Source organism: Variovorax sp. FG153, assembly GCF_057809595.1.
Genome location: NZ_JBMDKG010000010.1, coordinates 112,449 through 170,119 on the forward strand (window position 1 = coordinate 112,449; position 57,671 = coordinate 170,119).

The 57,671-nt window shown below is 69.1% G+C and carries 44 protein-coding genes and 1 pseudogene (2 of these 45 cut by a window edge); 35 read left to right on the plus strand and 10 right to left on the minus strand.

Going from position 1 to position 57,671, the window contains the following annotated elements:
• A protein-coding gene (locus tag ACODT0_RS14110; RefSeq protein ID WP_082322247.1) for an AraC family transcriptional regulator crosses the window boundary here: on the minus strand, window positions 1–270 show its start. Its footprint begins 846 nt before the window's first position; 270 of the gene's 1,116 nt are visible here — the first part of the coding sequence; it begins with the start codon at window positions 268–270; its stop codon lies off the left edge, out of view.
• 131 nt (window positions 271–401) lie between these two features.
• Between ACODT0_RS14110 and ACODT0_RS14115 the strand changes: the two genes are divergently transcribed.
• From ACODT0_RS14115 to ACODT0_RS14205, 19 genes and pseudogenes are all read left to right on the plus strand, one after another.
• The gene (locus ACODT0_RS14115) at window positions 402–2,201 is read left to right on the plus strand and encodes a carboxylesterase/lipase family protein (RefSeq protein WP_489041528.1); all 1,800 of its coding nucleotides are present in this window, start codon (window positions 402–404) and stop codon (window positions 2,199–2,201) included.
• Window positions 2,202–2,404: 203 nt separating this feature from the next.
• The gene (locus tag ACODT0_RS14120; RefSeq protein WP_489041529.1) at window positions 2,405–4,033 is read left to right on the plus strand and encodes a 3-(methylthio)propionyl-CoA ligase; all 1,629 of its coding nucleotides are present in this window, start codon (window positions 2,405–2,407) and stop codon (window positions 4,031–4,033) included.
• 149 nt (window positions 4,034–4,182) lie between these two features.
• Window positions 4,183–5,412: a branched-chain amino acid ABC transporter substrate-binding protein gene (locus ACODT0_RS14125; RefSeq protein ID WP_057596420.1), complete on the plus strand. Its 1,230-nt coding sequence runs from the start codon at window positions 4,183–4,185 to the stop codon at window positions 5,410–5,412.
• A gap of 200 nt (window positions 5,413–5,612) precedes the next feature.
• Complete coding sequence (locus tag ACODT0_RS14130) at window positions 5,613–6,845, plus strand: branched-chain amino acid ABC transporter substrate-binding protein (protein WP_057596419.1); 1,233 nt, start codon at window positions 5,613–5,615, stop codon at window positions 6,843–6,845.
• Between the two features lie 78 nt (window positions 6,846–6,923).
• Window positions 6,924–7,877, plus strand: coding sequence for a branched-chain amino acid ABC transporter permease (locus tag ACODT0_RS14135; protein ID WP_057596418.1), 954 nt, complete (start codon window positions 6,924–6,926; stop codon window positions 7,875–7,877).
• 4 nt (window positions 7,878–7,881) lie between these two features.
• On the plus strand, window positions 7,882–9,192 hold the full coding sequence (locus ACODT0_RS14140; RefSeq protein ID WP_057596417.1) for a branched-chain amino acid ABC transporter permease: 1,311 nt from the start codon (window positions 7,882–7,884) through the stop codon (window positions 9,190–9,192).
• Between the two features lie 3 nt (window positions 9,193–9,195).
• A complete protein-coding gene (locus ACODT0_RS14145; protein WP_261205658.1) occupies window positions 9,196–9,972 on the plus strand; it encodes an ABC transporter ATP-binding protein in 777 nt (258 codons plus the stop codon).
• A gap of 1 nt (window position 9,973) precedes the next feature.
• The gene (locus ACODT0_RS14150; protein ID WP_057596415.1) at window positions 9,974–10,669 is read left to right on the plus strand and encodes an ABC transporter ATP-binding protein; all 696 of its coding nucleotides are present in this window, start codon (window positions 9,974–9,976) and stop codon (window positions 10,667–10,669) included.
• Window positions 10,670–10,930: 261 nt separating this feature from the next.
• Window positions 10,931–13,033 carry a 3-hydroxyacyl-CoA dehydrogenase NAD-binding domain-containing protein gene (locus ACODT0_RS14155; RefSeq protein WP_057596414.1) on the plus strand — a complete coding sequence of 701 codons (2,103 nt, stop codon included), beginning with the start codon at window positions 10,931–10,933 and terminating at the stop codon, window positions 13,031–13,033.
• 1 nt (window position 13,034) lies between these two features.
• Window positions 13,035–14,531: pseudogene (locus ACODT0_RS14160) on the plus strand (M20 family peptidase); the annotation flags it as partial.
• A 37-nt stretch (window positions 14,532–14,568) separates the two neighbouring features.
• A complete protein-coding gene (locus tag ACODT0_RS14165) occupies window positions 14,569–15,744 on the plus strand; it encodes an acetyl-CoA C-acyltransferase (RefSeq protein ID WP_057596412.1) in 1,176 nt (391 codons plus the stop codon).
• 189 nt (window positions 15,745–15,933) lie between these two features.
• Window positions 15,934–17,787 carry an acyl-CoA dehydrogenase gene (locus ACODT0_RS14170; RefSeq protein ID WP_489041530.1) on the plus strand — a complete coding sequence of 618 codons (1,854 nt, stop codon included), beginning with the start codon at window positions 15,934–15,936 and terminating at the stop codon, window positions 17,785–17,787.
• A 14-nt stretch (window positions 17,788–17,801) separates the two neighbouring features.
• A complete protein-coding gene (locus ACODT0_RS14175) occupies window positions 17,802–18,020 on the plus strand; it encodes a hypothetical protein (protein ID WP_261205661.1) in 219 nt (72 codons plus the stop codon).
• Between the two features lie 11 nt (window positions 18,021–18,031).
• On the plus strand, window positions 18,032–18,334 hold the full coding sequence (locus ACODT0_RS14180; RefSeq protein ID WP_057596409.1) for a Dabb family protein: 303 nt from the start codon (window positions 18,032–18,034) through the stop codon (window positions 18,332–18,334).
• Window positions 18,335–18,371: 37 nt separating this feature from the next.
• On the plus strand, window positions 18,372–19,169 hold the full coding sequence (locus ACODT0_RS14185) for an SDR family oxidoreductase (RefSeq protein ID WP_057596408.1): 798 nt from the start codon (window positions 18,372–18,374) through the stop codon (window positions 19,167–19,169).
• Window positions 19,170–19,173: 4 nt separating this feature from the next.
• Window positions 19,174–19,635, plus strand: coding sequence for a PaaI family thioesterase (locus tag ACODT0_RS14190; protein ID WP_261205662.1), 462 nt, complete (start codon window positions 19,174–19,176; stop codon window positions 19,633–19,635).
• 94 nt (window positions 19,636–19,729) lie between these two features.
• Complete coding sequence (locus ACODT0_RS14195) at window positions 19,730–20,746, plus strand: NADP-dependent oxidoreductase (protein ID WP_489041531.1); 1,017 nt, start codon at window positions 19,730–19,732, stop codon at window positions 20,744–20,746.
• Window positions 20,747–20,771: 25 nt separating this feature from the next.
• The gene (locus ACODT0_RS14200) at window positions 20,772–22,421 is read left to right on the plus strand and encodes an isovaleryl-CoA dehydrogenase (RefSeq protein WP_489041532.1); all 1,650 of its coding nucleotides are present in this window, start codon (window positions 20,772–20,774) and stop codon (window positions 22,419–22,421) included.
• A 35-nt stretch (window positions 22,422–22,456) separates the two neighbouring features.
• Window positions 22,457–23,395, plus strand: a complete 939-nt coding sequence (locus ACODT0_RS14205) for a glutathione S-transferase family protein (RefSeq protein ID WP_489041533.1) — start codon at window positions 22,457–22,459, stop codon at window positions 23,393–23,395.
• A 40-nt stretch (window positions 23,396–23,435) separates the two neighbouring features.
• On the opposite strand, the gene ACODT0_RS14210 is transcribed toward ACODT0_RS14205, so the two are convergent.
• Window positions 23,436–26,213: an ExeM/NucH family extracellular endonuclease gene (locus tag ACODT0_RS14210; RefSeq protein ID WP_489041534.1), complete on the minus strand. Its 2,778-nt coding sequence runs from the start codon at window positions 26,211–26,213 to the stop codon at window positions 23,436–23,438.
• Between the two features lie 204 nt (window positions 26,214–26,417).
• Between ACODT0_RS14210 and ACODT0_RS14215 the strand changes: the two genes are divergently transcribed.
• Window positions 26,418–27,323 (plus strand): SDR family oxidoreductase, encoded by a 906-nt coding sequence (locus ACODT0_RS14215; RefSeq protein WP_057594811.1) that lies wholly within the window; start codon window positions 26,418–26,420, stop codon window positions 27,321–27,323.
• 133 nt (window positions 27,324–27,456) lie between these two features.
• Here ACODT0_RS14215 and ACODT0_RS14220 read toward each other — a convergent pair whose 3' ends face one another.
• Both ACODT0_RS14220 and ACODT0_RS14225 read right to left on the minus strand, forming a co-directional pair.
• On the minus strand, window positions 27,457–27,936 hold the full coding sequence (locus tag ACODT0_RS14220; RefSeq protein ID WP_489041535.1) for an anthrone oxygenase family protein: 480 nt from the start codon (window positions 27,934–27,936) through the stop codon (window positions 27,457–27,459).
• Window positions 27,933–28,799: an NAD(P)H-binding protein gene (locus tag ACODT0_RS14225; RefSeq protein WP_489041536.1), complete on the minus strand. Its 867-nt coding sequence runs from the start codon at window positions 28,797–28,799 to the stop codon at window positions 27,933–27,935. Before ACODT0_RS14225 ends, ACODT0_RS14220 begins: the two co-directional genes overlap by 4 nt.
• A gap of 95 nt (window positions 28,800–28,894) precedes the next feature.
• Here ACODT0_RS14225 and ACODT0_RS14230 point away from each other — a divergent pair, with 95 nt between their 5' ends.
• The gene (locus ACODT0_RS14230) at window positions 28,895–29,527 is read left to right on the plus strand and encodes a TetR/AcrR family transcriptional regulator (protein WP_489041537.1); all 633 of its coding nucleotides are present in this window, start codon (window positions 28,895–28,897) and stop codon (window positions 29,525–29,527) included.
• Here the strand turns inward: ACODT0_RS14230 and ACODT0_RS14235 are convergent, their stop codons facing one another.
• Window positions 29,528–30,478, minus strand: coding sequence for a LysR substrate-binding domain-containing protein (locus ACODT0_RS14235; RefSeq protein WP_489041538.1), 951 nt, complete (start codon window positions 30,476–30,478; stop codon window positions 29,528–29,530). It abuts the gene before it with no gap.
• 127 nt (window positions 30,479–30,605) lie between these two features.
• On the opposite strand from ACODT0_RS14235, the gene ACODT0_RS14240 reads away from it, so the two are divergent.
• The 8 genes from ACODT0_RS14240 to ACODT0_RS14275 all read left to right on the plus strand — a co-directional run bounded on the left by ACODT0_RS14240 (window position 30,606) and on the right by ACODT0_RS14275 (window position 42,496).
• The gene (locus ACODT0_RS14240; protein ID WP_489041539.1) at window positions 30,606–31,316 is read left to right on the plus strand and encodes an FMN-dependent NADH-azoreductase; all 711 of its coding nucleotides are present in this window, start codon (window positions 30,606–30,608) and stop codon (window positions 31,314–31,316) included.
• 165 nt (window positions 31,317–31,481) lie between these two features.
• Window positions 31,482–34,295 carry a sensor domain-containing diguanylate cyclase gene (locus ACODT0_RS14245; protein ID WP_296736913.1) on the plus strand — a complete coding sequence of 938 codons (2,814 nt, stop codon included), beginning with the start codon at window positions 31,482–31,484 and terminating at the stop codon, window positions 34,293–34,295.
• A gap of 229 nt (window positions 34,296–34,524) precedes the next feature.
• Complete coding sequence (locus tag ACODT0_RS14250) at window positions 34,525–35,961, plus strand: MFS transporter (RefSeq protein ID WP_296736955.1); 1,437 nt, start codon at window positions 34,525–34,527, stop codon at window positions 35,959–35,961.
• A gap of 263 nt (window positions 35,962–36,224) precedes the next feature.
• Window positions 36,225–38,684, plus strand: coding sequence for an alkaline phosphatase family protein (locus tag ACODT0_RS14255; protein ID WP_057594805.1), 2,460 nt, complete (start codon window positions 36,225–36,227; stop codon window positions 38,682–38,684).
• A 179-nt stretch (window positions 38,685–38,863) separates the two neighbouring features.
• A complete protein-coding gene (locus tag ACODT0_RS14260; RefSeq protein WP_489041540.1) occupies window positions 38,864–40,264 on the plus strand; it encodes a cytochrome-c peroxidase in 1,401 nt (466 codons plus the stop codon).
• Entirely contained in the window at window positions 40,261–40,893 is a 633-nt protein-coding gene (locus tag ACODT0_RS14265) for a hypothetical protein (protein WP_261205675.1), read from the plus strand. The genes ACODT0_RS14260 and ACODT0_RS14265 overlap by 4 nt, the downstream gene beginning before the upstream one ends.
• 38 nt (window positions 40,894–40,931) lie before the next feature.
• Complete coding sequence (locus ACODT0_RS14270) at window positions 40,932–41,585, plus strand: hypothetical protein (RefSeq protein WP_296736921.1); 654 nt, start codon at window positions 40,932–40,934, stop codon at window positions 41,583–41,585.
• Between the two features lie 14 nt (window positions 41,586–41,599).
• A complete protein-coding gene (locus ACODT0_RS14275) occupies window positions 41,600–42,496 on the plus strand; it encodes a 2OG-Fe(II) oxygenase (protein WP_489041541.1) in 897 nt (298 codons plus the stop codon).
• Here the strand turns inward: ACODT0_RS14275 and ACODT0_RS14280 are convergent.
• Window positions 42,480–43,529: an aldo/keto reductase gene (locus ACODT0_RS14280; protein WP_422096957.1), complete on the minus strand. Its 1,050-nt coding sequence runs from the start codon at window positions 43,527–43,529 to the stop codon at window positions 42,480–42,482. The two genes, ACODT0_RS14275 and ACODT0_RS14280, sit on opposite strands and share 17 nt — an antisense overlap.
• A gap of 34 nt (window positions 43,530–43,563) precedes the next feature.
• Window positions 43,564–44,754, minus strand: coding sequence for an MFS transporter (locus tag ACODT0_RS14285; protein WP_489041542.1), 1,191 nt, complete (start codon window positions 44,752–44,754; stop codon window positions 43,564–43,566).
• Window positions 44,755–44,857: 103 nt separating this feature from the next.
• Between ACODT0_RS14285 and ACODT0_RS14290 the strand changes: the two genes are divergently transcribed.
• Window positions 44,858–45,820, plus strand: a complete 963-nt coding sequence (locus tag ACODT0_RS14290; protein WP_261205680.1) for a LysR family transcriptional regulator — start codon at window positions 44,858–44,860, stop codon at window positions 45,818–45,820.
• Here ACODT0_RS14290 and ACODT0_RS14295 read toward each other — a convergent pair.
• The 3 genes from ACODT0_RS14295 to ACODT0_RS14305 all read right to left on the minus strand — a co-directional run bounded on the left by ACODT0_RS14295 (window position 45,769) and on the right by ACODT0_RS14305 (window position 48,935).
• Window positions 45,769–46,560 carry a 2-keto-4-pentenoate hydratase gene (locus ACODT0_RS14295; RefSeq protein ID WP_489041543.1) on the minus strand — a complete coding sequence of 264 codons (792 nt, stop codon included), beginning with the start codon at window positions 46,558–46,560 and terminating at the stop codon, window positions 45,769–45,771. The two genes, ACODT0_RS14290 and ACODT0_RS14295, sit on opposite strands and share 52 nt — an antisense overlap.
• Window positions 46,561–46,573: 13 nt before the next feature.
• On the minus strand, window positions 46,574–47,551 hold the full coding sequence (locus ACODT0_RS14300) for a Bug family tripartite tricarboxylate transporter substrate binding protein (protein ID WP_261205682.1): 978 nt from the start codon (window positions 47,549–47,551) through the stop codon (window positions 46,574–46,576).
• A gap of 139 nt (window positions 47,552–47,690) precedes the next feature.
• On the minus strand, window positions 47,691–48,935 hold the full coding sequence (locus ACODT0_RS14305; protein ID WP_057594796.1) for a pyridoxal-phosphate-dependent aminotransferase family protein: 1,245 nt from the start codon (window positions 48,933–48,935) through the stop codon (window positions 47,691–47,693).
• Between the two features lie 131 nt (window positions 48,936–49,066).
• On the opposite strand from ACODT0_RS14305, the gene ACODT0_RS14310 reads away from it, so the two are divergent.
• The 5 genes from ACODT0_RS14310 to ACODT0_RS14330 all read left to right on the plus strand — a co-directional run.
• Window positions 49,067–49,774 (plus strand): GntR family transcriptional regulator, encoded by a 708-nt coding sequence (locus ACODT0_RS14310; RefSeq protein WP_261205684.1) that lies wholly within the window; start codon window positions 49,067–49,069, stop codon window positions 49,772–49,774.
• Between the two features lie 30 nt (window positions 49,775–49,804).
• Entirely contained in the window at window positions 49,805–52,876 is a 3,072-nt protein-coding gene (locus ACODT0_RS14315; RefSeq protein ID WP_489041544.1) for an FAD-binding and (Fe-S)-binding domain-containing protein, read from the plus strand.
• A gap of 180 nt (window positions 52,877–53,056) precedes the next feature.
• Complete coding sequence (locus tag ACODT0_RS14320) at window positions 53,057–56,263, plus strand: amidohydrolase family protein (protein ID WP_489041545.1); 3,207 nt, start codon at window positions 53,057–53,059, stop codon at window positions 56,261–56,263.
• 72 nt (window positions 56,264–56,335) lie between these two features.
• Window positions 56,336–57,559 carry a YbfB/YjiJ family MFS transporter gene (locus tag ACODT0_RS14325; RefSeq protein WP_489041546.1) on the plus strand — a complete coding sequence of 408 codons (1,224 nt, stop codon included), beginning with the start codon at window positions 56,336–56,338 and terminating at the stop codon, window positions 57,557–57,559.
• Window positions 57,556–57,671, plus strand: the 5' portion of a protein-coding gene (locus ACODT0_RS14330; RefSeq protein WP_489041547.1) for a methylated-DNA--[protein]-cysteine S-methyltransferase. 427 nt of this gene lie beyond the right edge of the window; only the first 116 of its 543 coding nucleotides appear in the window; its start codon is at window positions 57,556–57,558; its stop codon lies beyond the right edge, outside the window. Before ACODT0_RS14325 ends, ACODT0_RS14330 begins: the two co-directional genes overlap by 4 nt.

Below are 57,671 nucleotides of genomic sequence, written 5' to 3' on the forward strand. Positions count from 1 at the left end.
CAGCGTGGGCCGGCCCGCGCGCGCCACGGCCAGCTGCCACAGCACGGTGACCTCGTCGACCGGGATGCGCGCGTTCTGCCGCAGCAGCGACTCGGGGTCGAAGCCGGCGTCGCGCAGCAGCGAGGGCACGTCCAGGCCCTCGGCCTCGAACATCCTCAGCACTCCCTCGAGCCATGCCGACGAGCTGGTGCGCAGCTCGGGCTGCGGCATGCAGCCCGGACGGCGTGCAGGCCGGCGCGCATGGCGCGGGTTGGAGGCTCCTGAAGTCATTCGATTGGCTCGCTTGCGATAGCGGTGGAAACAGCACCCGTTCCTAGAATTTTTTCGGGTTCGGCGGGCCGGAGTATGGCTGCCGGGCACCGACGCAGGAATTCCGATTAACCCGGTGTGGAGACAAACACATGCAAGCAACGGCAACGGCACCAAAAAGCCAGGGTACGGCAGGACAGAAGACGAAGGTGGCCTCGGCCATCGCCATGGCCGCGATCGCGGCCGCCAGCCTGGGCCTGGTGGCCTGCGGCGGCGGCGGCTCGGGGCCGAGCGGGTTCTTCCCGGTGGCGCCGCCGCCCCCGCCGCCGCCCGCGCCGCCCCCGGCCACCGACGGCCCGATGGTGCGCCAGACCACCGCCGGCAAGATCGAGGGCACGGACGACAGCGCCGCCACCGGCACCTTTTCCTGGAAGGGCGTTCCGTTCGCCCAGGCGCCGGTCGGCAACCTGCGCTGGGCCCCGCCCGCCGATCCCAAGCCCTGGGAGGGCGTGCGCGCCGCGAGCAAGTTCGGCCACAGCTGCGCCCAGGGCGGGCGCTACTTCAGCCCCGCGCCCGGCGACGCGCCGTTCGGCCTGGCCACCCGCGAGGGCTTCGGCAAGCCGGTGGGCGACGAGGACTGCCTCACGCTCAACATCTGGCGCCCGAGCAACGACAGCGCCAAGCTGCCCGTGATCGTCTACATCTACGGCGGCAGCAACATCTCGGGCTACACGGCCGATCCGGGCTACGACGGTGCCCAGCTCGCCAAGCGCGGCAATGCCGTCGTCGTGACGATCAACTACCGGCTGGGCGTGCTCGGCTGGCTCGACCTGCCGCAGCTCAAGAACGGCGAGGCGAAGAACGACTCGGGCAACTTCGCGCTGCTCGACCAGATGCAGGCGCTGAAGTTCATCCAGGCCAACATCGGCGCCTTCGGCGGCGACGCGGGCAACGTCACGGTGATGGGGCAGTCGGCGGGCGCGGTCAACACCTGGGGCCTGGTGGTGTCGCCGTCGTCGGCCGGCCTGCTGCACAAGGCGGTGCCGCTGAGCGGCGGGATCGCCTTCTCGACGCGCGCCACCGCGCAGACCTATTCGAAGGGGTTGCTCGCGGCCATCGCCATCGCCGACGGCAAGGCCGCCGACACCACCGCGGCCAACGCCTGGGTGGCCTCGCAGACCGATGCGCAGATCGCGAGCTACCTGCGCGGCCTGTCGGCGAACAAGCTGCTGAGCGTCGTGCTCGCGAACCCGCAACTGGGCAATGCGCCCGCGCCGATCGAGGACGGCACCATCCTGCCCGTGAACTCGGTCGCCGAGGTCGCCGCCGGCCGCTTCAACAAGGTGCCGATGCTGATCGGCAACACGCGCGACGAGGGTACCTTGTTCGCCAACCTGTTCGGCACCTTCACGGGGCAGGGCCTGGGCTTCAAGCCGACCGACTACGAGCGCTTCGGCCTGCAGTACACCTTCAATCCCGACGTACCGACCACGCTCACCGAGGCCGACCTGATCAACGCGCCCTACCTGCCGGTAGGTAAACCGCTGACCGGCTGGAAGGCGGCCTCGGATTTCGCGACCAACGCGATCTTCCTCAACATCCTGCCGCCGCAGATCGATTCGGTTGCCAGGTACCTGCCGACCAAGACCTGGTACTACCGCTTCGACTGGAGCCAGCAGGTGGCGCCGTTCAACACCGTCTATGGCGCGACGCACGGGCTCGACACGGTGTTCATGTTCCACAACTTCGGCACCGGCATCTTCTCGTTCGCCTACGGCGAGGCGAACCGCCCGGGCCGCGAGGCGCTGTCGGATGCGATGGTCGGCAGCCTGTCCGCGTTCGCGCGCACCGGCGATCCGAACCATGCGGGCCTGGGCGTGACCTGGCCCAACTGGCCGCGCAAGATCGTGCTCGACGCGAGCAAGACGCAGCTGCAGAACAGCGCGCCCTGAGACGGTGCACTGGCTGCGTACACCACCGTGGCGGCCGACGCCGCCACGGTGCCTGCATGCTCCGGCGGACGCCGGCTGTCGTCTGGACGACAGATCGGTGTCTGCAGACTGCGGGTTTCTGTCATTGTGCGAACGCACATAAATTGCGTGAATCGCGCTAGTCCTGAAAACCGCTGAATTTTGTTGAAAGAAGGAGCCTGTAGATGCTGGGTTTGATGCAAGACCGACCGCTTTTGATCTCGTCGCTGATCGAGTTCGTCGAGCGCCACAACGGCGACGGCGAGATCGTCTCGCGCCGGGTCGAGGGCGACATCCACCGCTGTACCTGGAGCGACATCGCATCGCGTTCCCGGCAGGTGGCCAATGCGCTGGACGGCGAGCAACTGCTGTTCAGCGACCGCATCGCGACCCTGGCCTGGAACGGCTACCGCCACCTGGAGCTCTACTACGGCGTCAGCGGCAGCGGCCGCGTGCTGCACACCATCAACCCGCGCCTGCATCCCGACCAGATCGCGTGGATCGCGAACCACGCCGAAGACCAGATCCTGTGCTTCGACCTCACCTTCCTGCCGCTGGTGCAGGCCGTGCACGCCAAGTGCCCGACCATCCGCAAGTGGGTCGCGCTGTGCGACCCCGACAAGCTGCCGGTCGACAGCGGCGTGCCCAACCTCGTGAGCTACGAGGACTGGGTCGGCGGCCAGTCCACCGAGTACCAGTGGCCGGTGTTCGACGAGAACTCGGCCTCGAGCATGTGCTACACGAGCGGCACCACCGGCAACCCGAAGGCCGCGCTCTACAGCCACCGCTCGACCATGCTGCATGCCTACGCCGCCGCGCTGCCCGACGTGATGCGCATCTCGGCGCGCGACTCGGTGCTGCCCGTGGTGCCGATGTTCCACGTCAATGCCTGGGGCATTCCGTACTCGGCCGCGCTCGTGGGCTGCAAGCTGGTGTTCCCGGGCCCGGCGCTCGACGGCAAGTCGGTCTACGAACTGATCGAAGGCGAGGGCGTGACCTTCGCGGCCGGCGTGCCCACCGTGTGGCAGATGATGCTGGGCCACATGCAGACCAACGGCCTGAAGTTCAGCACGCTGACCCGCACCGTGATCGGCGGCTCCGCCTGCCCGCCGGCCATGATCAAGGCCTTCCAGGACCTCTACGGCGTCGAGGTGCTGCATGCCTGGGGCATGACCGAGATGAGCCCGCTGGGCACGCTGTGCACGCTCAAGAACAAGCACCTGAAGCAGTCGCCCGAGGAGCAGCTCACGGTGCGCCTCAAGCAGGGCCGCGCGATCTTCGGCGTCGACATGAAGATCGTCGACGGCGAGAACAACGAGCTGCCCTGGGACGGCAAGGCCTACGGCGACCTGCTGGTCAAGGGGCCGTGGATCGTCAAGGAGTACTTCAAGGGCGAGGGCGGCGATCCGCTGATCGACGGCTGGTTCCCCACCGGCGACGTCGCCACCATCGATGCCGACGGCTACCTGCAGATCACCGACCGCAGCAAGGACGTGATCAAGTCCGGCGGCGAATGGATCAGCTCGATCGACATCGAGAACATCGCGGTCGCGCACCCGGCCATCGCCATGGCGGCCTGCATCGGCGTGTACCACCCCAAGTGGGACGAGCGCCCGATCGTCGCGGTGGTGAAGAAGCCCGGCGCCGAGGTCACGCGCGAGGAACTGCTGAAGTTCTACGAAGGCAAGACCGCCAAGTGGCAGATCCCCGACGACGTGGTCTTCGTCGAGGCGATTCCGCTGGGCGCCACCGGAAAGATCCTCAAGACCCGGCTGCGCGAGCAGCTCAAGGACTACAAGCTGCCCGGCCTCTGAAGCGGGTTGCGGCGCCGGCCGTGTCGCCTAGGCGATAGCACGGCCACCGCCGCGGCCCGGCTTGCGGGCAATCCCTGTGCGAACGAAAAAAGCGCGCTTGTACGCTGCAAAGGCAGCCGATCGAGCCGCCCTACAACCTGGAGACCTTCATGCGTTTTGCCCTCAAGTCCATCGCCGTGTGCGCCCTGCTGGCCGGAGCCGGCGCGTCCTTCGCCCAGAAGGGCGAGACCGTCAAGATCGCCTGGCTCGACCCCCTGTCGGGCCTGATGGCCGCGGTGGGCACGAACCAGCTCAAGACCACGCAGTTCCTGGCCGAGGAATTCAACAAGAAGAACGCGTCGGGCGTGAAGTTCGAGATCATCGGCATCGACAACAAGCTCAGCCCGCAGGAAACCACCGCCGCGCTGCGCTCGGCCCAGGACCAGGGTGCGCGCTACATCCTGCAGGGCAACGGCTCGGGCCCGGCGCTCGCGATCATCGATGCGATCGAGAAGAACAATGCGCGCAATCCGGGCAAGGAACTGCTGTACCTGAACTATGCCGCGGTCGACCCCGACCTGACCAACAGCAAGTGCAGCTACTGGCACTTCCGCCTCGACGCCGACACCTCGATGAAGATGGAGGCGCTGACCACCTGGATGAAGGACCAGGCGGACATCAAGAAGGTCTACATCCTCGGCCAGAACTACGCGCACGGCGTACAGGTCAGCAAGTACGCCAAGGAGAACCTCAAGACCAAGCGGCCCGACATCCAGATCGTCGGCGACGACCTGCATCCGCTGGCCCAGGTGCGCGACTTCTCGCCCTACATCGCCAAGATCAAGGCCTCGGGCGCCGACACCGTGATCACCGGCAACTGGGGTTCCGACCTGTCGCTCTTGATCAAGGCCGCCAACGACGCGGGCCTCAACGTCAAGTTCCTGACCTACTACGCGCCCGGCGCCGGCACGCCCACGGCCATGGGCTCGGCCTCCGCGGGCAAGGTCTACACCGTGGCCTATGCCCACTACAACATGGGTGGCGACATCCAGCGCCTGCTCGGCGAATTCAAGAAGAAGATGAATGACGACCTCACGCAGGCGTCGATCTTCCATGCCTTCGCGCTGCTCGACAACGCCTTCGTCCAGACCAAGTCGACCGATCCGGTCAAGGTCGCGGCCGCGCTCGAGGGCATGAAGATCAAGAGCTTCAACGGCGAGGTCGAGATGCGCAAGACCGACCACCAGCTGCAGCAGGGCCTGTACATCGCGCGCTGGGAGAAGGCCAGCGCCAAGTACCCCTACGACGCCGAGAACACCGGCTACACCAACGTTCCCGTGAAGTACTACGAGTCGTACGTGGCGAGCACGCCGACGACCTGCCAGATGAAGCGTCCCTGAGCGCGTTCATGTGCATTTCCTACCCAAAGGTAGCAAAGCCTACCGCCGGGTAGAAATTGGAGAAATGCGCTGTCGCCTGCGCGATAGAAACCGGGCTTCCCGGCACTCCCCTTACGGGCAATCCCTGAGGGGAGGGGCAGGGAACGCTTGTACGCTCGTGCAAGGCTTTTTTGATTCGGTTTGACCAGGAGATATAGATCGTGAAGTTCACTCTGAAAATCGCTACCGCAGCCATCCTTGCCGCAAGCGCCGCCGGCGCCCTGGCCCAGAAGGGTGAAACCGTCAAGATCGCATGGCTCGACCCGCTGTCGGGCCTGATGGCCGCGGTGGGCACCAACCAGCTCAAGACCTTCCAGTTCCTGGCCGAGGAATTCAACAAGAAGAACGCGGCCGGCGTGAAGTTCGAGGTCATCGGCATCGACAACAAGCTCAGCCCGCAGGAAACCACCGCCGCGCTGCGCTCGGCCATGGACCAGGGCGCGCGCTACGTGGTGCAGGGCAACGGCTCGGGCCCGGCGCTGGCGATCATCGACGCGCTCGAGAAGCACAACGCCCGCAACCCCGGCAAGGAAGTGCTCTACATCAACTACGCGGCCGTCGATCCCGACCTGACCAACAGCAAGTGCAGCTACTGGCACTTCCGCCTCGACGCCGACACCTCGATGAAGATGGAGGCGCTGACCACCTTCATGAAGGACCAGCCCGAGATCAAGAAGGTCTACCTGATCAACCAGAACTACTCGCATGGCCAGCAGGTCTCGAAGTTCGCGAAGGAAAACCTCAAGACCAAGCGCCCCGACGTCGAGATCGTCGGCGACGACCTGCATCCGCTGGCCCAGGTGCGCGACTTCGCGCCCTACATCGCCAAGATCAAGGCCTCGGGCGCCGACACCGTGATCACCGGCAACTGGGGCTCCGACCTCGCGCTGCTGATCAAGTCGGCCAACGACGCCGGCCTCAACGTCAAGTTCTACACCTACTACGCCGTCACCAACGGCACGCCGACCGCCATGGGCGCGGCCTCGGACGGCAAGGTCTACCAGGTCGGCTACAGCCACTACAACGCGCCGGGCCCGGTGCAGCCGCTGATGGGCGAGTTCAAGAAGCGCTTCAACGACGACCTCTACACCACCGACATCTACACCGTCTACGCGATGCTCAGCGAAGCCTTCGTGCGCACCAAGTCGACCGAGCCGGTCAAGGTGGCCGCGGCGCTCGAGGGCATGAAGTTCAAGAGCTTCAACGGCGACGTCGAGATGCGCAAGGCCGACCACCAGCTGCAGCAGGGCCTGTGGATCACGCGCTGGCAGAAGGCCGACGCCAAGAACCCGTACAGCCCGGAGAACACCGGCTACACGCTGGCCCCGGTCAAGTACTACGAAGCCTACGTGGCGAGCACGCCCACCACGTGCCAGATGAAGCGGCCCTCCTGAACGCGGGACGCCCCTGAACGGTCGAGGCCCGACTTCAACACTCGGGCCTTTTTCTTTTTCATGTGATCCGAAAGACCGATGAACGTCGAATTCTTCGTCATCTCGCTGCTCAACGGCGTGAGCTACGGCCTGCTGTTGTTCATGCTGAGCTCCGGCCTCACGCTGATCTTCAGCATGATGGGCGTGCTCAACTTCGCGCACGCCAGCTTCTACATGCTGGGCGCGTACATCGCCTACACGCTGTCGAACATCATCGGCTTCTGGCCGGCGCTGTTCCTCGCGCCGCTGCTCGTGGGCGCGCTGGGCGCGGGCTTCGAGCGCTACTGCCTGCGGCGCGTGCACAAGTTCGGCCATGTGCCCGAGCTGCTCGTGACCTTCGGTCTTTCCTACCTGATCCTCGAACTGGTGCAGCTGGTGTGGGGCCGCTCGACCGTGCCCTACGGCCTGCCGGCGCAGCTGCAGGGCCCGCTGTTCTCGCTCTACGGCACGCAGTTCCCCAAGTCGCGCTCCTTCATCATGCTGGTGGCGGTGCTGATGCTGGTGTCGGTGTGGCTGCTGCTCACGCGCACGCGCATCGGTCTCGTGATCCAGGCCGCGCTCAAGCATCCCGACATGGTCGAGGCGCTGGGCCACAACGTGCCGCGCGTGTTCATGCTGGTGTTCGGCGGCGGTGCCGCGCTCGCGGGCCTCGCGGGCGTGGTGGGCGGCAACACCTACGTCACCGAGCCGGCGATGGCGGGCTCGGTCGGCTCCATCATCTTCGTGGTGGTGGTGGTCGGCGGCATGGGTTCGCTGGCGGGCGCCTTCCTGGCCTCGCTCCTGATCGGCGTGATCCAGACCTTCGCGGTCGCCATGGACCAGTCGCTGGCCGGCGGGTTGCAGGCGCTGGGCGTGGCGGTCAGCGAGCAGACCTTCGGCTACGAGCTGCTCAAGCTCACCATCTCGCAGGTCGCGCCGATCCTGCCTTATCTGTTCCTGGTCCTCATCCTGATCTTCAGGCCCAAGGGCCTCTTGGGCACCCGGGAGGACTGACGCCATGACATCGACCACGCAAGCTTCCCGCTACTACCGCTTCAAGCCCTGGAACATCGGGCGCTACCTGATCTGGGCGCTGTTCGCCATCGCCCTGATCGTCGCGCCGCACCTGTTCAAGAGCAGCCTGGCGCTGACCATGCTCTCGCAGATGGGCTACCTCATCATCATCTGCCTGAGCTACAACATCCTGCTGGGGCAGGGCGGCATGCTGAGCTTCGGCCATGCCGTCTACGTCGGCCTGGGCTCGTTCATCGCGATCCACACGATGAACCTCGCGAGCAAGGGCGCGGTGCCGGTGCCGCTGGTGCTGATCCCGCTCGTGGGCGGGCTCGCGGGCATGTTCTTCGCGATCCTGCTGGGCTTCGTCACCACGAAGAAGTCGGGCACCACCTTCGCGATGATCACGCTGGGCATCGGCGAACTGGTGGCCGCCATGGCGCTGATGTTCCCGAGCTTCTTCGGCGGCGAGGGCGGCATCACCACCGACCGCGTCTACGGCACGCCCTTCCTGGGCATGACCTTCGGGCCGCAGATCCAGGTCTACTACCTGATCGCGTTCTATTGCTTCGTGTGCACCGCGCTGATGTTCGCCTTCACCGGCACGCCGCTGGGCCGCATGCTCAACGCGGTGCGCGACAACCCCGAGCGCGTGGAATTCATCGGCTACAACACGCAGCGCGTGCGCTACTTCGCGTTCATCATCGCGGGCTTCTTCGCCGGCATCGGCGGCGGCCTGGCCTCGATCAACTTCGAGATCGTGAACGCGGCCGACAGCCTCAACGCGGTGCGCTCGGGCGGCTACCTGCTGTTCACCTTCCTCGGCGGCGCGGTGTTCTTCTTCGGCCCGATGATCGGCGCGGTGCTGCTGGTGTTCGCCTCGATCCTGCTGTCGGAGCTCTCGAAGGCCTGGCAGCTCTACTTCGGGCTGGTGTTCGTGTTCATGGTGATGTTCGCCCCGGGCGGCATCGCGAGCCTGATCATGATGAACCTGCGCGTGGCCAAGTTCGGCAAGTTCGGCCGCTTCTGGTGGCTCTACCTCGCGCTCGCCGCGGCGCTGGTGCCGGTGGTGATCGGCGCGGCCGCGCTGATCGAGATGATCTACCACATCCAGCTCAACGCGGCGATGGGCCCGAGCCTCAACTTCTTCGGCGTCTCGCTCAATACCGCGGGCACGGGCAGCTGGCTCGGCGCGGTCGCGATCCTGGCCGTCGGCCTGGGCGCGCTCGAGGTCGCGCGGCGCCGCTTCGTGCGGGTCTGGGGCCAGGCGCAGGAAGAGATCGAAACGGAAATCAAGCGTCGGGAGGCGGCGTAACACATGAGCGCTGAATACGCACTGGAACTCAAGGCGCTGCGAAAGAACTTCGGCAAGACCGAGATCATTCGCGGCGTGGACCTCGCGGTGAAGGCCGGCGAGCGCGTGGCCGTCATCGGGCCGAACGGCGCGGGCAAGTCCACGCTGTTCAACCTGATCAGCGGCCGGCTCGCGCCCACCAGCGGCGAGGTGCTGCTCAACGGGCAGCGCATCGATGGCAGGAAGCCCTACGAGATCAACCGGCTGGGCCTCGCGCGCAGCTTCCAGATCACGAACATCTTCCCCAAGCTCAGCGTGTTCGAGAACCTGCGCTGCGGCGTGCTCTGGAGCCTCGGCTACAAGTACACCTTCCTGCGCTTCCTCTCGAACCTCGACGATGCCAATGCGCGCACCGAGGAACTGATCCGCCAGATCGGCCTGGAACGCAAGCGCGACGTGCACGCGGTGAACCTCACCTATGCCGAGCAGCGCGCGCTCGAGATCGGCGTGACCATCGCCGGCGGCGCCAGCGTGATCCTGCTGGACGAACCCACGGCCGGCATGAGCAAGACCGAGACCTCGCACTTCATCGCGCTGATCAAGCACGTGACCACCGGCAAGACCCTGCTCACGGTGGAGCACGACATGGGCGTGGTGTTCGGCCTGGCCGACAAGATCGCGGTGGTGGTGTATGGCGAGGTGATCGCCTTCGACACGCCCGCGGAGGTGCGCGCCAATGCGCGCGTGCAGGAGGCGTACCTCGGTTCGTCGGTCGCCGATGCACAGGGAGCGGGACACTGAGATGCTGAAGCTTCACGACATCCACGCCTACTACGGCAAGAGCCATGTGCTGCATGGCGTTTCCTTCGACGTGCAGCCCGGCGAGATCGTCGCGCTGCTGGGTCGCAACGGCTCGGGCCGCTCGACCACCGCCAAGGCCATCATGGGCCTGGTCCATGCCGAGGGCACCTTGCGCTGGAAGGAGCAGGACATCCTGCGCAAGAAGGCCTACGAGATCGCCCACCTGGGCATCGGCTACGTGCCCGAGAACCGCGACATCTTCCCCAAGCTCACGGTGCACCAGAACCTGCTGCTGGGGCAGAAGGGCAGCGGCAAGGGCAGCCGCTGGCAGTTCGACGACATGTACGCCATGTTCCCGCGCCTGAAGGAGCGCCAGCACACCGAGGCCGGCGTGCTCTCGGGCGGCGAGCAGCAGATGCTCACGCTGTGCCGCACGCTGATGGGCGACCCCGACCTGATCATCATCGACGAGCCCACCGAGGGCCTCGCGCCCAAGATCGTCGAGCTCGTGGGCCAGTACCTGCGCACGCTCAAGGACAAGGGCATCTCGGTGCTGCTGATCGAGCAGAAGCTCACCATCGCGATGGCGATCTCCGATCGCGCGCTCGTCATGGGCCATGGCAGCATCGTCTTCGACGGCACGCCGGCGAGCCTGCGCGCCGACGGATCGACGCGCAAGGAATGGCTCGAGGTCTAGACTAGGCTTTCGAAAGCGGACTTCCGGACGCAGAGGACGCGAAGATCACGCGAAGGACGCGAAAGAGCAGCCAAATACTTGTTTGGGTTTTCTTTCGCGTCCTTCGCGGAACCTTCGCGTCTCTGCGTCCGGCTCCCGTTTTCACCCCTTGTCCCTCCAGCGACTGCGTGCCATTGTTGCGCCGCGCCAAAGGCCTAAAATCCCCGGAAAAAGAACACTCGTGCTTTTTCTTTTTTCTCATCACACACCAAGGAACGCAGCATGACGGCTGAATACAAAGTGCTCGGCGATGTCGCCGTGATCACCCTGACCAATCCCCCGGTCAACGGTCTCGGTTTCTCGACCCGCATCGGCATCACCGACGGCCTGTCGAAGGCCCATGCCGACGATGCCGTCAAGGCCATCGTCATCACCGGCGCCGGCAAGGCGTTCTCGGGCGGCGCCGACATCAAGGAATTCGGCACGCCCAAGGCGCTGCAGGAACCCAACCTGCTGAGCGTGATCCTCGCGCTCGAAGCCGCCACCAAGCCGATCGTCGCGGCGATCCACTCGGTGTGCATGGGCGGCGGCCTCGAGCTCGCGCTCGGCTGCCACTACCGCGTCGCGGCCCCTGGCACCAACGTTGCGCTGCCCGAAGTCAAGCTGGGCCTGCTGCCCGGCGCCGGCGGCACGCAGCGCCTGCCGCGCGTGCTCGGCGTGGAGACCGCCCTCAACATGATCGTGAGCGGCGAGGCCGTGAAGTCCGAAGTGCTCGCGAGCCTGCCGGGCCAGAAGCTGTTCGACAAGCTGGCCGCCTCGCCCGAGACCGTGTTCGACGAAGCCGTCGAGTTCGCCAAGGCCGCGGCCGCCAAGGGCGGCGAGCTGCCGCTGGTGCGCAGCCTGCCGTGCAAGCACCCGCAGGGCGATGCCTACTTCCAGTTCACCAAGAACATGGTCGGCGGCATGTCGAAGAACTATCCGGCGCCGCTCAAGTGCATCGACGCCGTGCAGGCCGCGACCAAGCTCAAGTTCGACGAGGGCATGGCCGAGGAACGTCGCCTGTTCACCGCGCTGATGTTCACGCCCGAGTCGCTGTCGCTGCGCCACCTGTTCATGGCCGAGCGCGCCGCCTCGAAGATTCCCGACGTGCCCGAGGACACGCCCAAGCGCGAGATCAAGACGGTCGGCGTGATCGGCGCCGGCACCATGGGCGGCGGCATCTCGATGAACTTCCTCAACGCGGGCATCCCCGTGAAGATCCTCGAGATGAAGCAGGAAGCGCTCGACCGCGGCATCGCCACCATCAAGAAGAACTACGAAGCCCAGGTCAAGAAGGGCAAGCTCAAGCAGGACAAGTACGAGCAGCGCATGGCGCTCTTGAGCACCACGCTGAACTACGACGACCTGAAGGACGCCGACCTGATCATCGAAGCCGTGTTCGAGGAGATCGGCGTCAAGGAGAAGGTCTTCAAGGAACTCGACCGCGTCGCCAAGAAGGGCGCGATCCTGGCCTCGAACACCTCGACGCTCGACGTCGACAAGATCGCATCGTTCACCGAGCGTCCGCAGGACGTGGTCGGCATGCACTTCTTCAGCCCCGCCAACGTGATGAAGCTGCTCGAGGTGGTGCGCGGCAAGCAGACCGCCAAGGACGTGCTCGCCACGGTCATGGCCATCGGCAAGAAGATCAAGAAGACCTCGGTGGTCTCGGGCGTGTGCGACGGCTTTATCGGCAACCGCATGATCGAGCAGTACAGCCGCCAGGCCGGCTTCCTGCTCGACGAGGGCGCGACGCCGCAGCAGGTCGACAAGGCGATCGAGAAGTTCGGCTTCGCGATGGGTCCGTTCCGCATGGGCGACCTGGCCGGCAACGACATCGGCTGGGCGATCCGCAAGCGCCGTGCCGTCGAGCGCGCCGACATGAAGTACAGCCGCACGGCCGACAAGCTCTGCGAACTGGGCCGCTTCGGCCAGAAGACCGGGGCAGGGTGGTACGACTACCAGGCCGGCAAGCGCGACGCGATCCCGTCGGAGCTCGTCAACAAGATGATCGAGGACCATCGCAAGGAACTGGGCATCACGCCGCGCAAGATCTCCGACGAGGAGATCGTGCAGCGCCTGGTGTACGCGCTGGTCAACGAAGGCGCGCACATCCTGGAAGACGGCATCGCCTCCAAGTCGGGCGACATCGACATGGTCTACCTCACGGGCTACGGCTTCCCGATCTGGCGCGGCGGCCCGATGCACTACGCCTCGCAGGTCGGCCTGTACAACGTGGCCGAGACGATGAAGCGCTTCGCGAAGAACCCGCGCGACGACGCCGAGTTCTGGCAGCCCGCGCCGCTGATCCAGAAGCTGGTGGCCGAAGGCAAGTCCTTCGGTTGATCGTCCGGGAACCCGACCGCCCATGCTGAAACGCATCTTCCTGGGGTTGCTGCTGGTGCTCGTCGCGCTGGCGGCGGCCGTGGCGGTCAAGACCTGGACCACGCCATCGCGCCAGCTCGCGGTGGCGCCGGCCCCCAAGCCCGAGATCGACCTGCAGGCCGCCGCGAAGCGGCTCGCGGGCGCGATCCCCATTCGCACGGTGTCCAGCCTCGACGACCCGGCCGCCAACCTGGCCGAGTTCGACCGGCTGCATGCCTACCTCGAACAGAACTTTCCCAAGGTCCACGCCACGCTCAAGCGCGAGGTCGTGGGCCAGAAGGCGCTGCTCTACACCTGGACCGGCAGCGATCCGCAGGCCAAGCCGATCGCGCTGATGGCGCACCAGGACATGGTGCCGATCGCGCCGGGCACCGAGAAGGCCTGGAGCGTCGATCCCTTCGGCGGCGAGATCAAGGACGGCTTCGTCTGGGGCCGCGGCACGCTCGACAACAAGGGCAACCTGTTCGCGCAGATGGAAGCCATCGAGCTGCTGCTCGCGAGCGGCTTCCAGCCGAAGCAGACCGTCTATCTCGCGATGGGCGACGACGAGGAGGTCAGCGGCCTGCGCGGCGCGCTGCCGATCGCCGAACTGCTCCAATCGCGCGGCGTGAAGCTCGACTGGGTGCTCGACGAGGGCCTGCTGGTGCTCGACGGCGTGCTGCCGGGCCTGAGCAAGCCCGCGGCGCTGATCGGCCTGGCCGAGAAGGGCTACGCCACCTTCTTCCTCTCGCTCGACACCGCGCCCGGCCACTCGTCGATGCCGCCCGCGCACAGCGCGATCGGCCGCCTGAGCGCTGCGCTCGCGCGCCTCGAGGCCAACCCGATGCCCGGCGGCATCCAGGGCGTGGCCGGCCAGATGTTCGGCACGCTCGCGCCCGAGATGAGCGGCATCAATCGCGTGATGCTGTCCAACCTCTGGCTCACGGCGCCGCTGGTCGAAGGCCAGCTGCAGAAGAGCCCGAGCAGCAACGCGATGCTGCGCACCACCACCGCGCTGACCATCGTGCGCGCCGGCAACAAGGACAACGTGCTGCCCGGCCGCGCCGAGGCCGCCGTCAACTTCCGCGTGCTGCCCGGCGACACCATCGACAGCGTCGAGGCCCACCTGCGCAAGCAGCTGGGCGACGACGAGATCAAGATCAAGCGCTACCCCGGCAACTCCGAGGCCTCGCCGGTCTCGCCGACCGACAGCGCCGGCTACCGCACCATCGAGCGCTCGGTGCGCCAGTCCTTCCCCGACGCCATCGTCGCGCCCGGCCTCATGACCGCGGCCACCGATTCGCGCCACTTCTCGATCCTGAGCGACGCGGTGTTCCGCTTCTCGCCGTTCCGCATGAAGAACGAGGACCTCGCGCGCTTCCACGGCACCAACGAACGCCTCGCGATCTCGAACTACGGCGAGATGATCGGCTTCTATCAGCAGCTGCTGCGCAACGCTTCCGGCGCGCAGTCCCAGTAACCCGGCTTTCCCTTCCATCTTCGAAAAGGACCTCACCATGACCAGCGCCGTCATCGTTTCCACCGCCCGCACGCCGCTCGCCAAGAGCTGGAAGGGTGCCTTCAACATGACGCACGGCGCCACGCTCGGCGGCCATGCGGTGCAGCACGCGATCGCCCGTGCCGGCATCGAGGCCGCCGAGGTCGACGACGTGATCATGGGCTGCGCCACGCCCGAGGGCGCGACCGGCTCGAACATCGCGCGCCAGATCGCGCTGCGCGCCGGCTGCCCGATCACCACCTCGGGCATGACCATCAACCGCTTCTGCTCCTCGGGCCTGCAGACCATCGCCACCGCCGCCCAGCGCGTCATCGCGGGCGAGGGCGACGTCTACGTGGCCGGCGGCGTCGAGAGCATCTCGTGCGTGCAGAACGAAGCCAACAAGCACATGCTGGCCGACCCCTGGCTGGTGAAGCACAAGCCCGAGATCTACTGGAACATGCTGCAGACGGCCGAGCAGGTCGCCAAGCGCTACAACATCGGCCGCGACGCCATGGATGAATACGGCGCCGCGAGCCAGCAGAAGGCCACGGCAGCGCTGGAAGCCGGCCGCTTCAAGGACGAGATCGCGCCGATCACCGTGCTGGCCGGCGTGGCCGACCCGGTGCTGGGACTGCGCACCAAGGAAGTCACGATCGAGAACGACGAAGGCATCCGCCCCGGCACCACCAAGGAAGGCATCAGCGGCATCCGCTCGGCGCTGCCCGGCGGCCTGATCTCGGCCGGCAATGCCAGCCAGTTCTCGGACGGCGGCGGCGCCTGCGTGGTGGTCGACGAGAAGTACGCCGAGCGCAAGGGCCTGAAGCCGCTGGGCCGCTTCCTGGGCTTCGCGGTGGCGGGCTGCGAGCCCGACGAGATGGGCATCGGCCCCGTCTTCGCGATCCCCAAGGTGCTCAAGCGCCTGGGCCTGACGGTCAACGACATCGACCTGTGGGAGCTCAACGAAGCCTTCGCGGTGCAGGTGATCTACTGCCGCGACAAGCTCGGCATCCCGGCCGATCGCCTCAACGTGGACGGCGGCGCCATCGCCGTGGGCCACCCCTACGGCGTGAGCGGCCAGCGCCTCACGGGCCACGCGCTGATCGAAGGCAAGCGCCGCGGCGCGAAGAAGGTCGTGGTCACGATGTGCATCGGCGGCGGCATGGGTGCCGCGGGCGTGTTCGAGGTGATCTGAGCATTGTCCTGAACCGCTGAATTCGGACTTCCGAACGCAGAAGTCGCGAAGGTTACGCAGAAGTCGCAGAAGAGAAACCAAAATTTTTTCATTGGTTTTTCTCTGCGACTTTTTCTTGGTTTCTGCGCCTTCTGCGTTCGGCTGTCCGATCCCGATCCCGACCCTGATCCCGCTTTCCTGGAACTCATCATGAGCCTGCGTCCCACCCTCGATTTCCTGCTCTACGACTGGCTGCATGCCGAAACGCTGGCCGCGCGCGAACGCTTCGCCGACCACTCGCGCGAGACCTTCGACGCGGTGCTCGACACCTGCGAGCGCATCGCGCGCGAGAAGTACGCGCCGTTCAACCGCACCGTCGACACGCAGGAGCCGCACTTCGACGGCGAGAAGGTGATCCTGCCGCAGGCCACGCACGACGCGCACAAGGCTTTCGTCGAATCGGGAATGATGAGCGCGGCGCAGGACTACGACATCGGCGGCATGCAGCTGCCCTACACGGTGCAGGCCGCGGCCAACAGCTTCTTCGCGATGGCCTCGGTGAGCATCGGCTCGAACATGCTGACCAGCGGCAATGCCAACCTGCTGATGGTGCACGGCACCGATGCACAGAAGGAGGTGTTCGCCAAGAACGAGTTCTCCGGGCGCTGGGCCGGCACCATGTGCCTGTCGGAGCCGCAGGCCGGCTCCTCGCTGAGCGACGTGGCCACGCGCGCGGTGCCCGATGGCGATGGCTTCCAGGACGATCCGCTGGGCCCGCGCTACCGGCTCACGGGCAACAAGATGTGGATCTCCTCGGGCGACCACGAGCTGACCGAGAACATCGTGCACATCGTGCTCGCCAAGATTCCCGACGAGAACGGCAAGCTGGTGCCGGGCACGCGCGGCATCTCGCTGTTCATCGTGCCCAAGCGCATGGTGGACACGCAGGGCGAACTGACCGGCGAGCGCAACGACGTGGCGCTCGCGGGCCTCAACCACAAGCTGGGCTGGCGCGGCACCACCAACACGCTGCTGAACTTCGGCGAAGGCAAGTACCCGGTCGGCGGCAAGGCCGGCGCGGTGGGCTACCTGGTCGGCGCGCCCGGCAAGGGCCTGCACTGCATGTTCCACATGATGAACGAGGCACGCATCGGCGTCGGCACCGCCGCCACCATGCTCGGCATGGCCGGCTACCACGCCTCGCTCGACTACGCGAAGAGCCGGCCGCAGGGCCGCCTCGTGAAGAAGCCCGAGGGCGGCGAGGCCAAGGTGGTCAAGGACTCCGCCGGCCCGCAGGTGCGCATCATCGAGCACGCCGACGTGCGCCGCATGCTGCTCGCGCAGAAGGCCTATTGCGAGGGCGCGCTGGCGCTCGAGCTGTACTGCGCGCGGCTGGTCGACGAGCAGAAGACCGGCAGCGAGCAGGCCGCCGACGACGCGCGGCTGCTGCTGGAAGTGCTGACGCCGATCGCCAAGAGCTGGCCCAGCGAATGGTGCCTCGAGGCCAACTCGCTCGCGATCCAGGTCCATGGCGGCTACGGCTACACGCGCGACTTCCCGGTCGAGCAGTACTGGCGCGACAACCGCCTCAACATGATCCACGAGGGCACGCACGGCATCCAGGCGGCCGACCTGCTGGGTCGCAAGGTGCTGATGGAGAAGGGCCGCGGCCTGCAGCTGCTGGCGGGCCGCATCACCGAGACCATCGGCCGCGCCGCCAAGGCGCCCGCGCTCGCCGCCCATGCCAAGGCGCTGGGCGAGGCGCTGCAGCGCGTGGGCAGCGCCACCGAGGCCGCCTGGTCCACCGGCGACCCGGCCGAGGCGCTGGTGAACGCGGTGCCGTACATGCAGGCCTTCGGCCACACGGTGCTGGCCTGGCTGTGGCTCGACGTGGCGCAGCGCGCGCTCGAACTCGACCCGGCGCAGGCCGCGCCCGCGACTGCTGGCAAGATGGCGGCCGCGCGCTATTTCTTCCACTACGAGCTGCCCAAGAACGGCGCCTGGCTCAACGTGGTCGAGAGCCGCGATCCGACCTGTACCGCCTTGCCCGAAGAGGCATTCTGATGCCTGCCATTGCCATGACCCCTCCCACTCCCGCCAAGCCACCCAAACCGCATGCCACGCTCGAGAAGTGGATCTGGATCCTGATCTACGGCGGCCTGTTCCTCGTCATCCTCGGCATCGCCACCGGCCGCACCGAGCCGGCCACCGGCTGGGCCATGGCCGTGCCCGGCGGCATCGCGACCGTCGTGGGCTTCGTGCTGATCTACGTGCGCTCGCGCATGAACGACAGGTAAGGAGCGAGGCCATGCTCAGGCACATCGTGATGTGGAAGTTCAAGGCGCACGCCGAGGGCGCCGACAAGGCCGCCAACCTCGCCAAGGCCAAGGCGCTGCTCGAGGCCTGCGCGACGCTGTCGCCGGGCACCGTGCGCTTCGAGGTCGCGCTGGCCCAGCCGGGCCTGGAAGCCACCTACGACCTGATCCTCAATTCGGAATTCACCGATGCCGCCGCGCTCGCGGCCTATGCCGAGCATCCGCAGCACGTCGCGCTCAAGCCCTTCATCGGCGCCGTGCGCGAAGCGCGCCAGTGCATGGACTATGAGATCTGACATTCCCCGAACACCACCGACCTCCGGAGACATCCCCATGACCACCCGCACCACCCAGCAATTGTTCGACCTGCGCGGCAAGACCGCGCTCATCACCGGCGGCTCGCGCGGCCTGGGCCTGCAGATGGCCCATGCGCTCGGCGAGGCCGGCGCGAAGATCATGCTGAGCTCGCGCAAGGCCGAGGACCTCGAGCAGGCCGCGGCCGAGCTGCAGGCCGCCGGCATCGACGCGCGCTGGATCGCCGCCGACTGCGCGAAGGAGGAGGACACCCGCCGCCTGGCCGAGGAGACCCTGCAGCGCCTGGGCGCGATCGACATCCTCGTGAACAACGCCGGCGCGAGCTGGGGCGCGCCGGCCGAAAGCCATCCGGTCGAGGCCTGGGACAAGGTGATGAACCTCAACGTGCGCGGCTATTTCATCCTGTCGCAGCACGTGGCCAACCAGTACATGATCCCGAAGAAGAGCGGCCGCATCATCAACATCGCCTCGATCGCGGGCCTCAACGGCAACCCGCCCGAGATGCAGACCCTGGCCTACAACACCTCCAAGACCGCGGTGATCGGCTTCACGCGCACGCTGGCGGCCGAATGGGGCAAGTACAACATCACCGTCAACGCGATCTGCCCGGGCTTCTTCATGACCAAGATGGCGGCCGGCCTGATCAAGTCGCTGGGCGAGGAGAAGATGGCCGCGCAGGCGCCGCTGGGCCGCCTGGGCGACGACGAAGACTTGAAGGGCCTGACGCTGCTGTACGCGAGCGATGCCGGCAAGCACATCACCGGCCAGTGGCTGGCGGTCGACGGCGGCGTGAGCGTGGTCCTGGGCGCGGCCTGAAGCAATGACCCAAGACTCCGACGACATCAACATCCGCTCGTACACGAGCCAGATCCCGTTCGCGCGCCACCTGGGCTTCGAGCTCGTGAAGTTCGAGAACGGCGAATCCGAGATCCGCTACACGGCCAAGCCCGAGCATCTCAACACCTTCGACGTGACGCACGGCGGCGCCTGCATGACCTTGCTCGACATCGCCATGGCCGCGGCCGCGCGCAGCGTGACGCCCGAGACCGGCGTGGTCACGATCGAGATGAAGACCAGCTTCATGCAGCCCTCGGTCGGCCCGCTGCGCGCGCGCGGCACGCTGATCCACCGCACCGCCACGTTGGCCTTCACCGAGGCCAGGATCTACGACGAGCAGGAGCGCGTGTGCGCCCATGCCACCGGCACCTTCAAGTACGTGAAGCGCCGGCTGCCGACCGGCCCGGCGAGCGCCAACGCGATGCGCCCGCCGTCGACCGACTGACGGCGAACAGTCCAAGGACGGCGGACCCCGTTTCGCCGCCCGCAGTCCGAAGGCGCCTCGCGCGCCGCCATCCAGCTTTCCAGGAGACACGACCATGCCGACCAACAAGCAGCAGATCCTCGACAACCGCCCCGAGGGCGAAGCCGTCGCGAGCAACTTCCGGCTCGTGACCGCGCAAACCCCGGCGCTCCAGGACAACCAGGTGCTGGTGCGCCACCACTACATGAGCCTCGATCCCTACATGCGCGGGCGCATGAACGACGCCAAGAGCTATGCCCAGCCGCAGCCGCTGGGCCAGGTGATGCAGGGCGGCACCGTGGGCGAGGTGGTCGATAGCAAGCATCCCAAGTACGCCGTGGGCGACAAGGTGGTGGGCTTCGGCGGCTGGCAGGAGTACAGCGTGGTCGATGCCTCGCAGCCCGGCGCGCTCAAGAAGGTGGACACCACCCACGTGCCGCTGTCGCACTACCTGGGCGCGGTCGGCATGCCGGGCGTGACCGCCTGGTACGGCCTGGTCAAGATCATCGCGCCCAAGGCCGGCGAGACCGTGGTCATCACGGCCGCCAGCGGTGCCGTGGGCAGCGCCTTCGGCGCGCTGGCCAAGGCGCGCGGCTGCCGCGTGGTGGGCATCGCGGGCGGCCCGGACAAGTGCAAGTACGTGACCGACGAACTGGGCTTCGATGCCTGTATCGACTACCGCCAGCATCCCGACGTCAAGACCATGAGCGCGGCGCTCAAGGAAGCCTGCCCGAACGGCATCGACGGCTATTTCGAGAACGTCGGCGGCTACATCTTCGACGCCGTGCTGCTGCGCACCAACGCCTTCGCGCGCGTGGCGCTGTGCGGCATGATCGCGGGCTACGACGGCCAGCCGCTGCCGCTCGCGAACCCCGCGCTGATCCTGATCAACCGGCTCAAGGTCGAGGGCTTCATCGTCAGCGAGCACATGGAGGTGTGGCCCGAGGCGCTGGCCGAACTCGGCGCGCTGGTGGGCAGCGGCAAGCTCAAGCCGCGCGAGTCGATCGCGCAGGGCATCGAGGCCGCGCCCGAGGCCTTCCTGGGGCTGCTCAAGGGCCGCAACTTCGGCAAGCAGCTCGTCAAGCTGATCTGAGAGAAGAGAACGCGAAGGAGCCGGCATGGACGCGACCCACGAGGTATTCAACCAGCCGGCACCACTGGCCGGCTACAACCTCTTCGACACCCACCGGCCCCTGCGCGATGCGTTGAATTTCAATGCGCCACAGTTGCCGACGGAGTCGCTGCGGCAACTGGGCGAAACGCTCGGTTCGGCCGAGATGCAGACGCATGCGCGGCTGGCCAACGTGCACACGCCCGAGCTGCACACGCACGACCGTTTCGGTCGGCGCATCGACGAGGTCGAGTTCCATCCGAGCTACCACCTGCTGATGACCGCGGCGGTGGGTGCGGGCCTGCATGGCACGCCATGGCGCGCCGAACCCGGCGCGGCCGCGTCGCCCCATGTGCTGCGCGCCGCGGGCTTCATGCTCTTCACCGAGCTCGAGCCCTCGATGCTGTGCCCGATCTCGATGACCTACGCGGCCACGCCGGCGCTGCGCGACAACGCGGCCGTGCATGCCGACTGGGGCGCGAAGCTCGGCAGCCTCGTGTACGACCCCGCGCTCAAGCCGGTGGCCGACAAGGCCGGCGTGACCATGGGCATGGGCATGACCGAGAAGCAGGGCGGCTCCGATGTGCGGGCCAACACCACGAAGGCGGTGCGCGCCGGCAGCGACGGCTGGGGCGAGCGCTACGAGATCACGGGTCACAAGTGGTTCTTCTCCGCGCCGATGTGCGATGCCTTCCTGGTGCTGGCGCAGGCGCCGGCCGGGCTCAGCTGCTTCTTCCTGCCGCGCGTGCTGCCCGACGGCACGCGCAACGCGATCCGCATCCAGCGCCTGAAGGACAAGCTCGGCAACAAGGCCAATGCCAGTTCCGAGGTCGAGTTCCATGGCGCCAGCGCCTGGCTGGTGGGCGAGGAGGGCCGCGGCATTCCGCAGATCCTCGAGATGGGCACGATGACGCGGCTCGATTGCGCGCTTGGCACCAGCGGGCTGATGCGCCAGGCGCTCGCGCTGGCTCTGAACCACACAGCGCAGCGCAGCGCCTTCGGCAAGCCGCTGATCGCGCAGCCGCTGATGCAGAACGTGCTGGCCGACATGGCGCTCGAGAGCGAGGCCGCCACCGCGCTCGCGATCCGCCTCGCGCGCGCCTTCGACCGGCCCGCCGACGAGCACGAGCGACTGATGGCGCGCCTGCTGACGCCGGTCGCCAAGTTCTGGATCTGCAAGCGCGGCAGCCTGCTGGGCCAGGAAGCGATGGAATGCCTGGGCGGCAACGGCTACGTGGAGGAGGGCGGCGAGGGCGTGATGGCGCGCGTCTACCGCGAGATGCCGCTCAACTCGATCTGGGAGGGCGCGGGCAACATCATGGCGCTCGACCTGCTGCGCGGCCTGCGCAAGGGCGACGCGGTGGCGGCGCTGGCGCACGAACTGGCGCCAGCGCGCGGCCAGCATGCGGCGCTCGACCGCCTGGCCGACGCGCTGCCCGCGCGCATCGAGGCGATGGCCTCCGAGGTCGAGGCGCGTCGTCTGGCACAGGACGTGGCGCTGGCCGTGCAGGCTTCGCTGCTCGCGCAGACCGCGCCGCCGGCGGTGGTGGGCGCGTTCTGCGCCTCGCGCCTGGGCGGCGACTGGGGCCATGCCTTCGGCACGCTGGGCGCGGGCACCGATTTCGATGCGATCGTGCGGCGCGCCCAACCCGTCTAGAAAAAACCTTTCCCTCCTTCAACGAAAGAACCACGATGGCCGACCTGATCCTGCACCACTACGCCACCTCGCCCTTCTCGGAGAAGGTGCGCCTGATCCTCGGCGCCAAGCAGCTGCCGTGGAAGTCGGTCTTCATCCCGCCGATCATGCCCAAGCCCGACGTGGAGGTACTCACGGGCGGCTACCGCAAGACGCCGTTCCTGCAGATCGGCGCCGACATCTACTGCGACAGCGCGCTGATCGCCGACGTGCTCGAGCACCTGCAGCCCGCGCCCACGCTCTACCCCGAGCCCGAGAAGGGCATGTCGCGCATCCTCGCGCAGTGGGCCGACACCACGCTGTTCTGGGCCGCGATGGCCTGGAACCTGCAGCCCAAGGGCGCGGCCGAGGTGTTCGCCAAGGCGCCGCCCGAGGCCGCCAAGACCTTCGGCGAGGACCGCGCGAAGATGAGCGCCGGCAACATGACGCGGCTGCGCCCGGCCGACGCCACCAGCGCCTACAAGTCGTACCTGCGCCGGCTGTCCGACATGCTCGACGACAAGCCCTTCCTGCTCGGCGAGGGGCCCTGCATCGCCGACTTCTCGGCCTACCACCCGCTGTGGTACACGCGCCGCATCGAGGCGGTCAAGGGCATCCTCGACCTCACGCCCGCGGTGGTCGACTGGATGAACCGCATGGCGGCCATCGGCCATGGCACGCCCGAGAAGTTCGGCGCGGAGGAAGCGATCGCCGTGGCCAAGGCCGCGACGCCGCATTCGCTGCTGACCGACAGCACCTTCCAGGACGACCACGGCATTCCGCTGGGCAGCGCCGTCACCTTGCGCGCCGAGAGCTTCGGGCTCGAGGAAACGCCGGGCATCCTGGTGGCGGCCACGCGCACCCACTACACGCTGGAGCGCAACGGCGAACGCACGGGCCGGGTGCACGTGCACTTCCCGCGCATCGGCTACGTGCTGAAGAAAGCCGAGGGCTGAAAAACCGCCGGGCCGTCGATCGCCGGCCCGGCGCTCCCGCTCAGTTCACCGTGTGCGAGCCCAGGCCGTCCGAGGTGTTGATCGGGAAGCTGTCCCACTGCTCCGCCGGATCGAAGGGCAGCAGGGGATTGCGGTCGCCGGCCTTGACGGTGGGCTTGCGGCGCAGCGTCTGGTCCAGCGTGCTCACGCTGCCGCTCTTCCATTCGGTGCCGGGGTCCACGCCGACCTGGCCGATGCGGTCGATGACCGTGCCCGACTTCTCGATCGTCAGCGCATCGTCGCCGTTGTAGTTGACCACGCTGCTGACGATCGAACCCGCGGGCTTGAAGGGCGTGGTGGCGCCGCTGTTCGAGAGCACCAGCGTCGCCCCCGGTGCCAGCGTGCCGCTGAGCACCTGCGTGTTGGTCGCGGTGCTCGCGCCGTTCGAGTACAGCTTGACGGTGTAGAGGCTCAGGTCCAGCGTCGCCGCGGTCGGGTTGTAGAGCTCGATCGCCTTGTTGTTCGAGCTGCCTTCGATGTATTCGCTGAAGAACAGGTCGGGCGGGCCGGGCGGAACCACCACGATCTTGCTGACAGCGACGGTTCCGGAGCGCGTGGCGGTCTGGCCCGCCGAGTTGGTCAGCGTGATCACCACGTCGAAGCTGCCCGCGGCCGCGTAGGTATGCGTCACCGTGCCGGCGCCCGGCGCGGTCGTCGGGGCACTGCCATCGCCCCAGTCGACCGAGAGCGAAGTCAGGGTGGCGCTGCCGCCGGGCAGGGCCTCGGTGATCGTCACGCCGTAGCTTTCGCCGGCCCGGGCGGTCGCGGGGATGGTGCCGCCGAGGATCGGCAGCGTCACGGCCGTGTCGGCCGCGAGGTTCAGGCCCACCAGCACCGGGTCGTGGTCCGAGGCGCGGTACGGCGTGGGCGCGTAGCGGTCGTCGGTCGTGAAGTCGGTGTTGTAGTCGAGCGCGGTCGGCTCGTCGGCGTTGATGTGCCACACCCCCACGCCCGCGACCTGCGTGGCGAGCGAGCCCGAGGCATAGGCATGGTCGAGCGCGCCGGTCTCGCCGCCGAACACGTAGGTGTAGCGGTCGTTGGCGGGCATGCGCTTGAGCAGGCTCTCGTTGCCGGCCGACTCGAGCACCTTGGTCGGGTCCTCGAGCAGGTAGCTGTTGAAGTCGCCCATCATCAGCACGTCGGCCTCGCCCTGCGCCTTGAGCTTGGCGACGAAGCTGTTGAGCGCCGTCGCCTGTTTCGTGCGCGCGAGGTTGAAGCAGCCCTGGCCCAGGTCGATGTCGCCGGTGCTCGGGCAGCTGCCCTTGCTCTTCAGGTGGTTGACCACGAACCAGAAGCCGCCGTGGTTGCCCACCGCGCTGAAGCGCTGCGCCAGCGGCGGCCGGCCGCTGGGCGCGACGTAGTCCGCGAGGTCGGTGCCGGTGGGGAACACCAAGCCGCCGACGCGCTGCACCTTGGCGGGCTTGTAGAGGATGTCGACCTTGATCGCGTCGGTGCCGAAGCTGCCGCTGCGCACCGAGGCGTAGGTGCCCGCGCCCAGCTTCGCGTTGAGTGCGGCCACGAGGTTGTCGGTCGCCACGTCGGTGTTCTGGATCTCCATCAGGCCGATCACGTCGGCATCGAGGCCCGCGATCGCGGCCACGATCTTGGCCTGCTGGCGATCGAACTCGGCGCGGTTGTTGGCGCCGCGGCAGTTGCCCGCGCTCGGTGCCTCGCTGCCGAGCGTGCAGCCCTGGCCGGTCTGGCCCGCGGCGTTCTCGCCGTTCTGGAAGGTGGTGAAGTAGTTCAGCACGTTCAGGCTCGCCGCCTTCAGCGTGCCGCCGACCGCGGGCGCGGTGGCCGGGCGCGGGTTGGCCTGCGCGAAGCTGGTCGCCTCGGTCGGCTGGATCCGGTAGGCCGCGAAGTTGTGGCTCAGGATGCCCGTGACCTTCTGCGTGGTGTCGCCCATGCGGCGCGTGCCGTCGGTGCCCGCGGCGCTCAGGTAGGGGATGGGGTTCGGGTTCTGGCGCGACGAGCCGTCGTCGAGCACGATGCGCGCGAGCAGGTTCTGCTCGTGCGTGGCGGCCGCGTTGCCGTTGGTGGGGTTGAACTGGCGCCCGTTGAGCGACAGCACCAGCTGGCCGTAGCGGCCCAGCTCGAACAGCTCCGACACGGCCAGCGGCTGCGCGATCTCGACCAGCATGCCTTCATAGCGCTCGAGCGTGGATTCGTCGGCCACCGGCAGCGTGATCGGGGTCGGCGCGATCGCGAGGCCCGAGCCGCAGATGGAAATGGCCACGGGCTTGTCGGTCGTGCCCGCGATCTGCGTGATGCTGTCGGGCTTGGCGTTGGCGCCCGCGGTCTGGCCGAACTCGGTGACCGTGCCCGAGACCTGCACGTAGTCGCCCACCGCCACGCGCGTCGCATTGGCCGGCGCGTAGACGAAGAGGCCTTCGGAGGTCAGCGGATCGGCATCGGGCACCAGCGACTGCACGAAGAAGCCGTTGAGCCTGGTGTCGCCGGTGCCGGTGGCCTGGAAGTCGCCGACCACCACGCCGCGCACGGTCACGCCCTGGTCCGCCATCGGGCTCAGGTGGCCCGTGCCCTGCACGGCGGGAATGGCCGCGAGCGGCGCGTCGGCCGGCACGGCGGCCGCGCAGGTGGGCGGCGGGGGGGCCGGCGGCGGTTGCACCGCGGGCGGCGCGGTATCGGAGGAGGGCGGGGGAACGAAGGGGAAGACACCCCCGCCGCCGCCACCGCCGCCGCAGGCGCTCAGCGCGACGACTGCCGCGAGTACCAAAGTTCTGAGTTGCCAGGTCGGCCTCGGCGCTGCATGGATCATGGAAATTTTCTGGATGGAATGAAGGACCGGCGAGCGGGCTGCGGCGGTTTATAGGCAGCTTGTATGTAGCTTCGGAGACACCCTTCGGCGCTGCCGGCCCATGCGTAAACCAAAGGCTTCGCGATGCGTCGCCCGAACGACAGCCGCGTGCGCGCCGACGCGCTCTAATGCTCGGCGCAGAGCCATTCCAAAGGAACGTATCCAATGATTCAGGACTTCAAGGGCAAGACCGCCGTGCTCACCGGCGCGGGCTCGGGCTTCGGACTCGAATGCGCGCGCATCGGCGCGGCGCGCGGCATGAACCTCGTGCTGGTCGACGTGCAGCAGGACGCACTCGACAAGGCGAAGGCCGAGATGGAAGCGGCCGGCGCGCAGGTGCTGGCGCGCAAGGTCGACGTGTCGGACGCGGCGCAGATGGAAGCGCTGGCCGCCGCCGTGAAGGAGCGCTTCGGCGCACCGCACTTCGTCTTCAACAACGCTGGCGTGGGCGCGGGCGGCCTGGTGTGGGAGAACACGGTGGCCGACTGGGACTGGGTGCTCGGCGTCGACCTCTGGGGCGTGATCCACGGCGTGCGCCTGTTCGTGCCGATGATGCTCGAGGCCGCCGCGAAGGACCCCTCGTACCGCGGCCACGTGACCAACACCGCGAGCATGGCCGGCCTGCTGACGCCGCCGAACATGGGCATCTACAACGCGGCCAAGGCCGCGGTCGTGAGCCTCACCGAGACCATGTACCAGGACCTGAACCTGGTCACCGACCAGATCGGCGCCAGCCTGCTGTGCCCGTACTTCGTGCCCACCGGCATCACCAGCAGCGAGCGCAACCGGCCCGACGCGCCCAAGCAGAGCGAGCTCACCAAGAGCCAGCTGATCGGCCAGGCCATGAGCAACAAGGCGGTGAGCAGCGGCAAGATCACGGCGGCCGAGGTCGCGGCCAAGGTCTTCGAGGCGATCAGCGCCAACCAGTTCTACGTGTTCAGCCACCCGAAGGCGCTGGGCAACGTGCGCAGCCGCATGGAGAACATCGTCTCGATCACCAACCCCGCGGATCCCTTCCTCGAGCGGCCCGAGATCGGCGCCAGGCTGCGCGAGCAGTTGCGCGCGCCTTGAATTCGGACAGCCGAACGCAGAAGGAATACCAAGGAGCGCAGAAGTCGCAGAAGAACATCCATTTTTTGGTTGTTCCTTCTGCGACTTCTGCGAAACCTTCGCGCCCTCTGCGTTCGGCTGCCCGCTCCCGCCTTCAACCCGCGGCCTGCCGCAGCGCCGCCGCCACCAGCACCGCCGACGACAGCGCGGCCGCGGCGGTGCGCACGCTGTTCCACATCGTCCAGGTCCGCAGGTAGCTGTGCCACAGCGCCTCGGTGGGCGCGGCGGCCAGCTGGTCGTTGAGCGGCACGTTGAAGGCCATGGTCACGCCGAAGCAGCCGAGCAGGTAGAGCAGGGCGCCCAGCAGCACCAGCTGCGAGTCGGCCTGCGAGATCGAGAACAGCGACCAGATCGCGAGAGCGATGCCGAGCACGGCCGCGCCCATGAACAGCGCCATGAAGCTCGGCGTGATCACCGTCACGTTGATCGCGTTCATCGCGCGCATGCCCTCGGCCGGCGGCACGCGTGCCAGCGCGGCCATGATGAAGGACGAGAACGCGTAGAACATGCCGGCGACGAGCGCGCTGGACAGCGCGCCGGCCAGCACCAGCGCGCTCAGCAGCTTGCCGCTCACGACGCGGCTCCCCAGACGCCCGTGGGCGCGGTGCGCGCGAGGTACTCGGCGAAGCCGCGCGGCGGGCGGTCCAGCGCGCGCTGCACGCCGTCGGCCACCGGCGTGTTGCGGCCGTCGAGCACGGTCTTGAAGAGGTAGATCACGAGCCACGCGAGATCGGCCGGCAGGCCGGCCTGGCCCAGCGCGGCGGCGTAGTCGTCCATGGTCACGATGCGGCAGCCGATGTCGCGGCCGGCGGCCTGGCCGATGCGGCGGATCGCCTCGGGAAAGTCCAGCGCCTCGGGGCCGGTGAGTTCGTAGAGCTGGCCGCCATGGCGCCCGCCCTCGGGATCGAGCAGCGCGGCGACCGCGATCTCGGCGATGTCGTCGGCGTCGACGAAGGGCTCGGGCGCGAGGCCCTCGGGCAGCGTGAGCTCGCCGGCCGCGATCTCCTCGAGGAAGTAGTTCTCGCTGAAGTTCTGGAAGAACCAGCTCGCGCGCACGATGGTCCAGTCGAGCGCGCTGGCGCGCAGCGCGTTCTCCGCGTCCTCGGCCTCGGGCTCGCCGCGGCCCGACAGCAGCACGGCCTTGCGCACGCCGGCCCGCGCGATCGCTTCGCAGAAGGCGCGCACGGTCTCGACCGCGCCGGGCACGCAGAGGTCGGGCTGGTAGGCGATGTAGACCGCGCGCACGCCCTCGAGCGCCGGGCCCCAAGTGGCGCGGTCGTTCCAGTCGAAGGCGGGACGGGCGCCGCGCGAGCCGGCGCGCACCGCGTGGCCGGCGGCCCGCAGCAACGCCATCACGCGCGCGCCGGTCTTGCCGTGAGCGCCCAGCACGAGGATGGGACGCGCATCGTCCCGCATCTGCACCTGATCGATTGCCATCTCGGACTCCTTCGGTTAATGTGAGGACTGCTCACGTAAAAAATGATATTTCCTCACATTTCGAGCGTCAACTGTTTTTTCGAGCCCGTTTCGCCATGAACCAGATCGCCACTGCCGCGCCCGCCGCGCGCAAGAACCCGACGCAGGAGCGCAGCAAGGCGCGGGTCGAACTGATCCTCGAATGCGCGTCCGAACTGATCGGGCGCGGCGGCAGCGACGCGCTGAAGATGAGCGAGGTGGCCGCGCGCGCCGGCATCTCGATCGGCTCGCTCTACCAGTACTTCCCCGACAAGAGCTCGCTGATCCGCGTGCTGGCCGAGCGCATCAACCTGCACAGCCGCGGCTGCATCGAGGAGGGCCTGCGCGAGGTGCACGACCTCGCGAGCCTGCGGCTGGCCTTCTCAGCGCTGGTCGACCGCTATTTCGAGATCGTCGTCGCGCGGCCCGTGATGCGCGACATCTGGAGCGGCATGCAGGCCGACAAGCAACTGCTGGGGCTACAGATCGCCGAGAGCCGCATTGCCGGCGCGATGCTGGCCGAGGCGATGCGCAAGGTGCACGGCGACGCGGGGCGCGAGCGCATCGAGCAGTCGGCCTTCCTGATCTGGGAACTCGGCGAGGCCACGATCCGCCTCGCGATCGGCGTGGCGAGCGAGGAGGGCGCGGCGCTGGTCGCGGCCTACAAGCGCATGGCGCTGCGCGAGATCGCCGAGCCCTTCGAGGACTGATCAGCCAGCCGGCTGTGCTTGCGACGCGATCCAGTCCCAGACCGCGCGCACCGCCGGCTCGTCCTCGCGCCCGTTCGCGGTGGCCAGGAAGTAGCGCCCGGTATCGAGCGCCGGCCCGAAGGGCTGGACCAGCGCGCCGCTGCGCAGTTCCTCGGCCGCGAGCGTGAGGCTCAGGAGCGCCACGCCATGGCCGCCGAGCGCGGCCAGGATCGCATGGGTCTCGTCGGAGAACGAGAGCTCGGCCTCCGGCGCCTCCTTCGCCGCCTGCCTCGCGGAGCGGCCGCGCGGCGGCGCCAATCCCGCCGCCTCGAACCAGCGCGGCCACAGCGCCGGCGCATGGGCCTGCGGCTGCCAGTCGCAATGGATCAGCCGGTGCCGCGGCAGGTCTTCCACGCGCGCCAGGCCCAGCATCGGGCTGCACAGCGGCGCGTAGCGCTCGGGCATCAGCGCGCGCGCCGCCAGGCCCGGCCAGCGGCCGCTGCCCAGGCGCACCGCGATGTCGGCCTCGCCGCGCGCGAGGTCGACCACCGTGTCGCTCGCATGCAGCCTGAGCTCGATGCCCGGGCAGGCCGCGCGGAAGGCGGCCATGCGCGGGATCACCCAGCGCGCGGCGAAGGCGGTGTTGGTGCTCAGCGTCACGGCCTGCGTCGCGGCCGGCCGTCGCAGCCGCTCGACGCCGGCCTCGAGCGCGTCGAAGCCCTGGCGCAGGTCCTCGAACAGCCGCTCGCCGGCGGGCGTGAGTGCCAGTTGCCGCGTGAGGCGGCGAAACAGCGGCTGGCCCAGCGTGTCCTCGAGCGCGCGCACCTGGTGGCTGATGGCCGAGGGCGTGACCGACAGCTCGCGTGCCGCGCGCAGGAAGCTGCCGTGCGCCGCCGCGGCCTCGAAGGCGCGCAGCGCCTGCAGCGGCGGCAGCCGGCGGGAGGGGCGAACGGATGAATCCAGCTCGTTCATTGGAGGAGAAACGATCGTTTGTGACGGGACGGCGGGGCCCATAGATTCTGGGTACGCCTCGGTTGATCGCCATTCTGGCATCGCGAGACGAAAGACATCCATTCACTCGTATCAAGGACCACCGACCATGTCCCTCCGACTGCTCCACATCGACACCAGCGCCCGCCCAGGCCGTTCCGGCACCGACCCCCATGGCTCCCACTCGCGCCGCCTGTCGGCCCGCTTCGTCGAGCGCTGGCAGGCCCTGCGGCCCGGCGACGCGGTCGAGCACCTCGACGTCGGCCAGCAGCCGCCGGGCTTCGTCGATGGGCGCTGGATCCATGCCGCCTTCACCGCGCCCGAGCAGCGCGAGCCCTGGATGGCCGAGCGCCTGGCCGAGAGCGACCGCCTGGTCGACCAGTTGCTGGCGGCCGACCTCCTGGTGGTCGGCCTGCCCATGTACAACTTCGGCGTGCCGGCGCAGTTCAAGGCCTGGATCGACAACGTGGTGCGCGTGGGCCGCACCTTCGGCTTCGACCGCGCGCGCGGCGCCGTGCCGTACTGGCCGATGCTGCCGCCCGGCAAGCGCCTGGTGCTGCTGGGCGCGCGCGGCGACCATGGCTACGGTCCGGGCGGGCGCATCGCGCACATGAACCATGGCGAGGCGATGGTGCGCACGGCCTTCTCGTACATCGGCCTGACCGAGGTGCACGAAGCCGCGGCCGAGGGCGACGAGTTCGGCGGCGCGCTGCTGGCCGACTCGCTGGCCCGGGCCGAGGCCGAGGTCGATGCGATGGTGGATGCGCTGGCCGGGGCGGTGACGGCGCCGGCGGCCGGGCGGCCCGCCATCGCCGTTTGACGGCCGGGCGCGGCGGCTGCATCCGTTCGGGCCGCCGCCGCGTATCGGGAAGCGGAGGTGCATGACGTTTCTCACCTTCCGCTGACCGACGAACGCACCGATACTCGCCCCAGGTCGCACGAGCCGGCACGGAACCCCGGCGCGCCATTGGCCTTCATCTCATTCATGACCCCTTCGCGACCGTTCCATCGCCGTTTCGGACTCCACACCCGCGTCAGCCTCGGCGTCGCCGCCGTGGTGCTGGCCGCGACCGTCGCGATCGCGATGGTCGCGCTGCAACTGGTGCGCGGCAGCCTGCGCGCCTCGATCACCGGCGAGCAGTTCGCGCGCGTCTCCTCGATCGCGACCGGCGTCGACCAGAAATTCGGCAGCCGCCGCATCCTGCTGCAGACCTTCGTCGACAGCGTCGAGGCGCAGAACTTCCAGGACGGCCGGCCGCTGCAGGCCTTCCTCGAGCAGCACAAGTCGCTGCGCCTGGCCTTCGACAACGTGGCCTTCCTCGACCTCGAGGGCAACCTGGTCGCCAACCTCAGCAATGCCAGCCAGGTCGGCACCATCAACATCCGCGACCGCGCCTATTTCCAGCAGACGGTGCAGTCGGGGCTGGGCCTGATCTCGCGGCCCTACCGCAACCGGTTGAACGGGCTGGCGCAGGTCGCCATCACCGAGCCGGTGCTCGACGCGCAGGGCAAGGTGCGCTTCGTGGTGTCGGGCGCCCTCAACCTCAAGGACCGCAACATCCTCGGCGACCTGGCCGACGTGCGCTTCGGCAAGACCGGCTACCTGTTCATCCTCACGGCCGACGGCGTGGTGGTGGACCATCCCGACGCCGCGCTCATCCTGAACCGGCTGCCGACCGAGAACGGCGCCAATCCCGAGATCCGGCGCGCGATCGCGGGCTTCGAGGGCACCAGCGAAGGCACCGACGAGTCGGGCGTGCGGGGCCTGTTCGCGTTCCAGCGCACCGACCAGACCAACTGGATCGTCGGCGCCATGTACCCGAGCGACGAGGCCTTCGCGCGCATCGACGCGATCGAGCGCGTGGCGCTCGGCGGCGGCTTGCTGGCGGCGCTGCTCGCGGGCGCTCTCGCGCTGGGCTTCGTGCGGCGGCGCCTGACGCCGCTGGCCGCGCTGCACGGGCGCATGCAGTCGGCGCAGGATCCGGCCGCCGGCGTGCCCGAGCCGCCGGCGCGCTATGCGCAGGACGAGATCGGCGAGCTCGCGCGCAGCTTCGACCAGCTGATGGCGCAGCAGCGCGCCGGCGAACTGAGCCTGGCGCGCTCCGAGGCCCAGGTGCGCACCATCGCCGACAACATCCCGGCGCTGGTCTCGCACGTCGATGCCTCGCTGCGCTACACCTTCGTCAATGCGCACGTGAAGGCGATGCACGACGACGACGAACTGGTCGGCCGCGCGATGCCCGAGGCGCGCGGCGCGGAGGACTTCGCGGTCGTCGCGCCGTACTACGAACGCGCGCTGCGCGGCGAGACCGTGATCGTCGAGAAGGCCGGCAACCCCGCGCGCGGCGTCGGCGACCGCACCTACAAGGCGCACTACATCCCCGACCGCGACACCGAGGGCGTGGTGCGCGGCGTGTTCGCGATGACCTTCGACATCACCGACGAGGTCAACGTGCGCAAGGCCCTGACGGAGCAGGAACGCCGGCTGCGCGACGTGACCAACAGCATTCCGGCGCTGGTCGGCTACTTCGACCGCGACGAGAACTGCCTGTTCGCCAACAGCCGCGCGCGGAAGCTGGCCGACCTGTTCGACGGCCCGCTCGCGGGCGTGAGCCTGCGCTCCTCGCTCGGCGAGGCGGTGTATGCGCAGATCCGACCGCACCTGCCCTCGGTGCTGGCCGGCAAGAACGCGCATTTCCCGGTCGATGCGCCGATCCACGGCAGCGACGGCCATTTCCAGACCCACCTGATCGCCGACATCAGCCTCGAGGGCGAGGTGCTGGGCTTCTACCTGATGGCCTTCAACATCACGGCCCTGAAGGAGGCCGAGCTGCGCGCCGCCGAGAGCGAGCTGCGGCTGCGCGCCATCACCAACAGCATGCCGGCGCTGATCACCTACATCGACCGCGAGGAGCGCATCACCTTCGCCAATGCCACCAGCCACGCATGGCTGGGCCTCGAGCCTTCGCAGGTGGAAGGCCGCCATCTCGAGGAGGTGGCGGGCCGCGAGGTCTACCTGTCGCGCCGGCCGATGCTGGCGCGCGCGCTGGCCGGCGAGAAGGTGGAGTTCGAGGCGCGCACGCAGCGCGCGGGCTACGACCGCGTCACGCAGGTGATCTACGTGCCCGACACGCGCGGCGACGGCAGCACGCACGGCATCTTCTCGCTGGCGCTCGACATCACGGCGCTCAAGCTGGTGGAGCGCCAGCTGATCGAGCTCGCGCGCATCGACACGCTGACCGGCCTGCCCAACCGCCTGGCCTTCAACGAGTTCCTGCCCGACGCCGTGCTGCGCAGCCGGCTCACCGGCCATTCGCTGGCCGTGATGTTCCTCGACATCGATCGCTTCAAGGCCATCAACGACACGCTGGGCCATGCGGTGGGCGACGCGGTGCTGGCCGAGTACGCGCGCCGGCTCAAGGCCTGCGTGCGCGCCAGCGACATGGCGGCGCGGCTGGCCGGCGACGAGTTCGTGCTGGTGATCGAGAACATCCGGCAGCGCGAATCGGTCGCGGCCGTGGCCTCGAAGATCGTGGAGCGCATCAACCGCCCGGTGTTCACGGTCGACGGCCAGCGCATCGAGGTCGCGACCAGCATCGGCATCGCCTTCCACGGCCCGGCCGAGTCTGCGGTCACGGCGGCCGAGCTGCTGGCGCGCGCCGATGGCGCGCTCTATGCCGCCAAGGCCGCGGGGCGCAACCGCTACGCCTTCTTCGCGCCGGGCGAGGGCAGCCAGGGCAAGGCCGTGTTCCCGCGGTCGCAGCCGTCCTTCCTCGGGCCGCCCGAAGGCGAGGGCTGAAGCCGGGGCAGGGCGCCCGCGCCATTTGCCTGATCCTGCGAAGAGTCCGAGCGGCGGACAGGGGCTCGTGATGGCTATAGCATGCAGCCCTTCGCAAACCGTGCCCGTGCCCCGTGCGCTTCCCGCGCCCCGATGTGCCTCGACGCACCGCGCCTCCAGGAAGTCCCGCGTGACACCCGAAGCTCCTCCCACCAAGACCACCCACCGCGCGCTGGTCATCGCGTCGATCATGGCGTCGATGGCCATGGTCGCGATCGAGGCGACCATCGTCTCCACCGTCATGCCGCAGATCGCCTCCGAGCTCGGCGGGCTGCACCTCTACAGCTGGGTCTTCGCCTCGTTCCTGCTCGCGCAGACCGCGATGACCGTGGTCTTCGGCAAGCTCTCCGACCTCTACGGCCGCAAGCCAGTGATGTTCGCGGGCATCGCGATCTTCCTCGTCGGTTCGCTGCTCGCGGGCTTCTCGTGGTCGATGCCGGCCATGATCTGCTTCCGGCTGATCCAGGGCATCGGTGCCGGCGCCATCCAGCCGGTGGCGCTGACCATCGTGGGCGACCTGTATCCGGTGCGCGAGCGCGGCAAGGTGCAGGGCTACCTCGCGAGCGTGTGGGCCGTGTCGGCGGTGCTCGGGCCGATGCTCGGCGCGCTGATCGTGCAGAAGCTCTCGTGGGCCTGGATCTTCTGGATCAACGTGCCGATCGGCCTCGCCGCCGCGCTGGGCTTCTGGGCCTTCCTGCACGAAGCGCCGGCCACGCGCCGCGCCTCGATCGACATCGTGGGCGCGGTGCTGTTCGCCGCCGGCATCGCGGCGCTGATGATCGCGCTTACCGAGTTCGGCATCGGCAACGACGCCTCCGCCTGGGGCTGGACCGCGGCCTTCGCGCTCACGTTGGTGCTGTTCGTCTGGCAGGAGCGCCGCGCGGCCGACCCGATGGTGTCGTTCAAGCTCTGGGGCGCGCGCGTCATCGCCACCGTCAACGGCGCGGCCCTGCTCGCGGGCATGGTGCTGATCGGCATCACCACCTTCCTGCCGATGTACGTGCAGGTGGTGCTCGAGCGCTCCTCGGTCACGGCGGGCCTCACCCTGACCATGGTGATGCTGGGCTGGCCGATCGGCGCCACGCTGACCTCGCGCATCTTCCAGCGCGTGGGCCTGTGGCGCATCCTCGTGGCCGGCGCGGCGCTGATCCCCGTGGGCTGCTCGAGCTTCGTGCTGCTCGCCGCGGGCAGCACGCCGGTGCTCGCGGGCGTGGGCTCGTTCGTCATCGGCCTGGGCATGGGCCTGTTGAGCCTGAGCTCGCTGATCCTGATCCAGGAGTCGGTCGATGTCGCGCAGCGCGGCAGCGCCACCGCTTCCAACGTGTTCTCGCGCAACCTCGGCAGCGCGCTGGGCGCGGCCTTCTTCGGCGCGGTCTTCAACTTCGGCCTCACGCGTGCCGACGGCCGGCTCGCCTTCACCGACGAGCAACTGCGCCTGCTGCTGCAGGGCCCGGCCTCGCCCGCGGCCGGCGACGCGGCGCTGCGGCTCGCGCTCGGTGGCTCGCTGCATCTGACCTTCGTGATGATGCTGGTGGTGGGCCTCGCGGTGTTCGCGCTCTCGCTGTGGCTGCCGCGCGAGGCCACCCAGATGCACGCGCTCGCGCGGCGCGAGGCCGCGCCGAAATAGCGGCCGCCCAGGCTTGCTGACCGCGCCCTGACCACGGGGCGCGAAACCGCAAATCCGTTGCTTCTGCGACGTGCCGCGCACGCCGTGCGCGCGCCTGCGCGCGCTGTTTCCGAAGGCGAAAGAAAGCGCTAATGCGCGCCTAAGTCTGCTGCCTTCGGACTGACATTTGGCAAAACCACCATCGACCGGTCCTTGAATCAAGGGCCGCCGGATTCGGCGAATCCGTGCGTCCGTTCGCATTCCCCAACGATCGAGAGTCGACTTTGAAAAACATCCACAAGATCAAGACCGGCCTGCTGTGCCCCGCGCTCACGGTGCTCGCAGCCTCCGTGCTGACCGCCTGCGGCGGCGGTGGCGGCAGCGGTGTCGCGTTCCTGCCGTCCGGCGACGGCAGCGGCGGCAACGCCGTCACGCTCAGCGGCGTGGTCGCCGCCAGCGGTTTCGTGCCGGGCAGCGCCTCGGGCAACCCGACGCTCAAGGCCGGCTACTACGCGAAGGCCACGGTCTTCGTCGATGCCAACGGCAACGGCGTGCTCGACAGCGGCGAAGCCTCGACCACCACCGATGCCAGCGGCAAGTTCACGCTGACCACCACCCAGGGAGGCCAGCTCGTGGCCGACATCGGCACCTCGGCGACCAACACGGCCACCGGCGCCAAGGTCGCGAGCCACCTGATCCTGCGCGCCTCGGCCGACCAGATCGCCGACCAGGGCGCGGCCAAGATCGTCATCAGCCCGCTGTCGAGCGAAGCGCAGCGCCTGGTGGAAGCCAATGGCAGCAGCTACAAGGCCGAGAAGGCCAACCTGCTCGCGCGCCTGAACGTGCCCACCTTCAACCTCGGCACGGCCGCGCTCACCGATCCGCTGGCCGACGTCAACGGCCTGAAGGGCACCGACCAGTACGCGGCCCTGTACCAGGACAACGAGCTCACCAACCGCTACACCTACGCGACGGCCAAGCTCGACCGCAAGGACATGTTCCCCGACCACCTCGCGGTGGCGGGCGGCGACCCGCGCCTCGTGGGCCTGTCGGGCGTGACCCTCAGCAACAAGGACGGCAGCAGCGTCGCGCGCTCGCAGCCGCTGCAGAAGCAGGCGCCGATCACCTTCGCGCAGGCGCAGCAGGCGGCCTTCAACGTCGAAGGCGTGCCGGCTTACGACAACATCTTCGTGATCATCGAGGAGAACAAGTCGACCGACGTGATCGTGGACAACCCGCGCGCCGTCAACATCAACTACATCCTCAAGAAGTACAACCAGCTCAGCACCTACTACTCGACCGGCAATCCGTCGGAGCCGAACTACACCGCGCTGGGCGGTGGTGACGACTTCGGCATCCACGACGACAACTGGTTCGGCTGCGGCGCCGTCGCGGGCACGCCCTACGCGGTCACCGACGTCGAGTTCAAGGGTGGTACGGCGTCCGACGGCCAGCCCCTGCCCACGCAGGCCAACCTACCGCCGGCGAACAGCACCACCCGTGCCGGCTACAGCACGACCAAGGGCGAAGCCTGCAGCGACACGCCGACCGGCGGCACCGTGCACAACATCCCAGGCGACAACCTGTTCACGCTGATGTCGAAGACCGGCCGCACGATCCGCACCTACAGCGAATCGATGAACCCCGGCCAGGACGTGCGCGCCGACAGCATCGCCGATTCGAAGGTCGCCGCCACCTACGACGCAGCCAAGCTGGGCATCACCAACCTCGACGGCTCCACGCCCAGCCTCAAGGGCTCGGACAACTACGCGGTGGGGAACGGTCTCTACAAGGTCAAGCACGGCCCGTCGATCGCCTTCCAGGATGCGCGCAACCTGCCCGAGTTCGTGGCCACCAACCGCACCATCTTCGGCACCCAGTACCAGGAAGCCGACTGGCTCAAGACCTCGGTTTACGGCATCCCCAGCGGCTGGATCTACGACCAGTTCAGCAAGGATCTGGAGACCGGCGATGTCGGCAACATCAACTTCGTCGTGCCCGACCAGTGCGACGACATGCACGGCGTCGGCCAGGACACCAGTTGCGTGAGCGCCAACAGCGGCCAGGCCAATGGCGTGCAGCGCGCCGACATCTACCTCGGCATGGTGGTCAAGAAGATCCAGAACTCGGCGCTGTGGAAGAACCCGAACAAGCGCGTCGCGATCGTCGTGATGTACGACGAAGGCGAAGGCGGCAACAACGGCTCGTGCTGCGGCTGGAACGCGGGAGGTTCGAATTCCGGCGCCGCGCCAGTGACCGTGGACGCGAGCGGAAAGGCCCTGCCCACCGCCCCGCCGCCCAACTATGCCGGCGGCAACTTCGGCCACGGCAACTCGATCTTCGGGATCATCAGCAACCAGCAGGACGTGGGCGGTGCGAAGAAGCAGGTGGTGGACAGCGATGCCTACAGCCACTTCTCGTTCGTGCGCACGCTGCAGGACATGTTCCAGATCGCCGACCCGGCCGTCGATGCGAGCTACCTGAACCGCGCCAAGTACACCGAAGCCTTCATCACGGCCAACATCGCGGCACTGCCTGAGTACTCGGGCAGCGCGGACACGCACTTCGACTCGGTGCGGCCGATCAACCATGCCTACGTGATTCCGGCGGGCTATACGCAGAAGCTCTATCCGGCCGATATCGTCGGCGTGAAGAATCCGGACAAGGGCAACGAGCTCGAAGGCCAGATCACGCCGCAGGTGGGACCTGACGCGACGCAGGCCAACGTCTGGGCGACGAAGTAAGCCGAAGGACGATCCGCGGGGCGAGGTGGATCGCCTCGCCCCGCGGGTCGGTTCCCCTCATGCCATTCCAGACGGGATCCGTTGCGGACCGTCTGGAATCTGGCGTTTCAGGTTTCCGAAATCCCGCAAGGCGGCCCGGCCGCCTTCGCGGGATGCAACGTTGAATGATGAACTTGGCAATGGAAAAGACGGTCGCGCTCGGCATGGTGCTCGCGGCCGCGCTGTGGGCCCTGGCGGCCTGCAACAGTACCGACCCGGCGGCGGCCAAGGGCGCCGTCGCGGCGCGTCCCCAGGTGCTGAGCCTGCCGGCCCAGGTCGGCCAGTTGGCCTTCTTCGACAAGCGGCTCTCGGGCGGCGGCAACATGTCGTGCGCGAGCTGCCACGACCCGCAGTACGCCTATGGTCCACCCAACAGCATCTCGGTGCAGCTCGGTTCCGACATCGCGCAGACCGGCGCGCGCGCCGTGCCTTCGCTGCGCTACCGCGAATCGACGCCGGCCTACGACGACAACGCGCCCAACCCCGACGGCGTGACCTCCGAATCGCCGGGCGGCGGCTTCATGTGGGACGGCCGCGCGGCCACGATGGCGGCGCAGGCCGCGCTGCCGCTGCTCAACCCGGTCGAGATGAATGCCGCCTCGAAGGAGGCGCTGGTGAAGGCGGTGCGCGAGGGCGGCTATGCGGCGCTGTTCCAGCAGGCCTTCGGCGCCAGGGTGTTCGACGACACCGACCAGGCCTTCGATGCGCTCGGCAAGGCGATCCAGGCCCTCGAGACCGAGGACCTGAGCTTCCATCCGTACAGCAGCAAGTACGACCTCTATGTCTTCAACAAGATCGGCGGCGTGCTGACGCCCGCCGAGCGGCGCGGCGAGGTGCTGTTCCACAGCAGCGGCGTCGCCAACTGCTCGGGCTGCCACTACACGGGCGCCAACTTCAACGGCAACACCGGCCTCATGAGCGACTTCACCTACCAGGCGCTCGGCGCGCCGCGCAACGACCGCTCGATCCCGAACAATCCCGATCCGATTCCGGCCAACGACGACCCGAAGTACTTCGACATGGGCCTCTGCGGTCCCTTCCGCACCGACCACATGCCGGCCACGGCGGACACGGCGAACCCCTACTGCGGCATGTTCAAGGTACCGGTGCTGCGCAACGTGGCGACGCGCGGCAGCTTCTTCCACAACGGCGTGTTCCATTCGATGGAGCAGGTGCTCAACTTCTACAACACGCGCGACACCCATCCCGAGTACTGGTATCCGGCCGACAAGGACGGCAGTGGCGCGCCGCGGGCGAATCCGGCCTGGGCGCTGCAGCCCACGGCCGTGCCGGGCGCGACGGTGCGCAAGTACAACGACCTGCCGCGCGCGCAGCAGGGCAACATCGACGAGGAAGTGCCGCTGGGCACGGGCGAGGGCGGCGACAAGACGCTGGCCAGCGGCACCCAGCCACGCACGCCGGGCTCGGCGCCGGCCATGACGCCGCAGCAGATCGCCGACCTGGCCTGCTTCCTCGGTACGCTGAGCGATGGCTACCAACCCGGCGCCACGCCCTCGGCCTCCGACAGGTGCGCGAAATGACGGCCCCGCGCTCCAGCCCCTGGCGGCGCTTCGGCATCGCCGCCTGCCTCGCGTTGCCGATGGTCTTGCTCGCTGCCTGCGGCAACGAGGAGGCGCGCCTGCCTAACCGCGACAACTTCACCGCGGCCGCCGCCGACTACCTCGCGCAGCGCGGCCACGTGTGCCTGGCCAAGTACGACTGGCCGATCAAGGTCGCGACCGGATCGAACGCGCCCGACGCACAGCAGATGCCGCTGCTCGAGAAGCTGGGCTTCGTGACCGGCAAGGACGTCGCGGCCGCGCGCGAATACGCGCTGACCGACACGGGGCGCCAGCACTATCTGCAGGTGCCCGTGGTGGTGCGCACCACCACGCAGACCGTCGTGCATCCGGGCGACCTCTGCGCGGCCACCTTGAGCCTCGACCGCCTGGTCGGCTGGGACCCGCCGCAGACCCGCGACGAGCGCACGACGACTTCGCTGCTCTTCACCTACCGCATCGCGCTCGATCCCTGGGCCGCCGCGCCCGAGGTGCAGCAGGCCTTCCCGCTGCTCGCGCGCGCGATCCAGCGCGAGGGAACGATGCAGATGCGCCTCGGCGTCCACCTCACGCGGCGCGGCTGGGTCGCGGACGAACTCGACCTGCACTGAGCCCCGCCTTGGCTACCCGATACCTCCACCAGAACCCCATGAATCTCCGTTCCTCGCTCCAGACCCTGACAACCCTCACGGCGATGGGCGCGCTCTGCGCGCTCGCCGCCTGCAGCGCCGGCCCCGACGCCAGCGCCCCCACCGCCGAGAACCTCGCGGCCCCGCTCGATGCCTACCTGGCCGAGCGCGGCGACATCTGCCTCGCGATGTTCGACTGGCCGATCGACCTGACCGAAGCCGAGGCCGGTTCCGGCGCGCGCCATGCGGTGCAGTTCCCGGTGATGGAGAAGCTGGGCCTGGTGCGCAGCACCATCGTCGCCGCACCCAAGAGCGCCGAGAACCCCGACGGCGCGGTCAAGCGCTTCGAGCTGACCGACGAGGGCCGCAAGTTCTACAAGCCGCATTCGCATGCCACCCGCGATGCCGAACATGCCAACGACTTCTGCGTGGCGCACCTGCAGCGCGAGAAGATCGTCGACGTGAAGCTGGCCGGCACCGACGCCAGCCATCCGATGGCCGTGGTGAGCTACACCTACCGCATCGAGCCGGCGCCGTGGATGCAGGACCCCGACGCACAGCGCGTGTTCCCGATGGTCGCGCGCATCATGAATGGCGCCAACGGCCCGCTGCAGCTGCGCCAGGGCTTCACGCGCGGCGACAAGGGCTGGGTGCCGCACCTGGGTCCCGTCTGAGCAGTGACACGGCCATGAGCACCGTCGTGCGCTTCTCCCCCGAACTGGGACGCTGGCTCCAGGGCATGCTCGATGGCGGCCAGATGCCGCAGGCGCTGGTCGCCACGATGCGCGGCAAGGGCATGAACGAACGCGCCGCGCAGGCCATCGTCGCGGCCCATGTCGATGCGCGGCAGCGCGGCGCGGCGATGCCGGTCGATGCCATCGAGCTGCCGGATGCGGGCGCCGCCCGGCCCGCGATGCGGCTCGCAGCGGGCACGCGGATCCAGGCCATCGACCGCGAGATCGTCGTGCATGCGCGCGGCGAGGACCCGGTCCATGCCTCGCTGGGCAACGTGATGGATGCCGAGGAGTGCCGGGCCCTGATCGAGATGGCGCGGCCGCGCCTCGCGCCTTCCACCCTGGTCGATCCGATGAGCGGGCGCGACGTGGTCAGCGACCGGCGCGCGAGCTGGGGCATGTTCTTCCGCCTGGCCGAGAACGAGCTCGTGGCCCGCCTCGACCGCCGACTGTCGGCGCTGATGAACCTGCCGCTGGAGAACGGCGAGGGCCTGCAGTTGCTGCACTATCCGGAGGGCGCGGGCAGCGAACCCCACCACGACTACCTGGCGCCGAGCAACCTGGCCAACCGCGAATCGATCGCGCGCAGCGGCCAGCGCGTGAGCACGCTCGTGACCTACCTCAACGACGTGCCCGAGGGCGGCCAAACCGTCTTTCCGCAGCTGGGCCTGGCGATGTCGCCGATTCGCGGCAATGCCTGCTACTTCGAGTACGGCGACGACGAGGGCCGGGTCGACGCGCGCTCGCTGCACGCGAGCGCGCCCGTGGCACGCGGCGAGAAATGGGTCGTGACCAAGTGGATGCGCGCGCGCCGCTTCGTGTCGGCCGGCGAGCTCAGGCCGGCGCGTTGATCGGCACCGCCACCGGGCTGCGCTCCGCGAACTGCCCGTTCCAGTACGGGTAGTACGGATAGGGCGGCGCGATCGCGCTGGCCGCGTCGAGCCGCGCCATCTGCGCGTCGCTCAGTTGCCAGCCGAGCGCGCCGAGGTTCTGCGTGAGCTGCGCCTCGTCGCGCGCGCCGATCAGCACGCTGGCCACCGTGGGCCGCTGCAGCAGCCAGTTGAGCGCGATCTGCGCATGGGTCTTGCCGGTCTCCTCGGCCACGATGTCCATCGCATCGACGACGCGGTAGAGGCGCTCGTCGTCCACCGGCGGCGCGAAGCCGGCGGTCTCGTGCAGCCGGCTGCCCGCGGGCAGCGGCTGGCCGCGCCGGATCTTGCCCGTGAGCCGGCCCCAGCCCAGCGGGCTCCAGACGATCGCGCCCACGCCCTGGTCCAGGCCCAGCGGCATCAGCTCGAACTCGTAGTCGCGCCCGACCAGCGAGTAGTAGGTCTGGTTCGCCACGTAGCGCTCGAGGCCGAGCCGGTCGGAGGCCGCGAGCGACTTCATCAGCTGCCAGCCCGAGAAGTTCGACATGCCGATGTAGCGCACCTTGCCCGACTTCACGAGCGCATCGAGCGTGCCCAGCACCTGCTCGACCGGCGTCATCGCGTCGAAGGCGTGCAGCTGCAGGATGTCGATGTAGTCGGTGCCCAGCCGCCTGAGCGCGGCCTCGGTCGCGCCCACCAGGTGGTGGCGCGAGGCGCCGACCTGGTTCGGGCCGTCGCCCGCGCGCAGCGAGAGCTTGGTCGAGACGATGGCCTTGTCGCGCCGGCCCTTGAGCGCGGCGCCGAGGATGGTCTCGGAGGCACCGTTCGAATAGACGTCGGCGGTGTCGAACAGGTTCACGCCGGCATCGAGCGCGATGTCGACGATGCGGCGCGCGCCGTCGGTGCCGGTGTTGCCCCAGGCGCTGAACAGAGGACCCTGTCCGCCGAAGGTGCCGGCGCCGAAACCGAGGGCGGGCACCTTGAAGCCCGAGCGGCCGAGAAAGCGTTGTTCCATGAGAACTTCTCCGTTGTTTGAATGGGGGGATGGATCAGGCACGCACCGAGGCGCAGTCGCCCGGCAGGGTGCGGTCGCCGCGGCGGTCGAGCGCGCGGCTCCACAGCGCGATCGCGAGGCCCGCCACGGTCAGCAGCGCCGCGGCCCAGCCCAGCGCGCGCAGGCCCGGGCCATGGTCGATGACCACGCCGCCGGCCCAAGCGCCGAGTGCATTGCCGAGGTTGAAGGCCGCGATGTTGAGGCTCGAGGCCAGGTTCTGGCCCGCGCCCGAGGCCTTCTCGAGCACGCGCAGCTGCATCGGCGCCACCGTGGCGAACGAGGCCACGCCGAGCAGGCCGACGAAGACCACCGCCGCGATCGGCGTGCCGATCGCGAACTGCATGGTGCCGAGCACCACCGCGAGCACGGCCAAGGTGCCGAGCACCGCGGGCATGGTCGCGCGGTCGGCCAGCCGACCGCCGAGGATGTTGCCCACGGCCAGGCCGCCGCCGAACACCAGCAGGATCGGCGACACCGCCGATTCCGGCAGGCCCGTGACCTGCGTCAAGAGCGGCTGGATGTAGGTGAAGACGGCGAACACGCCGGCGAAGCCGAGCACCGTCATCGCCAGGCCCAGCAGCACCTGGGGCCGAGCCAGCACGGCGATCTCCTCGCGCAGCGGCGCGGGCTTCGCCTCGCCCTCGACGCGCGGCACGAACACGGCCAGCACCGCGAGCGCCACGAGGCCGATCAGCGCCACGGCCCAGAAGGCCGCGCGCCAGCCGAAGTGCAGGCCCAGCCAGGCGCCGAAGGGCACGCCCAGCAGGGTGGCGGCGGTCAGGCCGGTGAACATGATGGCGATGGCCGAGGCGCGGCGTTCGGGCGCCACCAGGCCGGTGGCCACCACCGAGCCGACGCCGAAGAAGGTGCCGTGCGCGAGCGAGGTGATGACGCGCGCGCCCATCAGCAGTTCGTAGCTGGGTGCCAGCGCGCAGGCGATGTTGCCGAGCGTGAAGATCGCCATCAGCGCCAGCAGCACGGTCTTGCGCGGCAGCCGGCGGGTGGCGATGGTGAGCAGCGGCGCGCCGACCGCGACCCCGAGCGCGTAGCCCGAGATCAGCAGGCCGGCGGCCGTGATCGAGACCTGGAGGTCGGTCGAGACCTGCATCAGCAGGCCCATGATGACGAATTCGGTGGTGCCTATTCCGAAGGCACCGGCGGTGAGGGCGAGTAGAGCGATGGGCATGATGCCCTGTACTGTGCGGACGAAGTCCCTCGTTGACTAGAATGCCGCCGGTCAATGCACTTGTGAATTCAACTCACAAACCGAATCCACCGGAGAACACGCCATGCCGCGCATCGAGGTCAACCGTTCGGGCGAGATGGAGGCCTTCGTGCAGGTGGTCGACGCGGGCGGCTTCTCGGCCGCCGCGCGGCTGCTGGGCATGACGCCATCGGCCGTCAGCAAGCTGGTGGCGCGGCTCGAGGCGCGGTTGGGCATCCAGCTCGTGCACCGCTCCACGCGCAAGTTGCAGCTCACGCCCGAGGGCCTGCATTTCTACGAGCGCAGCCACCGCGTGCTGGCCGACATGGACGAGGCCGAGCGCTGCGCCGCCGCCGGTGCCGCACCGCGCGGCCGGGTCAGCATCAATGCCAGCGTGTCCTTCGGCCACCACATGCTGGTGCCGCTGGTGCCGAAGCTGATCGAACTGCATCCGCAGATCACGCTCGACATCGCGCTGACCGACCGCATCGTCGACCTGATGGACGAGCGCGCCGACATCGCGATCCGCTGGGGCCAGCTGCCGGCCTCCGACCTGGTGGCGCGGCGCATCGGCGACACCAGCCAGACCCTCCTGGCCGCCCCGTCCTACCTCGCGAAGTACGGCACGCCGCGCACGCCGCAGGAACTCGAGGCGCACAGCCGCCTGGGCTGGACCTACCGGCGCAGCGCGCCCGACTGGCCGTTCCGTATCGACGGCCGGACGATCCTGCTGCCGGTGGCCGGCCCGGTGCGCGCGGGCGATGGCGAGACCCTGCGCCACCTCGCGATCGCGGGCGCGGGCATCACGCGGCTGTCGCTCTATCACACGCAGCACGACATCGACGCGGGCCGGCTCGTGCCGCTGCTCGAGGAGTTCAACCCGAACGAGGTGGAGCCGATCCACGCGGTCTACATCGGCAAGGCCGGCACCCTGCCGGCGCGGGTGCGCGCGGTGCTCGACTTCCTCGTGGCCTGTTCGGGCGTGGGTGGCGGGCGCTACACGCGCAGCCGCACGGCGCCGATGCCGGGGAAATCGGCCGTCACCTGATCGCCGCGCGCGCAGGGCAGCAGGCCGATCCAGGAACCGGTGGTGACGACCGTGCCGGCCGGTACGCTTTGGCCATGGCGCGTGAGATGGCGCAGCCAGATCGGCAGCAGCCAGGCCGGATCGCCGAGCGGATGGCTGCCTTCGCGCACCACGGTGTTGGCGTCGCCGATCCTGGTTTCGCAGCGCTGCGAGGCCCAGTCGATGGCGGCGAAGGGCCGCCATTCGCCGAGCACCAGCGCGCCATGCACCTGCGAGTCGGCCAGCCGCAGCAACGGCGTGGCGGCCTCGCGGTCCTGCCAGCGCGCATCGCAGACCTCGATGGAGACCGTCATGGCATCGACCAGCGCGGCCGCGTCTTCATGGTCGAGCGACGCGGCCTGTGCCGGCGTGACCTCGCGGCCCAGGCGCAGCGCGATCTCGGCCTCGATGCCGGGCTGGTGGAACACGAGGTCGGAACAATCGGCCGGGCTCTGGCGCACGCCGGCGGGCGGCAGCGGCGCATGCGTGAGCGTCGCATTGCGCGAGCCGCCGCCGGACTTCCAGCAGCCGGGCAGGGTGCCCGCGTCGAACCAGCCGAGTGCCGCGGCCACCGCGTCCTGCACCGCGTAGGCCTCGGCGGGCTCGTGCAGCGTGTCGAGCCAGGGCACGGCATCGAGCGTGCGGTTGGCGCGGCGCGCGGCGACGAGGGCGTCGGCCAGCGCGGAAAGAGAAGGGGGCAGGGTGGTCGTGTGTGCGTTCATGCCGCCGATCTTCTCAAGATTCGACGCGCACGTTGCCGTCCTTCACCACCTTGGCCCACTTGGCGATCTCGGTGTGGATGAACTGCCTGAACTTGTCCTGCGAGCCGCCGCCGTCCTCGGCGCCGTAGGTGTCGAGCTTCTCCTGCACGTCGGGCATGGCGAGCACGGCATTGACGTCGCGGTTGACCTTCTGCGCGATGGCGGCCGGCAGCTTGCCCGGGCCCGCGAGGCCGTACCAGGTGGTGGCCTCGAAGCCCTGGAAGCCCTGCTCCTGCATGGTCGGCACGTTCGGGTGGCCCTTGGCGCGCTGGGTGCGCGTCTGCGCCACGGCGAGCACGCGGCCGCTCTTCACGTGCGGCGTGGCGGCGGTCATGGTCTCGAAGCTGTACTGGATCTGCCCGCCCATCAGGTCGGCCAGCAGCGGCCCGCTGCCCTTGTAGGGCACGTGCAGCGCATCGACGCCGGCCTGCAGCTTGAACATCTCGAGCGCCAGGTGCTGCGCCGAACCCGCGCCGGCCGAGCCGAAGCTCAGCGTGCCGGGCGCGGCCTTGCAGGCGGCCACGATGTCCTTCACCGTGAGCGCCTTCTGCGCCGGGCTCGCGATCAGCAGGTTGGGCGTGACGCCCACCAGCACGATCGGCACGAAGTCGCGCTCCACGCTGTAGCGCAGCTTGGGCTGCAGGCTGGGCGCGAGCGCGTGGCTGTTGATGTGGGCCATCAGCAGCGTGCTGCCGTCGCTCGGCTGCTGCGCCACGTAGTCGGCGGCGAGCACACCGGCCACGCCGGCCTTGTTCTCGACGATCACCTGCTGGTTCCACATCTGGGTGAGCTTCTGCGCCACCACGCGCGCCAGCGCATCGGTGCCGCCGCCCGGCGGGAAACCCACCACGATGCGCACCGGCGCGTTGGGCCAGTCCTGCGCGAACAGCCGGGGCACGCCCAGCGTGGCGGCCGCGGCGGTCGCGGCCTGGATCAGGGAACGTCGTTGCATCGTGCTTGTCTCCGTGGATGGATGGGGGTGTCGGATGCGGGGCGGGAAGGGCGCATGTCCGTGCGGCCCTCGCGCCGAGGCCGCCGCGCCGTTCGAGCGGCGCGCTGCGGCCTGGAATCGATCGAGGCTCCCTGTGTCGCTAGGCGGCCTTCTTCAGCGCCACCGGCGCGGCCGCGTGGCTCGCGAAATGGTCCATCGCCGCCTGCACGCCGCTGCCGGCCAGCTTGATGCCGGTGAGCTTCATGCCCATCTCGACACCCGCGACCATGGCCACCAGCGTGAGGTCGTTGCTGTCGCCGAGATGGCCCATGCGGAACATGCGGCCCTTGAGCTTGCCCAGGCCCGTGCCCAGCGAGAGGTCGAAGCGCTGGTGGATCAGCCGGCGCAGCGCATCGGCATCGACGCCCTCGGGCGTGATCACGCCCGTGAGCACCGGCGAATAGACGGCCGGGTCGGCGCACTGGATCGGCAGGCCCCAGGCCTGGACGGCGGCGCGCACGCCCGCGGCCCAGCGGCGGTGGCGCGCGAACACGTTGTCCAGCCCTTCGCCCAACAGCATGTCGAGCGATTCCGAGAGGCCGTAGAGCAGGTTGGTGTTGGGCGTGTAGGGCCAGTAGCCGTCCTTGTTCATCTCGACGATCTCGTCCCAGGCCCAGAAGGCCTTGGGCAGCTTCGCGCCCTTCGATGCCTCGAGCGCGCGCGGCGAGAGCGCGTTGAAGCTGATGCCCGGCGGCAGCATCAGGCCCTTCTGCGAGCCGCTGACCGTGACGTCCACGCCCCATTCGTCATGGCGGAAATCGGCGCTCGCGAGGCCCGAGATGCTGTCGACCATCAAGAGGGCCGGATGGCCGGCCGCGTCGATGGCCTGGCGCACCGCGGCGATGTCGGAGGTGACGCCGGTCGAGGTCTCGTTGTGCACCACGCACACGGCCTTGATCTTCTTCTCGGTGTCCTTGCGCAGCCGTGCCTCGATCAGCTCGGCCTGCACGCCGCGGCGCCAGCTCGGCGCGTTGGGCAGCTGGTCGTCGCTGCCCGCGTAGGCGAGGAACTCGGTCGACACGCCCAGGCGCGTGGCCATCTTCTGCCACAGCGAGGCGAAGTGGCCGGTCTCGTACATCAGCACGTGGTCGCCCGGGCTCAGCGTGTTGGCGAGCGCGGCCTCCCAGGCGCCGGTGCCCGAGGCCGGGTAGATCGCGACCGGGTGCTTCGTCTTGAAGATCTGCTGGATGCCGCCGAGCACCTTCAGGCCCAGCGTGCCGAACTCGGGCCCGCGGTGGTCGATGGTGGGCAGGCTCATGGCCCGCAGGATGCGGTCGGGCACCGGGCTGGGGCCGGGGATCTGGAGGAAGTGACGGCCGGTGGGATGGAGGTCGAGTTGCAGCATGGCGGGTCCTTTCGGCGCCAGTTTTGCATTCAAAATTCATTTTGTTCTGCTGGTTTACCCTCAATATCAAAGGTTGTAGCTCTTCTTTTTTGCATTCAAAATGCAATCACGAGGCCCAAAGAACGCATCCCATGACCGCCGAAATCATCGAAATCTCCCGCCTCGCGCTGCACGACCAGGTCGCGGCGCGGCTGCGCACCATGCTGGTCGAAGGCCTGATCGCGCCCGGTGCCAAGCTCAACGAGCGCGAGCTCTGCCTGCAGTTGCGCGTCTCGCGCACGCCGCTGCGCGAGGCGATCAAGCTGCTCGCGGCCGAGGGCCTGGTCGACCTGCTGCCCAACCGCGGCGCGGTGGCGGTCAAGCTCACCGAGGCCGACGTGATCGACACCTTCGAGGTGCTGTCCATGCTCGAGGGCATGTCGGGCGAACTGGCCGCGCGCCGCATCACCGAGGAGCAGCTGTCCGAGGTACGCGCGCTGCACTACGAGATGCTGGCCTGCTATGCGCGGCACGACCTCTCGGGCTACTACCGGCTCAATGCGCGCATCCATTCGGCGATCAACGAGGCCGCGGGCAACCCGGTGCTGTCGAACACCTACCGCTCGATCAATGCGCGCGTGCAGTCGCTGCGCTTTCGCACCAACCAGAACGAGGCCAAGTGGAAGAGCGCCGTGGCCGAGCACGAACAGATGATCGAGGCGCTGGCCGCGCGCGATGCCGCCGCCATGCGCAAGGTGCTGGTCGCGCACGTGCTGCGCAAGCGCGACACCGTGCTCGAGCTGCTGCGCGAGGGCGAGATCTATCCGCCCGCGAAGAAGACCCGTTCCAAGGCGCCCTGAGCGCGCTGTCCCCCCAAAGAAAAACCCCCGATGCTCATCGAACCCGCCAGCCGCATCCAGCCCGCCGGAACCGTCCTGCCGCCCAACGACACCTGCGAGGCGCTCGCGCGCCGCCTGCGCGCCGAGACGCAAGGGGAGGTGCTGTTCGACGCCGGTTCGCGCGGCCGCTACGCCACCGACGCCTCGATCTACCAGATCACGCCGGTCGGCGCCTTCGTGCCGAAGACCGAGCGCGACATCGCCACCGCCATCGACATGGCGCGCGAGCTCAAGGTGCCGGTGCTCGCGCGCGGCGGCGGCACCAGCCAGTGCGGCCAGACCACGGGCGCGGCGCTGGTGATCGACAACAGCAAGCATTTCCGGCGCGTGCTCGACCTGGACCTCGAAGCGGGCACCGCCACCGTCGAGCCAGGGCTGGTGCTCGACCACCTCAATGCGCAGCTCAAGCCGCACGGCCTCTGGTATCCGGTCGACGTGTCGACCAGCGCCCAGGCCACGCTCGGCGGCATGGCCGGCAACAACTCCTGCGGCTCGCGCTCCATCGCCTACGGCAACATGGTGCACAACGTGCTCGGCGCGAGCGCCTGGCTGTCGAGCGGCGAGCTGGTGGACTTCGGGCCCGTGGGCACGCTGGGCGTGCGCGCCGCGGGCATCGCGCAGTTCGTGCGCGGCCTCGCGCGCCAGCACCGCGAGGCGATCGCGGCGAACTGGCCCAAGGTGATGCGCCGCGTGGCCGGCTACAACCTCGACATCTTCGACAACCAGAGCGAGAAGCCCTACACGGCCGACGGCAGCGTGAACCTCGCGCACCTGCTGATCGGCGCCGAGGGCACGCTGGCCTACACGCGCAGCCTCACGCTCAAGCTGGCGCCGCTGCCGCGCGCCAAGGTGCTGGGCATCGTCAACTTCCCGACCTTCCATGCGGCCATGGATGCCGCGCAGCACATCGTCAAGCTCGGACCCACCGCGGTCGAGCTGGTCGACCGCACGATGATCGAGCTGAGCCTCGCGAACCCGGCCTTCAAGCCCACGGTGCAGACCGCGCTGATCGGCAAGCCGGCCGCGATCCTGCTGGTGGAGTTCTCGGGCGCCGAGAAGGCGCCGCTGCTGCAGGCGCTGGCACGACTGGTCGAATTGATGGGCGACCTGGGCCTGCCGGGCAGCGTGGTCGAGATGCCCGACGAGGCGCGCCAGAAGAACCTCTGGGAGGTGCGCAAGGCCGGCCTCAACATCATGATGAGCCTCAAGGGCGACGGCAAGCCGGTGAGCTTCATCGAGGACTGCGCCGTGCCGCTCGAGCACCTGGCCGAGTACACCGACGCGCTGACCGAGGTGTTCGCGCGCCACGGCTCGCGCGGCACCTGGTACGCGCATGCCTCGGTCGGCACCCTGCATGTGCGGCCGATCCTCGACATGCGCGCCGATGGCGGCGCCAAGATGCGATCGATCGCCGAGGAGGCCTCGGCGCTGGTGCGCAAGTACAAGGGCGCCTTCAGCGGAGAGCACGGCGACGGCCTGTGCCGCGGCGAATGGATCGAGTGGCAGTTCGGGCCCGCGATCAACGAGGCCTTCCGCGCGATCAAGCACAAGCTCGATCCCGTCGGCCTGTTCAACCCCGGCAAGATCATCGACCCGCCGCGCATGGACGACGGCGCGCTGTTCCGCTTCGCGCCGCCGACCGCGCCCAGGCCCTATCGCCGCATCGAACTCAAGCCGGTGCTCGACTGGTCGGCCTGGAACGTGAATGCCGACCCGGTGACCGAGCAGACCTCCGCGCCCGGCACCGGCGGCGACAGCACCGGCGGCCTGGCCAAGGCGGTCGAGATGTGCAACAACAACGGCCACTGCCGCAAGTTCGACGCCGGCACCATGTGCCCGAGCTACCGCGTCACGCGCGACGAGCAGCACCTCACGCGCGGCCGCGCCAACACGCTGCGGCTGGCGCTGTCGGGCCAGCTCGGCCCCGATGCCTTCACCGGCGAGGCCCTGCACGAGACCATGGACCTGTGCGTGGGCTGCAAGGGCTGCAAGCGCGACTGCCCGACCGGCGTGGACATGGCCAAGATGAAGATCGAGTTCCTGGCCCACTACAAGCGGCGCCACGGCCACACGCTCAAGGACCGGCTGGTGGCGCGGCTGCCCGACTACGCGCACCGCGCGAGCCGGCTGCCGTGGCTCCTGAACCTGCGCAACAGCGTGCCGGGCGCCGCCTGGCTCGGCGAGAAGCTGCTGGGCTTCTCGGCGAAGCGTTCGCTGCCGGCCTGGCGCGGCGACACCTTCTGGCGCGCCAAGGACCGCGAGCCCGGCCTGTTCGCCGACCGCGACACCGTGCTGGCGATCGCGCGGCGCGGCGGCAAGGCCGCGGTGCTGTTCGTCGACACCTTCAACGGCACCTTCGAGAGCGAGAACGCGCTCGCGGCCGCGCGCGTGCTGCAGGCCGCGGGCTATGTGCTGCACACGGTCGAGAAGCGTGGCGCGCACCACTGCTGCGGCCGCACCTATCTGGCCAGCGGCATGGTGGAGGAGGCCCAGCGCAAGGCCGAGGCCCTGATCGATGCCTTGCTGCCGCTGGCGCGCGCGGGCGTGCCGGTGGTGGGCCTCGAGCCCTCGTGCCTGCTCACGCTGCGCGACGAGACCCTGGTGATGGGCTTCGGCGAGAAGGCCGAGACCGTGGCCAAGCAGGCGCTGCTGTTCGAGGAGTTCGTCGCGCGCGAGGTCCGCGCCGGCCGTTTCGAGCTCGCGCTCAAGCCGGCCGAGGCGCCGATCCTGCTGCACGGCCACTGCCACCAGAAGGCCTTCGGCGCGGTGAGCCCGGTGCTCGAGGTGCTGAAGCTGATCCCGGGCGCCGCGCCCGAACTGATCGAGAGCTCGTGCTGCGGCATGGCCGGCAGCTTCGGCTATGAGGCCAGCCACTACGAGGTCTCGATGCGCATGGCCGAAGCCAGCCTGTTGCCCGCGATCCGTGCCAAGCCCGGCGCCATCGTCGTGGCCGACGGCACGAGCTGCCGGCACCAGATCGCCGATGGCGCGCAGCGCGAGGCGGTGCACGTGGCGGTGCTGCTCGAGCGGCTGCTGGTGCACGCGGACGCCGCGGCGCACTGAGCGGCGGCCGTCGGCGGCCCCCTTCGCGCGTGCGGCGCCCCATGCCTCGGGGCATTGAATTCTTCAATGAATTCTCGTAAGTTGATTGTCAGTGGCGATGCAAAGAATCCGCCCGCGCGACGGATCCACCTCGCGTGCGAACCGCAACGCAGTTGCGGAAAAGAAGAATCGGAGACAACCATGACCATGCGAAAGCATGCGATGGCCCTTGCACGCCCACTGGTTTCGTTCGCGGCGCCGCGCGCACCCTGCCGGCCTCGTCCACCTCGCGCGCGCACGGTCCGGCTCGGCGTGCTCGCCATCGCCTGCGGGACGATGGCCGGCTGCGGCGGCGGCAACGACGGCGGACGGATCGCTGCCGCATTCGGTCCGCCCGGCGACGCGCCGGTCGCGGTGCCCTTGCCGGTCACGAGCCTGAACACCCTGCGGGGTGCGACCCGCGACGTGTCGGTGAACTTCCACGAGGGCACCAACATGGCGGCTGCGCCGTCGCCCGATGGCCGGCAGGTCGCGTTCACGGCCCTGGGGGCGCTCTGGATCATCCCGATGGGCGGAGGCAACGCCAGGCGCGTGACGGGCTGGGAGATGGAGCCGACCGCGCCGGCCTGGTCGCCCGATGGCCAGTGGATCGCGTTTCAGAACTACGACGCCGAGGGCAACTACCGCCTCTGGGTCGTCAAGCCCGATGGCGCCGAGCTGCGGCGCGTGACCGGCGGTCCCCACGACGATCGCGAGCCGGCATGGACACCCGACAGCCGCAGCCTGGTCTTCGCCTCGGACCGAGGCAACGACGGGCAGTACAAGATCTGGCGCGTCTCGCTCGCCGGGACCGACTATGCGGCGCTCACCACGGGGCCCGGTGCCGAGAGCAACCCAGCGGTGTCGCCCGACGGCAAGCAGCTGGCCTTCGTGGCCGGGGCGGCCATCCATACGAAGCGCATCGACGGCGGCGAGCCGCCGATGCGTGTCGCCACCGGCACCATGCCCGCATGGACGCCGGACGGGAAGGGCCTGGTGTTCCAGAACGAGCGCCGCGCGCTGACGGTCGGCGGCCAGGACGTGGCCGCGGGCGAGGACCTGTTTCCGTTCCCGGTGCGCCACCTGGCGGATGGCCGCTTCATGTACACGGCCGACGGGCGCATCCGCATCCGCGACGCGAAGGGCGCCGAGCCGACCAGCGTGCCTTTCGGCGCGACGCTGACGGTGCGCCGGCCCGTGCCCGGGCAGGGCAAGGACCACGGCTTCGACATCATGGGTCCGCAGCCGGTCCGCGGCATCAGCGCGCCGGTCATCTCGCCGGACGGGCGCAGCGTGGCCTTCGTTGCGCTCAACGACGTCTGGGTGATGCGGATCGGCCAGGCACCGGTGCGCCTGACCCACGACACCGCGCGCGACGCCGGTCCGCAGTTCACGCCCGACGGGCTGTCGGTCTACTTCTCCACCGAGAAGGACAACGCGGGCGCGCTGGCCATCGACCAGATCGAGATCGGCTCGATGAAGCGCACGAGGCTGGCCGCGGTCCGCGCCCAGTCGATGTACGCGCCGAAGATGTCGCCCGCCGGGGATCGCATCGCCTACAGCACCAGCGCGGGGCAGATCGACATCTGGGACATGGCCTCGCGCACGTCCCGCAGCGTCGTCACGGCGAGCGGGCCGCTGGTGAGCCGGCCGTCCTGGCTGCCCGACGGCAAGAAGGTGCTGCTGGTCGACAACGAGCGCGTGAACAACCGCTTCCGCGAGGGCTACAACAAGCTGCGCGTGATCGACATCGCGGGCCGGACCAGCACCCTCCACGCGGTGGCCGAAGCGCCGCGGCATGTCTCCGACCGCGACGAGGGCGCCGCGAGCGTCTCGCCCGACGGCACCAAGGTCGCCTTCATCATGGATTCGGTGCTGCACGTGATGCCGCTCCAGCCGAGCGGCGCGCCCGCGGGGCCGGCGGTGGCGATCACGCGCGAGGCGGCCGACCTGCCGTCGTGGGCGGGCGACTCGCGCACCATCCTCTACAAGGCCGCCGACAAGCTCAAGACCATCGCCGCCGACGGATCGGGCGCGACGGACGTGCCGGTAACGCTCTCGTGGACGCAGGCGAGCCCGAAGGGCACGACGATCGTGCGCGCGGGGCGCCTGTGGGACGGCAACAGCGAAAGCCTGCGCAGCGACGTCGACATCGTGATCGAGGCCAACCGCATCGTCGCGATCCGTCCGCACGACCCGGCGGCGGCCCGCGCCGCGGCGCGGTTCATCGACGCGTCGGCGCTCACGGTGATGCCGGGCCTGTGGGATTCCCACTTCCATGCGCTGGATGTCGGATTCGGCCAGGTGGCCGCATCGATGCTGGCCTATGGCGTCACCTCGGTGCAGTCGGTCGGGAACGCGCTGCACCAGGGCATCGAGATGCGCGAGGCGCTCAACGCCGGCAAGCTCGTCGGGCCCCGCCTGTTCGCGTCGTCGCAGCTGCTGGAAGGCAACCGGGTCTCCTATGGCTTCTCGCGCACGCTGCGTACGCCAGAAGTGGCCGACCTGGAGATCGCCAAGGCCAGGACGATGGGCGTCGACTACCTGAAGTCCTATGTGCGCGCGCCGATCCCGGTCATGGCGAGGATCGCGCAGGCCGGGCTCGACATGGGCGTGCCGACCGGCACGCACCTGGTGGCACCGGGCGCGGCCGCCGGCATCGGCGGCACCACGCACCTGTCGGCCACCGAGCGCATGGGCTACGGCTGGTCGAAATCGACTGGCGGCATCAGCTACCAGGACGTGCACGACCTGTACGCGCAGGCCGGCATGCCGCTGGTCGAGACCTCGTTCGCCTCGTTGGCGCTGGTGGGGCAGGACGCGGCGATGCTCGCCGACGAGCGGGTCGGGCTGCTGATTCCGCCGAGCTTCCTGCCGGCCCTGGCCGGCACCGCGGTGCCCGGCGAGCGCATGCTGCAGGCGGTGCGCCAGGAGGCGGAGCAGGTCGCCAAGGTCCGGCGCGCCGGCGGCTGGCTGGCGATCGGCTCCGACACGCCGCTGGTGGCGCCCGGCATCGCGCTGCACACCAACCTGCGCGCGGCCGGCCTGGTGGGGTCGAACCACCAGGCGTTGCGCAGCCTGACCATCGACGCCGCGCGGATGAGCCGGGTCGATGGCGACCTGGGCACCGTGGAGGTCGGCAAGCTGGCCGACCTGGTGATGGTGCGTGGCAATCCGCTCGAGGACCTGAAGGCGGCGGCGGCCGTGGAGCACGTCATGAAGAACGGCGTGAGCCTGTCGCTGGCCGAGATCCTGGCGCCGTTTCGCGCGCCGCCGGTCCTGGCCCAGCGCCGCCAGGCGGTCGAGGTCCTGGCCCGGCGCTGCCGCGTCGAACCGGGCGACTGCGCGAGCATGAGCCACGGGCACTGAGTGGCCGCGACGGGCGCGACAGCGCGGCGGCGCCGGCTGCCGCAGAATGGTGCATCCCCCGCGCACCGCCCGATGTCGACCACCCTGACTTCCTCCGCCCCCGTGCCGCCCACCTTGCGGCTGGCCTTCGCCCTGTCGATGGGCGCGGCCGTCTCGCTCGGCATCACGCGCTTCGCCTATGCGCTGCTGCTGCCGCCGATGCGCGACGACCTCGGCTGGAGCTATGCGCTGGCGGGCGGCATGAACACCGCCAACGCGGTCGGCTATCTGGCCGGCGCGCTGGTCACGCCGGCGCTGATGCGGCGCTTCGGCGTGAGCCGGTTGCTGGTGGTGGGCGCGGTGCTCGCGAGCCTGTTCATGGCCGGCAGCGGCTTCGTCACCGCGGCGCCCGCGCTGCTGCTGCAACGGCTGCTCGCGGGCATCGCGAGCGCCTGGGTGTTCGTGGCGGGCGGTTTGATGGCCGCGCGGCTCGGCGAGGCCGACGCCTCGCGCGGCGGCCTGCTGCTGGGCATCTACTACGGCGGCACCGGCTTCGGCATCCTGGCCTCGGCGCTGCTCGTGCCGCAGGTGCTGCAGGCCGCGGCGGGCGAGCCGCATGGCTGGGCCTGGGCCTGGTGGGCGCTGGCGGTGGCCAGCGGCGTGGCGACCGTGCTGCTGGCCTGGGCCGGCCGCGCGCTGCCCGATCGGCCCGCGCCCGTGCCCGCCGCCGCGGCGCCCGGTGCCGCACCCGGCGCGCCGGTCGCGCTGCGGCGTTTCGGCTGGGCGCTCGCGGGCTATGGCTTCTTCGGCATCGGCTACATCGGCTACATGACCTTCGTGATCGCGCTGCTGCGCGAGCAGGGCGCGAGCGCGGGCTTCGTCACGCTGTTCTATGCGCTGCTGGGCATCGCCTGCATCGCCTCGTCGCGGCTGTGGGCCGGCCTGCTCGACCGCTACCGCGGCGGGCAGCCGCAGGCGCTGCTCAACGGACTGCTGGGCGTGGCGACCTTGCTGCCGGTACTCAGCGCCTCGGCGCCCGTCGCGCTGGTCTCGGGGCTGCTGTTTGGCGGCGTGTTCCTCTCGGTGGTGGCCTCGACCACCGCGCTGGTGCGCCACAACCTGCCGTCCTCGCGCTGGGCCCAGGGCATCAGCGTCTTCACCATCGTGTTCGCCTTCGGCCAGATCGTGGGCCCGACCATCACCGGCTGGATCTCCGACGGCCCGGGCGGGCTGGCGCGCGGCCTCGTGGGGTCGGCGATCGCGCTGTGGCTCGGCGCCGTGCTGGCCTCGCGTCAGCATGCGCTGGAGCCCGCATGAACGCCGGCTTCGCCGTGTTCGATACCGCGCTCGGCGTCTGCGGCATCGCCTGGGGGCCGCAAGGACTGGTCGGCGTGCAACTGCCGCAGGACGACCCCACCGAACAGCCCGC

Excerpts from the sequence above, each read along its gene's own strand:
- ACODT0_RS14295 (WP_489041543.1), bottom strand. The coding sequence starts at position 46,560 with ATGAACGCACACACGACCACCCTGCCCCCTTCTCTTTCCGCGCTGGCC.
- ACODT0_RS14260 (WP_489041540.1), top strand. The coding sequence starts at position 38,864 with ATGGAAAAGACGGTCGCGCTCGGCATGGTGCTCGCGGCCGCGCTGTGG.
- ACODT0_RS14115 (WP_489041528.1), top strand. The coding sequence starts at position 402 with ATGCAAGCAACGGCAACGGCACCAAAAAGCCAGGGTACGGCAGGACAG.
- ACODT0_RS14225 (WP_489041536.1), bottom strand. The coding sequence starts at position 28,799 with ATGGCAATCGATCAGGTGCAGATGCGGGACGATGCGCGTCCCATCCTC.
- ACODT0_RS14270 (WP_296736921.1), top strand. The coding sequence starts at position 40,932 with ATGAATCTCCGTTCCTCGCTCCAGACCCTGACAACCCTCACGGCGATG.
- ACODT0_RS14250 (WP_296736955.1), top strand. The coding sequence starts at position 34,525 with ATGGCGTCGATGGCCATGGTCGCGATCGAGGCGACCATCGTCTCCACC.
- ACODT0_RS14245 (WP_296736913.1), top strand. The coding sequence starts at position 31,482 with ATGACCCCTTCGCGACCGTTCCATCGCCGTTTCGGACTCCACACCCGC.
- ACODT0_RS14325 (WP_489041546.1), top strand. The coding sequence starts at position 56,336 with ATGTCGACCACCCTGACTTCCTCCGCCCCCGTGCCGCCCACCTTGCGG.
- ACODT0_RS14265 (WP_261205675.1), top strand. The coding sequence starts at position 40,261 with ATGACGGCCCCGCGCTCCAGCCCCTGGCGGCGCTTCGGCATCGCCGCC.
- ACODT0_RS14185 (WP_057596408.1), top strand. The coding sequence starts at position 18,372 with ATGACCACCCGCACCACCCAGCAATTGTTCGACCTGCGCGGCAAGACC.
- ACODT0_RS14290 (WP_261205680.1), top strand. The coding sequence starts at position 44,858 with ATGCCGCGCATCGAGGTCAACCGTTCGGGCGAGATGGAGGCCTTCGTG.
- ACODT0_RS14135 (WP_057596418.1), top strand. The coding sequence starts at position 6,924 with ATGAACGTCGAATTCTTCGTCATCTCGCTGCTCAACGGCGTGAGCTAC.
- ACODT0_RS14145 (WP_261205658.1), top strand. The coding sequence starts at position 9,196 with ATGAGCGCTGAATACGCACTGGAACTCAAGGCGCTGCGAAAGAACTTC.
- ACODT0_RS14285 (WP_489041542.1), bottom strand. The coding sequence starts at position 44,754 with ATGCCCATCGCTCTACTCGCCCTCACCGCCGGTGCCTTCGGAATAGGC.
- ACODT0_RS14150 (WP_057596415.1), top strand. The coding sequence starts at position 9,974 with ATGCTGAAGCTTCACGACATCCACGCCTACTACGGCAAGAGCCATGTG.
- ACODT0_RS14300 (WP_261205682.1), bottom strand. The coding sequence starts at position 47,551 with ATGCAACGACGTTCCCTGATCCAGGCCGCGACCGCCGCGGCCGCCACG.
- ACODT0_RS14200 (WP_489041532.1), top strand. The coding sequence starts at position 20,772 with ATGGACGCGACCCACGAGGTATTCAACCAGCCGGCACCACTGGCCGGC.
- ACODT0_RS14230 (WP_489041537.1), top strand. The coding sequence starts at position 28,895 with ATGAACCAGATCGCCACTGCCGCGCCCGCCGCGCGCAAGAACCCGACG.
- ACODT0_RS14175 (WP_261205661.1), top strand. The coding sequence starts at position 17,802 with ATGACCCCTCCCACTCCCGCCAAGCCACCCAAACCGCATGCCACGCTC.
- ACODT0_RS14280 (WP_422096957.1), bottom strand. The coding sequence starts at position 43,529 with ATGGAACAACGCTTTCTCGGCCGCTCGGGCTTCAAGGTGCCCGCCCTC.
- ACODT0_RS14275 (WP_489041541.1), top strand. The coding sequence starts at position 41,600 with ATGAGCACCGTCGTGCGCTTCTCCCCCGAACTGGGACGCTGGCTCCAG.
- ACODT0_RS14195 (WP_489041531.1), top strand. The coding sequence starts at position 19,730 with ATGCCGACCAACAAGCAGCAGATCCTCGACAACCGCCCCGAGGGCGAA.
- ACODT0_RS14165 (WP_057596412.1), top strand. The coding sequence starts at position 14,569 with ATGACCAGCGCCGTCATCGTTTCCACCGCCCGCACGCCGCTCGCCAAG.
- ACODT0_RS14180 (WP_057596409.1), top strand. The coding sequence starts at position 18,032 with ATGCTCAGGCACATCGTGATGTGGAAGTTCAAGGCGCACGCCGAGGGC.
- ACODT0_RS14190 (WP_261205662.1), top strand. The coding sequence starts at position 19,174 with ATGACCCAAGACTCCGACGACATCAACATCCGCTCGTACACGAGCCAG.
- ACODT0_RS14235 (WP_489041538.1), bottom strand. The coding sequence starts at position 30,478 with ATGAACGAGCTGGATTCATCCGTTCGCCCCTCCCGCCGGCTGCCGCCG.
- ACODT0_RS14170 (WP_489041530.1), top strand. The coding sequence starts at position 15,934 with ATGAGCCTGCGTCCCACCCTCGATTTCCTGCTCTACGACTGGCTGCAT.
- ACODT0_RS14305 (WP_057594796.1), bottom strand. The coding sequence starts at position 48,935 with ATGCTGCAACTCGACCTCCATCCCACCGGCCGTCACTTCCTCCAGATC.
- ACODT0_RS14320 (WP_489041545.1), top strand. The coding sequence starts at position 53,057 with ATGACCATGCGAAAGCATGCGATGGCCCTTGCACGCCCACTGGTTTCG.
- ACODT0_RS14240 (WP_489041539.1), top strand. The coding sequence starts at position 30,606 with ATGTCCCTCCGACTGCTCCACATCGACACCAGCGCCCGCCCAGGCCGT.
- ACODT0_RS14215 (WP_057594811.1), top strand. The coding sequence starts at position 26,418 with ATGATTCAGGACTTCAAGGGCAAGACCGCCGTGCTCACCGGCGCGGGC.
- ACODT0_RS14310 (WP_261205684.1), top strand. The coding sequence starts at position 49,067 with ATGACCGCCGAAATCATCGAAATCTCCCGCCTCGCGCTGCACGACCAG.
- ACODT0_RS14120 (WP_489041529.1), top strand. The coding sequence starts at position 2,405 with ATGCTGGGTTTGATGCAAGACCGACCGCTTTTGATCTCGTCGCTGATC.
- ACODT0_RS14210 (WP_489041534.1), bottom strand. The coding sequence starts at position 26,213 with ATGATCCATGCAGCGCCGAGGCCGACCTGGCAACTCAGAACTTTGGTA.
- ACODT0_RS14125 (WP_057596420.1), top strand. The coding sequence starts at position 4,183 with ATGCGTTTTGCCCTCAAGTCCATCGCCGTGTGCGCCCTGCTGGCCGGA.
- ACODT0_RS14205 (WP_489041533.1), top strand. The coding sequence starts at position 22,457 with ATGGCCGACCTGATCCTGCACCACTACGCCACCTCGCCCTTCTCGGAG.
- ACODT0_RS14140 (WP_057596417.1), top strand. The coding sequence starts at position 7,882 with ATGACATCGACCACGCAAGCTTCCCGCTACTACCGCTTCAAGCCCTGG.
- ACODT0_RS14315 (WP_489041544.1), top strand. The coding sequence starts at position 49,805 with ATGCTCATCGAACCCGCCAGCCGCATCCAGCCCGCCGGAACCGTCCTG.
- ACODT0_RS14155 (WP_057596414.1), top strand. The coding sequence starts at position 10,931 with ATGACGGCTGAATACAAAGTGCTCGGCGATGTCGCCGTGATCACCCTG.